The organism is Kribbella sp. NPDC026596, from assembly GCF_040638415.1.
GTDB lineage: Bacteria > Actinomycetota > Actinomycetes > Propionibacteriales > Kribbellaceae > Kribbella.
Map to the genome: position 1 here is coordinate 1 of NZ_JBEZYF010000016.1, position 55929 is coordinate 55929.

57 protein-coding genes (1 of these 57 only partly in view) are annotated in these 55929 nt (G+C 68.2%); 26 read left to right on the forward strand and 31 right to left on the reverse strand.

The features are described from left to right. Positions 1-103 precede the first annotated feature (103 nt). Positions 104-1375, reverse strand: a complete 1272-nt coding sequence (locus AB0E63_RS15505; RefSeq protein ID WP_360365822.1) for a sugar ABC transporter substrate-binding protein — start codon at positions 1373-1375, stop codon at positions 104-106. A gap of 196 nt (positions 1376-1571) precedes the next feature. Here AB0E63_RS15505 and AB0E63_RS15510 point away from each other — a divergent pair, with 196 nt between their 5' ends. Then, positions 1572-2336 (forward strand): FadR/GntR family transcriptional regulator, encoded by a 765-nt coding sequence (locus tag AB0E63_RS15510; protein ID WP_360365824.1) that lies wholly within the window; start codon positions 1572-1574, stop codon positions 2334-2336. Here the strand turns inward: AB0E63_RS15510 and AB0E63_RS15515 are convergent. From AB0E63_RS15515 to AB0E63_RS15540, 6 genes are read right to left on the reverse strand one after another with little or no spacing between them, the layout of a single operon-like run. After that, a complete protein-coding gene (locus tag AB0E63_RS15515; RefSeq protein WP_360365826.1) occupies positions 2239-4047 on the reverse strand; it encodes a xylan 1,4-beta-xylosidase in 1809 nt (602 codons plus the stop codon). The two genes, AB0E63_RS15510 and AB0E63_RS15515, sit on opposite strands and share 98 nt — an antisense overlap. A gap of 17 nt (positions 4048-4064) precedes the next feature. Continuing rightward, a complete protein-coding gene (locus AB0E63_RS15520) occupies positions 4065-5639 on the reverse strand; it encodes a glucoamylase family protein (protein WP_360365828.1) in 1575 nt (524 codons plus the stop codon). Positions 5640-5655: 16 nt separating this feature from the next. Next, positions 5656-6468: a carbohydrate ABC transporter permease gene (locus tag AB0E63_RS15525; protein WP_360365830.1), complete on the reverse strand. Its 813-nt coding sequence runs from the start codon at positions 6466-6468 to the stop codon at positions 5656-5658. Next, positions 6468-7409, reverse strand: coding sequence for a sugar ABC transporter permease (locus AB0E63_RS15530; RefSeq protein ID WP_360365832.1), 942 nt, complete (start codon positions 7407-7409; stop codon positions 6468-6470). The genes AB0E63_RS15525 and AB0E63_RS15530 overlap by 1 nt, the downstream gene beginning before the upstream one ends. A 5-nt stretch (positions 7410-7414) precedes the next feature. Further along, positions 7415-8710: a sugar ABC transporter substrate-binding protein gene (locus AB0E63_RS15535; RefSeq protein ID WP_360365834.1), complete on the reverse strand. Its 1296-nt coding sequence runs from the start codon at positions 8708-8710 to the stop codon at positions 7415-7417. Positions 8711-8731: 21 nt separating this feature from the next. After that, positions 8732-9754, reverse strand: a complete 1023-nt coding sequence (locus tag AB0E63_RS15540) for a LacI family DNA-binding transcriptional regulator (protein ID WP_360365836.1) — start codon at positions 9752-9754, stop codon at positions 8732-8734. Positions 9755-9882: 128 nt separating this feature from the next. On the opposite strand from AB0E63_RS15540, the gene AB0E63_RS15545 reads away from it, so the two are divergent. After that, the gene (locus tag AB0E63_RS15545) at positions 9883-10458 is read left to right on the forward strand and encodes a histidine phosphatase family protein (protein WP_360365838.1); all 576 of its coding nucleotides are present in this window, start codon (positions 9883-9885) and stop codon (positions 10456-10458) included. 197 nt (positions 10459-10655) lie between these two features. Here AB0E63_RS15545 and AB0E63_RS15550 read toward each other — a convergent pair whose 3' ends face one another. Both AB0E63_RS15550 and AB0E63_RS15555 read right to left on the reverse strand, forming a co-directional pair. Further along, positions 10656-11612, reverse strand: a complete 957-nt coding sequence (locus AB0E63_RS15550) for a type IV toxin-antitoxin system AbiEi family antitoxin domain-containing protein (protein ID WP_360365840.1) — start codon at positions 11610-11612, stop codon at positions 10656-10658. A 122-nt stretch (positions 11613-11734) separates the two neighbouring features. Then, positions 11735-12289: a TetR/AcrR family transcriptional regulator gene (locus tag AB0E63_RS15555; RefSeq protein WP_360365842.1), complete on the reverse strand. Its 555-nt coding sequence runs from the start codon at positions 12287-12289 to the stop codon at positions 11735-11737. A 90-nt stretch (positions 12290-12379) separates the two neighbouring features. Here AB0E63_RS15555 and AB0E63_RS15560 point away from each other — a divergent pair, with 90 nt between their 5' ends. Further along, on the forward strand, positions 12380-12787 hold the full coding sequence (locus tag AB0E63_RS15560) for a DUF4267 domain-containing protein (protein WP_360365844.1): 408 nt from the start codon (positions 12380-12382) through the stop codon (positions 12785-12787). On the opposite strand, the gene AB0E63_RS15565 is transcribed toward AB0E63_RS15560, so the two are convergent. Together AB0E63_RS15565 and AB0E63_RS15570 are read right to left on the reverse strand one after the other, a co-directional pair. Further along, positions 12763-13533, reverse strand: a complete 771-nt coding sequence (locus AB0E63_RS15565) for a GNAT family N-acetyltransferase (RefSeq protein WP_360365846.1) — start codon at positions 13531-13533, stop codon at positions 12763-12765. The genes AB0E63_RS15560 and AB0E63_RS15565 overlap by 25 nt on opposite strands. Before the next feature lie 15 nt (positions 13534-13548). Then, the gene (locus AB0E63_RS15570) at positions 13549-13953 is read right to left on the reverse strand and encodes an NUDIX domain-containing protein (RefSeq protein WP_360365848.1); all 405 of its coding nucleotides are present in this window, start codon (positions 13951-13953) and stop codon (positions 13549-13551) included. A 103-nt stretch (positions 13954-14056) separates the two neighbouring features. Between AB0E63_RS15570 and AB0E63_RS15575 the strand changes: the two genes are divergently transcribed. The 9 genes from AB0E63_RS15575 to AB0E63_RS15615 all read left to right on the forward strand — a co-directional run bounded on the left by AB0E63_RS15575 (position 14057) and on the right by AB0E63_RS15615 (position 21870). Then, on the forward strand, positions 14057-14941 hold the full coding sequence (locus tag AB0E63_RS15575) for a PHP domain-containing protein (RefSeq protein ID WP_360365850.1): 885 nt from the start codon (positions 14057-14059) through the stop codon (positions 14939-14941). Then, positions 14938-15555: a MarC family protein gene (locus AB0E63_RS15580; protein ID WP_360365852.1), complete on the forward strand. Its 618-nt coding sequence runs from the start codon at positions 14938-14940 to the stop codon at positions 15553-15555. Before AB0E63_RS15575 ends, AB0E63_RS15580 begins: the two co-directional genes overlap by 4 nt. 10 nt (positions 15556-15565) lie before the next feature. Then, positions 15566-16447, forward strand: coding sequence for a PD-(D/E)XK nuclease family protein (locus AB0E63_RS15585; protein ID WP_360366090.1), 882 nt, complete (start codon positions 15566-15568; stop codon positions 16445-16447). A 77-nt stretch (positions 16448-16524) separates the two neighbouring features. Continuing rightward, complete coding sequence (locus tag AB0E63_RS15590; protein ID WP_360365853.1) at positions 16525-17364, forward strand: alpha/beta fold hydrolase; 840 nt, start codon at positions 16525-16527, stop codon at positions 17362-17364. Between the two features lie 237 nt (positions 17365-17601). Beyond that, on the forward strand, positions 17602-18399 hold the full coding sequence (locus AB0E63_RS15595; protein ID WP_360365855.1) for an ABC-2 family transporter protein: 798 nt from the start codon (positions 17602-17604) through the stop codon (positions 18397-18399). Next, on the forward strand, positions 18392-19207 hold the full coding sequence (locus tag AB0E63_RS15600) for an ABC transporter permease (RefSeq protein ID WP_360365857.1): 816 nt from the start codon (positions 18392-18394) through the stop codon (positions 19205-19207). Before AB0E63_RS15595 ends, AB0E63_RS15600 begins: the two co-directional genes overlap by 8 nt. 2 nt (positions 19208-19209) lie before the next feature. After that, positions 19210-20160, forward strand: a complete 951-nt coding sequence (locus AB0E63_RS15605) for an ATP-binding cassette domain-containing protein (RefSeq protein ID WP_360365859.1) — start codon at positions 19210-19212, stop codon at positions 20158-20160. Between the two features lie 163 nt (positions 20161-20323). After that, positions 20324-20827 (forward strand): RNA polymerase sigma factor, encoded by a 504-nt coding sequence (locus tag AB0E63_RS15610; RefSeq protein ID WP_360365861.1) that lies wholly within the window; start codon positions 20324-20326, stop codon positions 20825-20827. Further along, positions 20824-21870: a hypothetical protein gene (locus AB0E63_RS15615; protein WP_360365863.1), complete on the forward strand. Its 1047-nt coding sequence runs from the start codon at positions 20824-20826 to the stop codon at positions 21868-21870. The genes AB0E63_RS15610 and AB0E63_RS15615 overlap by 4 nt, the downstream gene beginning before the upstream one ends. A gap of 3 nt (positions 21871-21873) precedes the next feature. Here the strand turns inward: AB0E63_RS15615 and AB0E63_RS15620 are convergent, their stop codons facing one another. Next, on the reverse strand, positions 21874-22749 hold the full coding sequence (locus AB0E63_RS15620; protein ID WP_360365864.1) for an alpha/beta hydrolase: 876 nt from the start codon (positions 22747-22749) through the stop codon (positions 21874-21876). Between the two features lie 19 nt (positions 22750-22768). Further along, positions 22769-24289 (reverse strand): MFS transporter, encoded by a 1521-nt coding sequence (locus AB0E63_RS15625; RefSeq protein ID WP_360365866.1) that lies wholly within the window; start codon positions 24287-24289, stop codon positions 22769-22771. 97 nt (positions 24290-24386) lie between these two features. Here AB0E63_RS15625 and AB0E63_RS15630 point away from each other — a divergent pair, with 97 nt between their 5' ends. Then, positions 24387-25136, forward strand: coding sequence for a ParA family protein (locus tag AB0E63_RS15630; RefSeq protein WP_360365868.1), 750 nt, complete (start codon positions 24387-24389; stop codon positions 25134-25136). Position 25137: 1 nt separating this feature from the next. On the opposite strand, the gene AB0E63_RS15635 is transcribed toward AB0E63_RS15630, so the two are convergent. Beyond that, positions 25138-26046, reverse strand: a complete 909-nt coding sequence (locus AB0E63_RS15635) for a DUF4349 domain-containing protein (protein ID WP_360365870.1) — start codon at positions 26044-26046, stop codon at positions 25138-25140. Between the two features lie 87 nt (positions 26047-26133). Then, positions 26134-27741 carry a DEAD/DEAH box helicase gene (locus AB0E63_RS15640; protein WP_360365872.1) on the reverse strand — a complete coding sequence of 536 codons (1608 nt, stop codon included), beginning with the start codon at positions 27739-27741 and terminating at the stop codon, positions 26134-26136. A gap of 320 nt (positions 27742-28061) precedes the next feature. On the opposite strand from AB0E63_RS15640, the gene AB0E63_RS15645 reads away from it, so the two are divergent. Next, entirely contained in the window at positions 28062-28742 is a 681-nt protein-coding gene (locus AB0E63_RS15645) for a ferritin-like fold-containing protein (protein WP_360365874.1), read from the forward strand. 72 nt (positions 28743-28814) lie between these two features. Here AB0E63_RS15645 and AB0E63_RS15650 read toward each other — a convergent pair whose 3' ends face one another. The 5 genes from AB0E63_RS15650 to ligD form a co-directional block, all read right to left on the reverse strand. Beyond that, positions 28815-29093 (reverse strand): GlsB/YeaQ/YmgE family stress response membrane protein, encoded by a 279-nt coding sequence (locus AB0E63_RS15650; protein ID WP_360365876.1) that lies wholly within the window; start codon positions 29091-29093, stop codon positions 28815-28817. A 145-nt stretch (positions 29094-29238) separates the two neighbouring features. Further along, the gene (locus AB0E63_RS15655; RefSeq protein ID WP_360365878.1) at positions 29239-29466 is read right to left on the reverse strand and encodes a DUF3107 domain-containing protein; all 228 of its coding nucleotides are present in this window, start codon (positions 29464-29466) and stop codon (positions 29239-29241) included. A gap of 135 nt (positions 29467-29601) precedes the next feature. Beyond that, on the reverse strand, positions 29602-30231 hold the full coding sequence (locus AB0E63_RS15660) for a TetR/AcrR family transcriptional regulator (protein ID WP_360365880.1): 630 nt from the start codon (positions 30229-30231) through the stop codon (positions 29602-29604). 126 nt (positions 30232-30357) lie between these two features. Next, positions 30358-30564 (reverse strand): hypothetical protein, encoded by a 207-nt coding sequence (locus AB0E63_RS15665; RefSeq protein ID WP_360365882.1) that lies wholly within the window; start codon positions 30562-30564, stop codon positions 30358-30360. Positions 30565-30603: 39 nt separating this feature from the next. Further along, complete coding sequence (gene ligD / locus AB0E63_RS15670) at positions 30604-31530, reverse strand: non-homologous end-joining DNA ligase (protein WP_360365884.1); 927 nt, start codon at positions 31528-31530, stop codon at positions 30604-30606. Positions 31531-31572: 42 nt separating this feature from the next. Here ligD and AB0E63_RS15675 point away from each other — a divergent pair, with 42 nt between their 5' ends. The 3 genes from AB0E63_RS15675 (at position 31573) to moeZ (ending at position 36733) form a co-directional block, all read left to right on the forward strand. Continuing rightward, positions 31573-32487: an alpha/beta hydrolase gene (locus AB0E63_RS15675; RefSeq protein ID WP_360365886.1), complete on the forward strand. Its 915-nt coding sequence runs from the start codon at positions 31573-31575 to the stop codon at positions 32485-32487. Positions 32488-32569: 82 nt separating this feature from the next. Next, a complete protein-coding gene (locus AB0E63_RS15680) occupies positions 32570-35371 on the forward strand; it encodes a Calx-beta domain-containing protein (protein WP_360365888.1) in 2802 nt (933 codons plus the stop codon). A gap of 171 nt (positions 35372-35542) precedes the next feature. Continuing rightward, positions 35543-36733, forward strand: coding sequence for an adenylyltransferase/sulfurtransferase MoeZ (gene moeZ / locus AB0E63_RS15685; RefSeq protein WP_360365890.1), 1191 nt, complete (start codon positions 35543-35545; stop codon positions 36731-36733). Between the two features lie 75 nt (positions 36734-36808). Here the strand turns inward: moeZ and AB0E63_RS15690 are convergent, their stop codons facing one another. Together AB0E63_RS15690 and AB0E63_RS15695 are read right to left on the reverse strand one after the other, a co-directional pair. Next, on the reverse strand, positions 36809-37594 hold the full coding sequence (locus tag AB0E63_RS15690; RefSeq protein WP_360365891.1) for a maleylpyruvate isomerase family mycothiol-dependent enzyme: 786 nt from the start codon (positions 37592-37594) through the stop codon (positions 36809-36811). Next, positions 37591-38232 (reverse strand): TetR/AcrR family transcriptional regulator, encoded by a 642-nt coding sequence (locus tag AB0E63_RS15695; protein WP_360365893.1) that lies wholly within the window; start codon positions 38230-38232, stop codon positions 37591-37593. Before AB0E63_RS15695 ends, AB0E63_RS15690 begins: the two co-directional genes overlap by 4 nt. Positions 38233-38320: 88 nt before the next feature. Between AB0E63_RS15695 and AB0E63_RS15700 the strand changes: the two genes are divergently transcribed. The 6 genes from AB0E63_RS15700 to AB0E63_RS15725 all read left to right on the forward strand — a co-directional run bounded on the left by AB0E63_RS15700 (position 38321) and on the right by AB0E63_RS15725 (position 47003). Then, complete coding sequence (locus AB0E63_RS15700) at positions 38321-38587, forward strand: DUF2277 domain-containing protein (RefSeq protein ID WP_360365895.1); 267 nt, start codon at positions 38321-38323, stop codon at positions 38585-38587. Between the two features lie 9 nt (positions 38588-38596). Next, complete coding sequence (locus AB0E63_RS15705) at positions 38597-38953, forward strand: hypothetical protein (protein WP_360365897.1); 357 nt, start codon at positions 38597-38599, stop codon at positions 38951-38953. 48 nt (positions 38954-39001) lie between these two features. Continuing rightward, positions 39002-39841: a TIGR03560 family F420-dependent LLM class oxidoreductase gene (locus tag AB0E63_RS15710; RefSeq protein WP_360365899.1), complete on the forward strand. Its 840-nt coding sequence runs from the start codon at positions 39002-39004 to the stop codon at positions 39839-39841. Between the two features lie 30 nt (positions 39842-39871). Then, positions 39872-40168, forward strand: a complete 297-nt coding sequence (locus AB0E63_RS15715) for an MGMT family protein (protein ID WP_360365901.1) — start codon at positions 39872-39874, stop codon at positions 40166-40168. A gap of 135 nt (positions 40169-40303) precedes the next feature. Further along, positions 40304-43519, forward strand: a complete 3216-nt coding sequence (locus AB0E63_RS15720; protein WP_360365903.1) for an ATP-dependent DNA helicase — start codon at positions 40304-40306, stop codon at positions 43517-43519. A 250-nt stretch (positions 43520-43769) separates the two neighbouring features. Then, the gene (locus tag AB0E63_RS15725) at positions 43770-47003 is read left to right on the forward strand and encodes an ATP-dependent DNA helicase (RefSeq protein ID WP_360365905.1); all 3234 of its coding nucleotides are present in this window, start codon (positions 43770-43772) and stop codon (positions 47001-47003) included. On the opposite strand, the gene AB0E63_RS15730 is transcribed toward AB0E63_RS15725, so the two are convergent. From AB0E63_RS15730 to AB0E63_RS15745, 4 genes are all read right to left on the reverse strand, one after another. After that, entirely contained in the window at positions 46984-47139 is a 156-nt protein-coding gene (locus tag AB0E63_RS15730; protein WP_360365907.1) for a hypothetical protein, read from the reverse strand. The two genes, AB0E63_RS15725 and AB0E63_RS15730, sit on opposite strands and share 20 nt — an antisense overlap. Before the next feature lie 3 nt (positions 47140-47142). Next, positions 47143-47526, reverse strand: coding sequence for a Uma2 family endonuclease (locus tag AB0E63_RS15735; protein WP_360365909.1), 384 nt, complete (start codon positions 47524-47526; stop codon positions 47143-47145). A gap of 99 nt (positions 47527-47625) precedes the next feature. Continuing rightward, a complete protein-coding gene (locus AB0E63_RS15740) occupies positions 47626-48129 on the reverse strand; it encodes a Uma2 family endonuclease (protein ID WP_360365911.1) in 504 nt (167 codons plus the stop codon). After that, positions 48126-48392, reverse strand: a complete 267-nt coding sequence (locus AB0E63_RS15745) for a hypothetical protein (protein ID WP_360365913.1) — start codon at positions 48390-48392, stop codon at positions 48126-48128. Before AB0E63_RS15745 ends, AB0E63_RS15740 begins: the two co-directional genes overlap by 4 nt. A gap of 26 nt (positions 48393-48418) precedes the next feature. Here AB0E63_RS15745 and AB0E63_RS15750 point away from each other — a divergent pair, with 26 nt between their 5' ends. Continuing rightward, entirely contained in the window at positions 48419-49009 is a 591-nt protein-coding gene (locus AB0E63_RS15750) for a TetR family transcriptional regulator (protein WP_360365915.1), read from the forward strand. Here the strand turns inward: AB0E63_RS15750 and AB0E63_RS15755 are convergent. Both AB0E63_RS15755 and AB0E63_RS15760 read right to left on the reverse strand, forming a co-directional pair. Next, a complete protein-coding gene (locus AB0E63_RS15755; protein WP_360365917.1) occupies positions 48990-50720 on the reverse strand; it encodes an IucA/IucC family siderophore biosynthesis protein in 1731 nt (576 codons plus the stop codon). The two genes, AB0E63_RS15750 and AB0E63_RS15755, sit on opposite strands and share 20 nt — an antisense overlap. Continuing rightward, positions 50721-51308, reverse strand: coding sequence for a GNAT family N-acetyltransferase (locus AB0E63_RS15760; RefSeq protein ID WP_360365919.1), 588 nt, complete (start codon positions 51306-51308; stop codon positions 50721-50723). It abuts the gene before it with no gap. 165 nt (positions 51309-51473) lie between these two features. On the opposite strand from AB0E63_RS15760, the gene AB0E63_RS15765 reads away from it, so the two are divergent. Then, on the forward strand, positions 51474-52157 hold the full coding sequence (locus tag AB0E63_RS15765; protein ID WP_360365921.1) for a GPP34 family phosphoprotein: 684 nt from the start codon (positions 51474-51476) through the stop codon (positions 52155-52157). On the opposite strand, the gene AB0E63_RS15770 is transcribed toward AB0E63_RS15765, so the two are convergent. From AB0E63_RS15770 to AB0E63_RS15780, 3 genes are read right to left on the reverse strand one after another with little or no spacing between them, the layout of a single operon-like run. Next, the gene (locus AB0E63_RS15770) at positions 52143-53717 is read right to left on the reverse strand and encodes a long-chain fatty acid--CoA ligase (protein WP_360365922.1); all 1575 of its coding nucleotides are present in this window, start codon (positions 53715-53717) and stop codon (positions 52143-52145) included. The genes AB0E63_RS15765 and AB0E63_RS15770 overlap by 15 nt on opposite strands. Before the next feature lie 10 nt (positions 53718-53727). Continuing rightward, the gene (locus AB0E63_RS15775) at positions 53728-54852 is read right to left on the reverse strand and encodes a DUF5938 domain-containing protein (RefSeq protein ID WP_360365924.1); all 1125 of its coding nucleotides are present in this window, start codon (positions 54850-54852) and stop codon (positions 53728-53730) included. Between the two features lie 6 nt (positions 54853-54858). Then, a complete protein-coding gene (locus AB0E63_RS15780) occupies positions 54859-55665 on the reverse strand; it encodes an SDR family oxidoreductase (protein ID WP_360365926.1) in 807 nt (268 codons plus the stop codon). A gap of 178 nt (positions 55666-55843) precedes the next feature. Here AB0E63_RS15780 and AB0E63_RS15785 point away from each other — a divergent pair, with 178 nt between their 5' ends. Continuing rightward, on the forward strand, positions 55844-55929 hold the start of the coding sequence (locus tag AB0E63_RS15785) for a TetR/AcrR family transcriptional regulator (protein WP_360365928.1). Its footprint extends 556 nt past the window's final position; 86 of the gene's 642 nt are visible here — the first part of the coding sequence; it begins with the start codon at positions 55844-55846; its stop codon lies off the right edge, out of view.

A 55929-nucleotide genomic window follows, 5' to 3' on the forward strand; every position in this document is an offset into this window, starting at 1 on the left:
CTGAGGAGCGCAGGGAGCGAAGCGACCGGAGCGACGAGGGAAGGCCGGGAGTCAAAGCCCCATGACCCCGCCGGCGCCGAAGGCCCGGCCATGTGCAGAGCCATCAGGACCCAGCGCCTGCCTGGTCCTGGATGGTCTTCAGGGCCTGGTCGGGCGGGATCTCACCGTTCAGGGCCTGGGTCCCGAAGCGGCTGAGCAGGTCGGCGACCTGGACCCAGTTCTTCGAGGTGACCAGCGCGACCGAGTTCTCCGATGCGTAGTCGATGACCTCCTTGGCCTCCGGGATCTTCGCGGCGGTGAACCAGGCCGGGTGCGCGGCGGTCCGGGCGGGGTACGCGCGGCCGGCCGCGGCCAGCGTGGTCAGCGGCTTCTCACTCGTCATCGACTGGATCGCCTGGAACGCGGCGTCCGGCGTCTTGCAGGAGCGGGAGATGCCGAAGCCCGAACCGGCGGTGTAGGTCTTCGAGCCGTCCGGACCGGCGGGGATCGGCACGATCCCGAGGTCGAACTTGACCTTGCCCATGGTGTCGATCAGCGACCACGGACCGTTGAGCTGCATCGCCGACTTGCCCGAGACGAACTGGGTGGTCTCGAAGTCGGTGTTGCCGGCCGGCACCTGCGGCGCGATCTTGTCGGTGCGGACGAAGTCCGTGTAGCCCTGGAAACCCTCCTCGAACTTCGGATCGGTGAGGTTGAGCTTGCCGTCGGCCAGCGGCTCCGCCCCGGTCTGGGTCCGCACCCAGGACGTCACACCGAGGTCACCAGGAGCAGTCACCAGACCGGTCTTACCGGCCGCGGTGAGTTTCTTCGCGGCCGCCTTGAACTCGTCCATCGTCCAGCCCGGCTTCGGATCGGGGATGCCGGCGGCCTTGAACATGTCCTTGTTGTAGAAGATCACCATCGGGCCGGAGTCGTACGGGATCGCGATCTGCTTCCCGTCCACCTTCAGGCCGTCCATGATCGGCTTGTCGAAGTCCTCGGCCTTCAGGCCGTACTTCTTCATCAGGTCGTCCAGCGGCAGCATCGCGCTCGCGTACGACGCGGTCCGCAGGCTCTGCATGCCGATGATGCAGGGCGCCTTCCCGCTGGCCAGCAGGGTGCCGATCTTGGACCAGTAGCTGTTCCAGTCCGTGCCCTGGAGCTTGACCGTGATGCCGGAATGGTCGGTATGGGCCTGGTCCGCGACCTTCTGCCACGCGGCCTGGTCCTCGGTACCACCGATCCAGAACTGCCAGGTCAGATCGGCCTTGTCGGCCGAACCGGAGCTACTGCTGCTGCCGTCGTTACCGCCCCCACAGGCGGCCACGGCCGTGAGTGCCAGCACCGACAGGGCGGCGGTGGCCCAGCGGCGAGCCCGCGCTGGTGTTCCTTTCATTGCTGACCTCCAGGGACAGATCTGGTTCCAAAGTGGTGCTAGTCATCCGATCTATATGCTGAAGCCTTGACATCAGTCAACAGTTCGTGTCCTTAATTCAGGGTCGAAAGTCACGCCTGAGCGTGAAAAAACGCCCAGACATCCGATGTATGAAGAGCGGACATCGGATGTTTCGTAGCTTTGCGAGGAGGGGTGTGTGCGGGTTACCGACGAAGCGATCGACCGGATCAAGCAGATGATCGTGACCGGCGAACTGCGGCCCGGCGACCGGTTGCCGCGCGAGTCCGACCTGGCCGCGCGCCTCGGCCTGTCCAGGAGCTCGTTGCGCGAGGCGGTCAAGGCGCTCGCGCTGATCCGGGTGCTGGAGGTCCGGCAGGGCGACGGGACGTTCGTGACCAGCCTGGACCCGTCGCTGCTGATGGAGACGATGGGGTTCGTCCTGGACCTGCACCAGGACGCGTCAGTGCTGGAGTTCTTCGAGGTACGCCGGATCCTCGAGCCGGCCGCGGCCGCCCGGGCCGCGCTGCGGATGGCCGACGAGGACATCGCCGCGCTGCGCAAGCTGCTCGACGACCTCGGCCCGGAGCCGGCGGTGGAGGATCTACTGACCAGCGACGTGGAGTTCCATCGGCTGGTCGCGGTCGGCAGCGGCAATCGGGCGCTCGCCTCGATCATCGACAGCCTGCGCCAGCCGACCTACCGGGCCCGGATCTGGCGCGGTCTGACCCAGACCGACGCCGTCACCCGGACGCTGGCCGAGCATCGGGCCATCCTCGACGCGATCGAGGGGCGCGAGCCCGAGGTGGCCAGGTCCTGGGCGACGGTGCACATCGCCGGCGTGGAGCGCTGGATCCAGGAAGCGGTCAATCTTGACGACGAGGAGCCAGCTCCAACAGAACGGCGGAAGGCATCGGGAGGGTCAGTTCGACCGCTCCGTCGCGTAACTCCAGTGGAGTACTGACCAGCTTGCTCCGTTCGGCCAGCTCGGCCAGTTGCTCGGCGGTCGGCCAGTCGCCGACGCCGAGTTCGCCGGCGGCCGCGGCCAGGTCACCGGTGCCGATACCGAGCGTGGTGGCGGTGGCCTGCCAGGACGGATCCACACCGGGCAGCTCCACGTGGACCGTCCTGGACAGTTCGGGAGCCCCCGCGGCCTTGGTCTGGTCGAGGGTGAGATTCCACAGCAGTACGGCGATCCGGTCGCGGTCCCGTGATGCCCAGGCCTCGACCAGACTCCCGCCGCCGTCACCGCTCAGCGTCACCGGCAGCTCGACCGGCCCGAGCCGGCTCAGCAGGCTCATCGCGTGGAAGCGCGGTTTCGCCAGCCCACCGACGGTTTGCAGCCCGAAGCCACCGTGCAGGAACTTCGGTGGGCGACCCAGCTCCTCGAAATGGTCCGAGGCGACCCAGTACGCGAGCGCGTCGACCCGTCCGGCCGCCGACCGCATCCCGCGCAGCAGGAACACCCCGGAGAACACCGAGTCGTTGATCGGGTTGAAGTGCGTCGGCGTCACCCCCCACTCGGTCCACAGGATCCGCGCGTCACCGAACCCATGCCGATCCAGCGAAGCCTGTACGTCGAGAGGCGGTGAGCCGTAGGTGTGCGTCGACACGAAGTCCACCGGTGAACCCTGAGCCGCGGCGTGGGCGAGCAGATCGTCGACCCACCCGGCCGCGGCCGACGACGGACCGCCGACCGCCAGCCGTTCGTCCACGGACTTCACGGCCGCCGCGGTCGCGTCGTACAGGCGCATCCACTCGGCCTTGGTGCCGGACCAGAAGACCTCCAGGTTGGCCTCGTTCCAGACCTCGAAGTCCCAGGTCAGCACCTCGTCGAGGCCGTACCGCTCGACCAGATGCCGGAGGAGCGCCTGCACCAGGTCGTGCCAGGCCTCGTACGACTTCGGTGGTGAGATGATCGCGCCGTACTCGAAGACCGTCTTGGACGGATCGCTCGCCAGTTCGCGCGGCATGAAACCGAGCTCGACGACCGGCCGGAGTCCGATCGTGAGCAGCTTGTCGTAAACCGCGTCCACGACCGAGAAGTCGTACCCTGACGGGCCGAACACGTGCGTATCGTCGTGGAAGATCGCATGCGCCCGGACCGTCCGGACCCCGATCTCGTCGTGCATCCGCCGCAGCGCCTGCTCGAGCTCGACACCGATCTCGTGCTCGCCGGTGCGGTCCGTGCAGAGCAGCTGGCTGAGCCGCTCGCTGCCGACCATCGGCACCCACGGCCTGGCCAGTTCGGTGCCCTCGGCAACCGCATCGACCGTCACGCCGACCACGGGAACCGTGCCGTCGGCAACCAACGGTACGGCGCCGACGACCGCGCCCGGCCGGCCGCTGACCGTCACCTCGGGAACGCACGCGACCGCGTAGCGGTACGGCGTCCCCGGGGTGATCGTGGTGTCGACGTACGGCGGCGCCGGGACCGAGAGGATGTCGCCACTGTGGTGATCGACCGGTTCGAGCGGGCCGCGTTCGCCGGTGCCTCGCAGGATCAGGTACCCGGCGGCGCCGTCCACCGGTGACCAGTCGATCGTCACCTGGCCGACGCCGCCGACCGCGGTGACCTCCTTGGGTGGATCGAGGTCGGGGAAGGTGAAGTCACGTTCCTCGTCACTGCGAACCGCGATCCGGGCGTCCCAGTCGGTCTTCGCGTCGTGCTGCATCAAGAGGTCTCCTGTGGTTATTCGAGGCCGGATTCGAACTGCTCCATCGCGATCAGCGGCCGGATCCGTTGCTCGACCGTCCGGCCGGCGAAGTTGCGCCGGATCAGGTCGTTGCCGAAGACGTTGCCGATGGCACCCAGCACCATCGCCTGGTCGAGGGCGAGGTAGCGCTTGGCGATCAGGCCCGACTTCACCGCGACCGAGTCGTAGAAGCCGCCACCGCCGTACGCGTGCAGGTTCGTCTCGATCCGGCTCAGGTTCTCGATCGCCTGCCGTGGGGCGTACGACATCGCGAGGAACGCCGCGTGCGGGGTGACCACGCCATCGCCGTACGTCGGGTTCGGGTTGGTGCCCTCGCGGCAACCTTCGAACCCGGCGTCGAAGTTCGTCGCCTCCAGGTCGGACGGGTAGCCGCCCGGGTCCATCCCGATCGCCTCGACGCCGTAGACGGAGTACCCGCCCTTCGGGTTCGAGGCGGGAGAGAAGCCCCAGTAGCCGTACTTCGCGTCGTCGAGACCGTGCTCGATCTGCGCGCGGACGGTCAGCGGGTGGTTGAGACCCCAGCTGCGCGGCGCCCAGGTCGACTCGGGGACGAACAGGTCGGGCATCAGCGACTCGAACATGTCACCGCCCCAGGACGGTACGAGCCGCATCCCACGGTAGGAGTACGTGCCCTCGAAGACGTCCAGGCCGAGGTAGGTCCGATGCACGCCCTTGGGCTTCTGCTCCACCCACGACCAGTCGCACGAGTCCGGGAAGGTCCGGTAGGTGGCGAAGTACTGCGTGTGCGGGACCTGTCCGAGTGCGAAGCCGACGTACCCGGCGATCCGGGCCTCGGTGTTGCAGGTGTCGTAGTGGAACTTGCGGTAGTACACGTCCGGACCGGTGCCGGCATGGTTGCCCTTGTCGGTTTCCTCGTCCGGCGGTGGGGTCTCGAAGAAGCCGCCGCGCATCAGTCCGCCTGGCCGAGCCGCGGGGTTGTAGTAGTAGGCGAAGTTCATCTTGTTCAGCAGGGACTCCGCTAGCGCCCGAGCCTGCGGCTCCGCGTTGCGGACCACCATCAGGGCGCACGCGAGCCAGCCGTTGTCGACGCTCGACACGAACGGCGTGATCGGCCTCGTCCCGTCCGGGTCGGTGTAGCGCACCTCGCCGGTGGCCTCGTCGTACCAGTTGAAGAACATGCCGCTCGGCTCGTGGTGGTCGGCGTTCTTCAGGGTGGTGAGCGTCTGGGTGATCCTGCGCAGCGACTCCTGCGGCGAGATGATGCCGAGGTGGCGGGCGACGACCGTACTCCACAGGTAGCCGCCGATGTTGGTGGGCGAGGTGTAGTTGCTGCGGACCGGGTTCGTGACGGACTCGCCGATGTTGTCGGCCGGCAGGCCGGTGTGCTCGTCGGTCATCGCGACCATGCTGCGCCAGGTGTCTCTGGCCCACCGCCCGACCAGGGCTTTGTCCTCACGGCTTGGCTTCCATCCTCCCTTCAGCAGCTCCGCGGGTGAGGGCGTTCCACCGAAGGCGGGGGTGGCGGTTCCGATCAGGGTGGCTGCGCCGGTGGCGGCGAGCAGGGTGCGGCGACTGATGTTGGCGGTCATCTTGTCTCCAGACGGTCTATTTGAGGCCAGTAATGGCTATGCCCCGGGTGACGTGGCGCTGGAAGGCCAGGAACATCACCAGCACCGGTACGACGACCACGACCGCGCCGGCCATCAGCAGGCCGAAGTTCTGCGCGTTCTGTCCGGTCGAGTACAGCGCCAGGGCGACGGGGAGGGTGTACTTGTCCTCGGTCTGGGCGATCACCAGCGGCCAGAGGAAGTTGTTCCAGGATCCGAGGAAGGTCAGGATGCCGAGCGTGGCGAGCGCGGGGCGGGTCAGCGGCAGCATGATCCGGGCGAAGATGCCCAGTTCACCGCTGCCGTCCACCCGGCCGGCGTCCATCAGATCGTCCGGCAGCCCGAGGAAGAACTGCCGCATCAGGAACACGCCGAACGGCGAGACCAGGAACGGCAGGATCAGGCCGGGGTAGCTGTTGGCCAGCCCGGCGTTGGTGACGAGCACGAACAGCGGGACGAACGTGACCATGCCCGGGATCATCAGGGTGGCCATCACCAGCACGAAGAGCGCGTTGCGGCCCTTGAACCGCAGCTTGGCCAGTGCGTAACCGATCATCGAGCAGAAGGTCAGGTTCCCGGCCGTCACGACCAGCGCGACGATCGTCGAGTTGAGGAAGTAGCGCGGGAAGTTCGCCTTGCTGAACAACGAGGAGTAGTTCTCGGTGGTCGCATCCTGCGGCCACCAGGTCGGCGGGACGCGGAGCAGTTCGCCCTGCGTCTTGAAGCTGCCCAGCACCATCCAGAGGAACGGCGCCGCGACGGCGACGAGTCCGAGCACCCCGATCAGGTAGATCCACCAGGTGCGGCGCATCACTTCTCCCTCAGCAGCCGGAACTGGATGAACGTGATCACCGCGATGACGACGAACAGGATGTACGCCATCGACGTGGCCAGGCCGTAGTTGCCGAAGCCGAACTGCTGGTAGGTGAACATCGACACCGAGATCGTGCTGTTCAGCGGACCGCCCTGGGTCATCACGAACGGCTCCTCGAAGAACTGCAGGTAGCCGATGCCGGTGGTCACACTGGTGAACAGGATCGTCGGCCGGAGCAACGGCAGGATCAGGAACCTGAATCGTTGCCAGGGGCCCGCACCGTCGATCTGGCCGGCCTCCTCGACCGACTGCGGGATGCCCTGCAGCCCGGCCAGGAAGATGATCATTGCGGAGCCGAAGTTCCGCCAGACCGCCATCGCGATCAGCGACGGCATCGCCCAGGTCTTCGACGCCAGCCAGTTCGGCCCATCGATGCCGACCCAGCCGAGCACGGTGTTCAGCAGCCCGGAGTCCGGTGCCAGCACGAACCGCCAGATCACCGCGATCGCGACGATCGACGTCACCACGGGGAGGTAGTAGCCGACCTTGAACAGCGCCTGGAACCGCTTGACTCCTCGATCGAGCAACACCGCGGCGGCCAGCGCGACCACCAATGTCAACGGCACCCCGACAACCACGAAGTAAGCCGTGTTGAACGCGGCCTTCTGGAACGTCTCGTCCGACAACGCCTTCACATAGTTGTCGAACCCGACCCCGTTGACCGCGAACGGCGTCCGCAGATCCCGCTGCCGCATGTCGGTGAAGCTCATCCCCAACGACCCGAGCACCGGCCCGGCCGTGAACGCGAGGAAGAGCACCACAAAGGGAAGAACGAGGATCCAAGCGGCGGCGGTCTCTCTGGTGATCCTCCGTCGCGGGCGCCCAGGCGGCGGCGTACGCCGTACCGCCTGGGACCGCGTGTCCGTGAGGGTAGACATCAGGCTCAGCTACCGCCCGTGCCGATCGACGTCGCCTTGGTCTGGATGGCCTTGGCCGTGTCGGCGGGGGACTGGCCGGCCTTCGCCATCTTCTCGATCTCGGCGTCGAACGCGGTCGCGACCTGCTCCCAGTTCACGATCGCCGGCGGCGCCTTGGCGTCCTCGAGTTGCTTGCCGAACACCGGCAGCAGCGGGTCGGACGCGATGCTCTGGTCCTGCCACGCGCTCTTCACCGCGGGGAGGTCGGACGACAGCTTGAACCACGAGGCCTGCGTCTTCGCGTCCGACAGCCACTTGACCAGCTTCCAGGCGCTGTCCTTGTTCTTCGACGACTTGAACACGACGAAGTCCGAACCGCCGACGAACGACGTCGACGTCTTGTTCTTCGGCAGCAGGAACACTCCGATGTTCGGCTTGATCGCTTCACCGCCCGCCTTCGCCACCGACCCGGCCATCCACGGCCCGGAGATGAACATCGGCACCTGACCGTTGACGAACTGCGCCTCGGTCTGGTTCGGCGGCAGGTCGGTACCGGCCAGCTTCTCGGTGAAGAAGCTCTGGTAGTACTTCAGCCCTTCCTGCATCTCCGGCGTGTCGAAGGTGAACTCCTTCTGGTCGTCGCCGGTGATGTTCGCGCCGGCCGACCAGGCGAACGGCATCACGGTCTGCCAGGACCCCGCGCCACCCGGCTGCAGGTTGATCCCGTACTTCGCGCCGGCCTTCTCCTTCATCGCCTTGGCCATCGCCTTCAGGCCGTCCCAGTCGGTCGGCGGCGTGCTGAAGCCGGCCTTCGCGGCCAGGTCCTTGCGGTAGAACACCAACCGCGTCTCGACGTACCAGGGAACGCCGTACTGGGTGCCGCCGACCTTCGTGGTGTCGAGCGCGCCCGGGTAGAAGCCGGAGTTGTCGAAGCCCTGCGGCGTCGGGTCGAGCGCGCCGAGGTCGGCGAACTCGCCCATCCAGGTGGTCCCGACCATCGCGAGGTCCGGCGTCGACTGCGCGGTGATCGCGGTGGTGAACTTGTTGTGCGCGGCGTCCCACGGGATCGGCGTGACGGTCACGTTCACGCCCGGGTTGGCCTGCTTGAACTGCTCCAGCAGCTTGGGCAGGTTCTCGCCCTCGGTGCCCATCGCCCACACGGTCAGGTTGCCGGTGGCGGGTCCTTCGCTGACGGTCGTTGTCGCCTGTGCCCCTCCGCTGGGAGAATCCTCGGACCGGCCGCACCCCGCGAGTGCGAGGGCCGTGGCCGTCAGCGCAGCGCTGCCGATCACCAGCCGGCGGCGGATGCTGTGGGTGAACATTCGTTGTCTCCTCACTCAGAACTACTTCTGCATCCCCCGGTTCGTGCCGCAGCTGTCCCGCAGCACGAGTTGTGTCGCCAGTACGTCGTTCCGCGCCCGGGTGCGTTCCCCGGTCACGCGTTCGTGCAGTCGTTGCGCGGCCAGCCGGCCGAGCTCGATCATCGGCTGCCGCACGGTCGTCAGCCCCGGCGACACGTACCGTGCCGCCATCACGTCGTCCCACCCCGTCACCACGATGTCGCCCGGTACGTCGAGCCCGCCGGCCGTGAAGCTGGTCAGCACCGCGAGCCCGAGCTCGTCGTTGGCGCAGACCAGTCCGGCCGGCCGTTTGTTTGCCTTGAGCATCTTTTCGGCGACCGCGCGACCGGCCTCCTCGGTCAGTGGCACGCGCTCCGGTTTCGGCACCGCGAGACCGCGCGACTCGTGAGCTTTCGCGAACCCGGCGTACCGCTCGGAAACGTCGTACGAGCTGGCCGGATCACCGACGAACAGGAGGTTGGTGCGACCGTGGTCGAGCAGCCGTGTCGTGAGTGACTCCGCGCTGGTCGCGCTCTCGCTGCGGACCGAGTCGCAGCCGGTGAGCGGCGGGTGCGCGATCAGCACCAGCTGGACGCCGGCCTTGCGCAGGCCCTGGATCGTCGGCAGGTCCAAAGCGTTGCCGTGGACAACGATCCCGTCGACCCGCCCGGCCAGGTCGCGGACGCTGCGGCGGGGATCGGGGTTGCCGTGGGTGACGGTGATGACGACGCTCTGGCCGTGCTCGCCGGCCCAGCGCTCGTACCCCATCAGCAGGTCGCCGTAGAACGGGCCGGCCAGGTCGGGCAGCACGAGCCCATGCGCCTCGTGCCGTTGTACCGCCAGGCTGCGGGCGGCGCGCAGCGGTACGTAGTTGAGCTCCTGCGCCGCCTGGTCGACCCGCGCTCGTGCCTTCTCCGACACCGGTCCAGTCCCTTGCAGGACACGCGAAACCGTCGCGATCGACAGCTTCGCCCGGGCCGCGACGTCGTAGATCGTCGCCGGCCGGCCGGTCGTTCCGGATGCCACGTGCTCGCTCCTGGGGGTCGAAGTGGAAGCGCTTACAGTTTTAGACCCTGCCCTGTCCCGGGTGGATCGGTCAAGGCCTCGTGGCCGATCTGCGACCATACGGGCCTGTCATTTGCGACCATGGAAGCGTGACCACACACGAGCGCGAGGACCAGCTCTTCCTGATCCGGCACGGTGAGACCGAGTGGAGCAAGTCGGGCCGGCACACGTCCGTCACCGACCTTCCGCTGACGCCGGACGGGGAGCGCGTCGCGGCGGGTTTGAAGCAGCGGCTGGCAGGGGAGAAGTTCGACCTGGTACTGACGTCACCCCGGCAGCGGGCCCGGCGTACAGCGGAACTCGCGGGGTTCCCGGATGCCGAGGTCGACAACGACCTTGTCGAGTGGGACTACGGCGACTACGAAGGCATCACCACCGCGGAGATCCGCAAGACCGTGGCCGGTTGGACGGTCTGGGCCGACCCGGTACCCAACGGCGAAACGCCCGCCCAGGTCGCCGCCCGCCTGGACCGCGTCAACACCCGCATCGCCGCCGTCCCCGGCGACGTCCTCGTCTTCGGTCACTCCCACGCCCTCCGAGCCCTCACCGCCCGCTGGCTCGAACTCGACGTCACCGAAGGCCGCCACTTCGTCCTCAACACCGCCACCGTCTCAGTCCTAGGCTGGGAACGAGGCTCCCCCGCCATCCACCACTGGAACGCCTGATGGGGTGAAGCCCACACGTGCTCCCGCGGCCACTCCTTCGTCGCGTCCGCTCCGCGCGCTCCCACCCGCCCCCCGGATCGGGGAGGCAAGCTGCCCGGGTCGACATGGCGCCGGGTCGTTCGAGTGGCCGGGGACATTCACTCCTGACGCTTTCCGGAACGTCACGGCCAGTGGGTGGCAGTAGAGTTCCGGGAACTTCAGCGCACCGGGCAGGTGGGGCCGCAGGGCTTGCCAAAGAGGGTGGGTTGGGTTCGGCGGAGTACGTCGAGGACCTGTACGGCGGCCGCGCACGGGCGGTTCGTGATGTCGAACCAGCCGTAGCGCAGCGTGGATTCGGCACGCAGCGTTGCGCGGTTGTCGCGGTCCAGGTCGCGCCAGCGTTGGTGAGGTGCGAGGTGGAGACGCCCGTCGAGCTCGACCACGAGTTCGAATCCGTTGTAGAAGACGTCGGTGATCTCGCGATCCACCGCCCGCTGCCGCTGCCCGGCCGGCAAGGCGTGCCGCCGTTCGACGTCGCGCAGATAGCGCAGTTCGAGCAGTGAGTGTGAGCCCGCGGCGACGTCGGCGATGATCGGCCGGAGCGCCCCGCGATGCCGTAACCGCGGCCGGTCGATCAGGGACCGCTCGATGTCGGCCGGACTGATGCGTCCGCTCTGACACGCCTCGGCGATCGCCGCCGCGGCCTGATCCAGCGACTGGCTGGTGCCGACGATGTCCAGTACGGCGTGTGCCGGCGTACGCCGCGGTGGGATGACCGCGGCGAGGCGATCAGACCAGTGCTCGTCACGATGAACGACGAGATTCGGCTGCGCCCGTACCCTCCGGTGTTCCGGAATGACCACATGGACCGGACGGTTCTCGTCGGACTTGATCAGGCCGAGCTGTTCGGCCGCGGTGTGGTGGCTCCAGGCGGCTTCGGGCCCGGCGTAGAGCAGTCCCGCCAGCCGCCGTTCGGCGTACCCGACCGGCCCGGTGTGAGTGGCGTAGACGCCAGGATGAACCCGCTGCCACCGTCTGCTTCGCAGCCATCGCCGGATCTGAGCCTCGGACCATCCCGCGGCGGTCAGCTGAGCACGTCCGACGATCCGGCCCTGAGCGTGGATCAGCCCCTCGATCCCCTCGGCCGCGAGCTGACCCCTCCACCACCAGTCCATCCCCTCCAGCCTGACCGATTTCCCGCCATTCCCGCTGAGGCCCTGTGGACAACCGTCACCTGCTCGGTTGTCGGAACATTTCGGTCGGTATCCGGCGTCTTGTTTCCGGAAAGGAGGCTTGGTCAGCGGGTGATGAGGTCGATCAGGGTGTTGATGCGGGCCTGGCGTTGGGGTGGGCGTAGGCGGGCGCCGTGGTTGAGGGTGGCTTGGCCGTGGAGGGCGCTCCAGAAGACTTCGGTGAGGGTTTCGGGGTCGGTGGCGGCGAAGGGTTCTACGCCGGCTCGGATTTCGTTGAAGGCGTCCTTGAGGGCGGCGGGGCTGTCGGCGGCACCGAAGACCAGGTCTGTGCGGCGGACGAAGATCGCGTCGTAGACGGCGGGGTGCTCTTCGGCGTACGTGAGGTAGGCCTGGGCCAGTCCGCGGAGACCGTCTCGGGTGCGGCCCTCGTGGAGCGCCGCGGTCAGCTCGACGACGCCCTCGAGGGCAACGGCGCCGGCGATCGCGTGCATGTTCTTGAAGTGGCCGTAGAGGACGGGCTGGCTGTAGTCGACGGCTTCGGCCAGGCGGCGGGTGGTGACGGCGTCCCAGCCTTCGGTCTCGGCGAGGTCCCGGGCGGTGCGGACGATCAGGTCGCGACGCTCCTCGCGGGCGCGCTCCCGGCGTGACGGTGTCGGCATAGACCGGATATTAGCACCGCTAGACAATCTAGCAACGGCAATGTTAGCGTCGCTAGGAAACTTAGCGCTGCTAGATCACAGGAGACCCCGATGCGCCGCTTCACCACCGTCCTGACCGTCCTGCTCGGCATCTTCCCGCTCACGTTCGGCGCGCGGTTCCTGCTCGACGGGCACGGCGCCGCCGCCGGCTTCGGCATCGACCCCTGGCCGACCGGCACGGCGGCCGGCTATTTCGCGGTGAAGGGCATCCGCGACATCGCCATCGGGCTCAATCTGCTGGCCCTGTTCGCACTCGGCCAGCGCCGCGCGACCGGCGTACTGCTGGCGATCACCGCGATGATCCCGATCGCCGACATGATCATCGTGCTCACCCACGGCGGCACCGTCGCCACCGCCCTCGGCGTCCACGGCCTGACCGCGGTGATCGTCCTCTTCGACGCCTGCCTGCTCCTTCGCGAACGTCAGGTGACCGCTCAGGCGGTGGGCGTCCACTCGTAGAGGTCGATCGTGCAGTACTCACGGAACCCGAGCCCGGCGTACACCGACCGCCCGGCCGGCGACGATCCCAGTACGCCGTACTCCGCAACCCCCTCGGCTTCGCGGAGAGCGGCGTACGTGATCGCCGCACCGATCCCGCGCCGCCGGGCCTCGGGGACCGTCATCACGAAGTACACCCCGGCCACGCCGGCGCCGAGGAAGATCGTGGTCGTCGCCACCGGCGTACCGTCGAGCAGGCCCAGGTAGTGCCGCCACGGATCGCCGTACCCGAGCTTCCGGTAGACCGACGCGACCCACCGCGCTTCCTTCTCGCCCTCGCCGAACCCCTGCCCGAGCGTTCCCTCCCACGCAGCTAGCGCGTCATCGTCGGTCACCCGGGCAATCTGCAGCCCGGGTACGGCGCGTGGCGCGATCAGCTCGGGGATCCGCACAGCCATCCCGGGCTCGGGTCCACCAGATGTGAAACCGGCCGCGGTCAACTGGTCCGCCAACCCGTCCACCCGCATCGACGGACCGACGTGCCAGCTCCCCGGCACGTTGTGTTTCTTCAACGCCGCAAGGGATTCCGCCACCACGTTGTTGCCGGACGCACCAACCACGGCATTGTGATAGTCGATCGGCGACCCACCGATCGTCCACCGCGCGTGGGCATCCTCGCGCTGCTCGCCACCACCCGCGGCGCCCATCGCCATCAGCAGTTCCGCCGCGTTGTCCTCGATCGCCTGTGCGATCTCAATGTCGTCCATGGCCAGTCTTTCCGATCAGCCGGGAAGCGCGTTCCACTGTTCGAGCGTCGAGACCAGCAGTGTCGTGGTGGCCAGGGTCAGGAACTCGGAACGGGTGACGAAGCGGGCGTCCGACGCGTCGTCGCCCGCGGTGAGGGTGCCGCCGACGGCGGTCGCCTCGTAGTCGCGGATCACGTAGAGCTTGCCCTGCGGGCCTTCGCGTTCGACCTCGCCGACCAGGGCGCCGACCTCGACGGTGAGCCCGGTTTCCTCCGCGACCTCGCGCGCCACGGCCGCCGGATCGTCCTCACCCGGCTCGACCCGCCCGCCCGGGATCGACCACAGTCCCCGTCCAGGCTCGTTGGCCCGGCGGACCACGAGCAGCCGGTGCTCCTCGTCGTACACCAGGGCACCCACACAGTCGATACGCCGCGCATCCATGCACCCGAACAATAGGTGTTCTGGGGATAACTGCCAGGGGTCGAGGGTGAACGCGGATAGCATCTGCGGTGACAGAAGGCCTTCGAAGGGATCCGGACCGCTCGTGCGCATCGATCTGCACACTCACTCGAACCGCTCGGACGGCACCGACCCGGTGGACGTCCTGATCGCGCACGCCGCGCAGGCGGGTCTCGATGTGATCGCGCTCACGGATCACGACACCGCGGACGGGTGGGCCGAGGGCCGGATCGCAGCGGAGGAGACCGGGATCGGGTTCGTCCCCGGGATCGAGATCTCCTGCAAGCTCAACGGCATCAGCGTGCACCTGCTCGGCTACCTGCTGGACCCCTCCTACCCGGAGCTGGCCGAGGAGCTGCGCATCGTCCGCGACGGGCGGACCGACCGGATCCCGTCGATCGTCGCCCGGCTCAACAGCGTCGGCGTCGCCCTGACCGTCGACGAGGTGCTGGCCCAGGCCACCGGTACGCCGTCGGTCGGCCGGCCCCACGTGGCCGACGCGCTGGTCGCCAACGGTACGGTCGCCAACCGCGGCGAGGCGTTCGACCGGTTCCTGGCCGACGGCCGCGCCGGGCACGTGCCGCACTACGCGATCGAGCCGGGCCGTGCGATCGACCTGGTCCGCGAGGCCGGCGGCGTCCCGGTGATCGCCCACCCCTGGGGACGCTCCAGCTACAAGGTGATGACCAAGGACACCATCGGCCGCCTGGTCGCCGACCACGGCCTGGCCGGTATCGAGGTCGACCACCAGGACCACTCGGCCGAGTCCCGGGTGGCGTTGCGCGCGATCGCCGACGAGCTCGGCATCATCGCCACCGGCTCGAGCGATCACCACGGCGCCGGAAAGATCGACCACGACCTCGGCGTGAACTCCACCGACCCCGATCAGTTCGAGCGGCTCCTCGAGGTCGCGAAGGCGAATGCGGCCGCCGCCACCGATGTTCAGGTCCCCGAGGCCTACCTCCCGTGAACAATGTCATCAACATCGGCCTGCTCACGGAGGTCATCGTCACGCTGTTCGTGATCATGGACCCGCCGGGCACCGTGCCGGTGTTCATCTCGCTGACCGCGGGACAGTCCCGCGCGGTCCGGAAGAAGGCCGCCTGGCAGGCGGTGCTGGTCGCGTTCGGCGTGATCGTCGTGTTCGCGGCGTTCGGGCAGCAGATCCTGCACCACCTCGGCATCACGCTGCCGGCGCTGCAGTGCGCGGGCGGCCTGCTGCTCCTGCTGATCGCGCTGCAGCTGCTGACCGACACTGCGGAGGACCCGGTCCAGACCAAGAACGTGAACATCGCTTTCGTCCCGCTCGGTACGCCGTTGCTCGCCGGACCGGGCGCGATCGTGGCGACAATGGTGTTCGTGCAGCGTGCGAACGGGTCGGTGCCGGACGTGGTCGCGATCTCGGTCGGAATCATCGCGATCCACCTGATCATGTGGCTGACCCTGCGGTTCTCCGGCGTGATCATGCGGATCCTCGGGGAGAACGGCGTACTGCTGGTCACGCGGATCGCCGGTCTGCTGCTGAGCGCGATCGCCGTGCAGCTGGTCGCGGACGCGGTCTCGGACTTCATCAAGGCGGGCTGACGTGAGCGACATGCTGCCCGGGATGCCGACGCGGTTGTTCGTCGCGACGCCGACCAAGCTGCTCAACTTCGCTGACTGCAAGCGCAAGTACCGCTACACCTACCTGGAGACGCCGCGGCCGCCGAAGGGTCCGCCGTGGGCGCACAACACGGTCGGCGCCGTCGTGCACGAGGTGCTCGCCGACTTCTTCGGTCGCTGGCCGGCCTCCCGCCGCACGCCGGACGAGGTGGTGGCCAAGATGCGGTCGAGCTGGCGCAGTGAAGGCTTCCGCGACGAGCAGCAGTCGCTGGACTGGCGCGACCGGTCGACCGACATGGTGCTGGGCTACCTGCGCGATTCCGACCCGTACTACGAACCCCGCGGAGTCGAGCGTACGGTCGCCTTCACCACCGAGCGGGCTTCGCTGCGTGGGCGGGTCGACCGGATCGACGAACGACCGGCCCGCGACGGGAGCGGCGGGACCGAGCTGGTGATCGTCGACTACAAGACCGGCCGGCGCCCGTTGACCTCCACCGACGCGCGGTCGTCGCTCGCGATGGCGCTGTACGTGCTGGGTGCCCGGCGCGTCCTGCACAAGCCGTCCACCCGGGTCGAGCTGCACCACCTGCCGACCAACACCGTCGCCGCGGCCGACCACGACGACGCGTCCCTGGCCCGGCACCAGCGCCGCGCCGAGGCGATGGCCGACGATGCGGCCGCGGCCGAGAAGCGGTGGTACGAAGGTCTGACCCCCGCCGAGGCCGACGAAGCCTTCCCGCCGGAGCCGTCCGCACTGTGCGGTTGGTGCGACTTCGCCCGCATCTGCCCCCAAGGCCGCCGCGAGTCCCCACCCCGAGACCCCTGGGCCGCCCTCGACGACGACGCCCCCGTACCGATGGAAGACGCCGGCTGAGCGCTCGTACCAGCGCCGTGTGCGTGCGATGTCAGCGGCGAACCGGAGAGTGTAGGCAACCAGAGAGGGGTTGCCTGATGAGTGCGAAGACTGTGAACAAATTGACGGTGCCGGGGGCCACGCTGCACTACGAGGTGACCGGATCGGGTCCGATGCTGCTGCTGATCCCGGGCGGCGGAACGGATGCGGCGGTGTTCGACGGGATCGTCGGGCAGCTCGCCGCCGAGTACACAGTCGTGGCGTACGACCCGCGCGGCAACTCCAGGAGCCGGTACGACGGTGAGCCGTCGGATGAGTGTGTCGACCAGTCGGCCGAGGACGCGCTGGCGTTGATCGACAAGGTGGCCGGTGACCAGCCGGCGTACGTGCTCGGCAGCAGTTCCGGAGCGATCACCGGGCTCGAGCTGATCTCCCGGCACCCGGATCGGGTCCGGATGCTGGTCGCGCACGAGCCGCCGTGCACCGAGATCCTGCCGGACGCCACCGACGCGCGGGCGTTCTTCGAGGATGTGTACGACACCTACAAGTCCGAGGGGCTCGCCGCGGCCGAGGTGCTGTTCCTGGTGGGTACCGGGATGGACGACGACGCGATGCCGCCGATGGAGGACCTGCTGCCGGAGTACCGCGAGCTTGCCGAGCGGATGCAGACCAACGCGGCGAACTTCTACGAGCACAAGCTCCTTCCGTTCACCCGGTACGAGCCTGATCTGCAGGCGCTGAAGACCGTGGCGGACCGGATCGTCCCCGCAGCCGGGCTCGAGTCGATCGACCACCTTCCCGGGCGGCCGATCCAGCTCATCGCCGAGCACCTCGGTTGGCCGGTCGTCACTTTCCCCGGCGGTCACGGCGGGTACGCCAGTCACCCAGTGCCTTTCGCCACGCATCTGGCTGCCCTGCTGAAGGCCGACACGCTCTGATGTCCACGGTTCACCGGTCCGGGCGCGGGTCTGAGGGGTCCCGCGCCCGGGCCGGTTATATGGGTTGACGCCTGGTCGCAGAGCGGCGTACCGTCCGATCCCTGCCTTGACAAACCGGCGTGGATCACCCATGCCTTCACAGTGGTGTCCGAACCCCCCCGGGTCCTCTAGATTCGGGGTAGTTCTGCGTGCCGCTGGGGATCCGGACACCACTCTCGAGTAGGAGAGGAGGTTGCCGTGGGCGTCTACTGGGCGATCGCCGTACGGTCGTTCCGGCGCTTCTCGACGTACCGGATCGCCACCGCGTCCGGCGCGTTCACCAACACCGTGTTCGGGTTCATCCTGTGCGCTATCTACCTGACCTTGTGGCGCGAACGGCCCGGGCTCGGCGGGTACGACGAAGCCGACGCGCTGACGTTCGTCTGGTTGCAGCAGGGGTTGCTGCTGCCGGTCGGGATCTTCGGCGCGACCACCACCACCGAGCTGGGCGCGCGGGTCCGCAGCGGTGAGATCGCGGTGGATCTGTACCGGCCGACGCATCTGCTGCTGTGGTGGCTGTCGGTCGATCTGGGCCGGGCGATGTTCCAGCTCCTGGTCCGCGGCAGTGCGCCGCTGCTCGTCGGTGCGCTGGTGTTCGACCTGAAGTTCCCTTCCGGTGCGACCGCCTGGCTCGCGGTCGCGGCCGGCCTGCTACTGGCGATCCTCGTGAGCTTCGGGATCCGCTATCTGGTCGCGCTGTCCGGCTTCTGGATCACCGACTCGCGCGGGATGGAGCAGCTCGCGTTCCTGCTGTCGGCGTTCTTCTCCGGCCTGATCCTGCCGCTGGTCGTGTTCCCGGGCTGGATCGGTGAGTTCGCCCGCGCGACGCCGTGGGCGGCGACCATGCAGGTGCCGATCGACATCTGGCTCGGCCGGAACCCGGGAGGGACCGGTGCGGCGCTGATGTTCCAGCTGGGCTGGATCCTGGTGCTGTTCCTGGCCGGGCAGCTCGTCACGTCGCTGGCGACCCGGAAGGTGGTGATCCAGGGTGGTTGAGCGACTCGTCCGGGCGCCCGGGCAGTACTGGATGCTGACCGTGATGTGGATCCGGTCCGCGCTGGCCTACCCGGCGTCGTTCGTCCTGATGCTGTGCAGCTCGATGCTGATCACGGTGATGGACTTCGTGGCCGTCGTCATCATGTTCAGTCACATCTCGTCGTTCGGCGGGTTCACCCTGGGGGAGATGGCGTTGCTCTACGCAACGGCCTCGATGACGCTCGGGATCGCCGACCTGTTCACCGGATCGATCGAGCGGGTCGGCGAGCGGATCCGCACCGGCGCGTTCGACGCGTACATGATCCGGCCGGTGCCGACGTTCCTGCAGGCCGCCGCGGACGGGTTCGCGCTGCGCCGGCTGGGCCGTCCGTTGCAGGCCGGTGTCGTCCTGGTGTTCGCCTGCCGGCACATCGACGTCGACTGGACTGTTGCCAAGGGCATCACGTTGGTGGTGTCGATGGTCGCCGGGTCGGTGATCTTCGGGGCGATCTTCGTCCTCGGTGCCTCGTTCCAGTTCATCGCGGTCGACTCGGCCGAGCTGGCCAACTCCTTCACGTACGGCGGTCAGACGATGACCCAGTACCCGTTGACGATCTTCGGCAAGGAGATCGTCCGGGCGGTCACGTTCGTCGTACCACTTGCCTTCGTCAACTACTACCCGGTGCTGTTCGTGCTGGGTAAGCCGGCCCCGCTGGGCCTGCCGTCCTGGATCGGCCTGCTGTCCCCGCTGGTCGCCGTCGCGATGGTCGCGCTGGCGTCGCTGGCGTGGCGGGGTGGTCTCCGTCGATACCGCAGTACAGGGAGCTGAACATGCCAGTGATCGAGTTGTCGGACGTGTCCCGGGCGTTCACCGTGACGTCGCGGACCGGGCTTCGCCGTACCAAGCGGGAGGTCCGTGCGGTCGACGGTCTGTCGTTCAGTGTCGAGCCGGGGGAGGTGATGGGCTACATCGGCCCGAACGGCGCCGGCAAGTCGACGACGATCAAGATGCTGACCGGCATCCTGGTCCCGTCGGGCGGGTCGATCCGGGTGGCCGGGGTGGATCCGTCGCGGCATCGATTGAAGCTCGCCAAGCGCATCGGCGTCGTCTTCGGCCAGCGCACCACGCTGTGGTGGGACCTGCCGTTGAAGGACTCGTTCGCCGTACTGCAGAAGATGTACGACGTCCCGATCGCACGGCACCGGGAGAACCTCGCGACCTTCGTCGAACTGCTGGACCTAGGCGATCTGCTGGACGTGCCCGTCCGTCAACTCTCCCTGGGTCAGCGCATGCGTGGCGACATCGCGGCCGCCTTGCTGCACGATCCGGAGATCGTCTACCTCGACGAGCCCACGATCGGACTCGACGTGATCAGCAAGGCCCGGCTCCGCGAATTCCTGGCCGAGGTCAACGCGGAACGCCGTACGACGGTCATCCTCACCACCCATGACCTCGACGACATCGAGGCCCTGTGTACTCGTGTCATGGTCATCGACCACGGTCACCAGATCTTCGACGGCACCCTGGACGGCCTGAAAGCCAGCCAGAACGCACCCCGCACCCTGGTCGTCGACCTGGCCACCTCACTCCCACCCATCACCGTCGAAGGCGCCACCGTCATCAAAGTCGACGGCCCCCGCCAGCACCTCACCTTCCCACCCACCACCAGCGCAGCCCCCCTCCTCTCCCAAATAGCCGCCAACTACCCCCTGATCGACCTCTCCGTAGCCGAACCCACCATCGAATCAGTAATAACCCAGCTCTACGCCCCCACCCACTAGCCCGGCGCACATCCGAACCTTGCTGGTCTCGGACTTGGATGTGTGGATAACTCGGGGGGTTACGGAATGGGGTGGGTGGTGACTTGGGGGTGGTGGGGTCGTTGGAATTCGGGTAGGGACCCAACCGGAAGTGGGATTCGGGGGTAGACAGGGTATGCCGACGATGACGGGTGAGCCTGTGGTGGTGGGTCCGCCGGCCGACGGCGCCGGGTTCGTCGAGTGGGTGCGACCGCACCTGGCGGCGATGGCTCGGCTGGCGGCGCGGCTCGCCGTGGGCGCGGACCGGGACGACATCGTGCAGGAGGCGCTCGCGCGGGCGTGGTCGAAGCGGGGGCAGTACGACGCCACCCGCGGGACCGCGTCGGCCTGGTTGCTCGCGATCACCGCGGACCAGGCCCGGAAGGCGGCCCGGCGGCTGCGGCCGGCCGGTGAGCTGGACGACCACCACGGCCCGGTGTCACGGCCGGACCTGGACGCCCGGATGGACGTCGAGGACGCGCTCACCTCCTTGTCGGCACGACAGCGTCTCGCCGTGGACTGCTACTACTTCGCCGACCTGTCGATCGCCGACACGGCCGCGGTGATGGGCTGCTCCGAAGGCACCGTCAAGTCCACCCTGTCCGACGCGCGGGCCCGCCTGCGCACCCTGCTGGAGGTCAGCGAATGAACCCGACCGACGAGGTCGACGACCTGCTGACGCGGTCCGGCGCGCGCTGGCGCGCGGACCAGCCGTCACCCCCCGAGCCCGACCTGGAGCAGCTCCTCGGCGGCCGCCGTCCGCGCCGCTGGGTCCCGGCCCTGGCGGCCGCGTCCGTCGCGGTGATCGCCGCCGCCGCGCTCACCGTCCTGCCCGACGGTGACGGCAAACCCACCGGCGGCAGCTCCCAATCATTTGCTCAAGGCAACCAAGCGCCGTACGACGAGCTCCTGGTTCGGGACGGCGACCAGGTCCGGGTGAGTGGTCAGGTGATCGCCGCGCCCGGCCAGGATCCGCTGTTCTGCGCACCGGTGCCGAGGCTCACCGACCCCGGCTGGGCGAAGGGCGCCGAGTCCGCTCCGACCTGCCCGGCGCAGTATGCCGTGACGTTGAAGAACCTCGACCTGGCCAAGCTCGTCCAGGTCACGAAGACCAAGGGCGTCACGTCCGGGTACGCCGTGCTGACCGGGATCTGGAGCGGCCGGACGATCGACGTCCGGGAGCAGACTAGGCCGGAGGTGCGTTCGACGACCTTGGAGCAGACCATCCCGCCGGACCTGGTGCCGTGCCCGGCGCCCGCCGGCGGGTGGAAGCCGGGGCAGATCAATGTCGACAAGGCCGCGGTCGTCAAGTTCCTCGAAGGACGCCAGGACCAGGCCACGGACCCGCGCGTGCTGTACCCGAACGGTCACGCGCCCGGCGCGCCCGAGGTGTACACGATCGGCCTCGCCCACGGCGATGTCGCCGCTTTCCGGACCGCGTTCGAGAAGGTGTACGAGGGCAATCTGTGTGTCCACCAGGTCAAGTTCAGCGAGACCGAGCTCACGCAGCTCGGGACGGCAGTCAGCGACCTGATCCCGAAGGGACTCGGGGTGTACGCGGCCGGCGGCGCATCCGAGGAGGACAAGGTCAACGTCTCGGCTCTGGTGTACGACGAGGCGCTGAGGACAGCACTGACGCCGATCGGCCTGGACGACCTCAACCTCGAAGTCGCCGTCAAACCGGTTCGCTGAGGCTCAGTCCGTAGCGAACCCGTCCCGATCGTGGAAGAAGTCGACCAGGAGGCGGGCGGTGGCCGCGGGCTGCTCGATGGCCGGTGAGTGGCCGGCGTCGGGGACGACCTGCGGCTCCACGCCCAGTGTCTCCGCCATCGCGCGCTGCACCGTGATCGGCCAGCCGTCGTCGGCGGCGCCGTACAGGACCTGGGTGCGGACGCCGGTCTTGGCGAGCCGGTCGGTCTTGTCCTCGGCGTCGATCAGGCGCCGGGTGATCTCCGCGAGGCTGACCGGGCCGTTGCTGGTGAAGCGCGTCCGGAGGAACGCCGCGATGTCTTCCGGCGGAGCGACGTACCCGGGGTTCTTGGTGTCGTGCTGCAGCTTGAGGTCGTAGACCTGCTCGATCGGCAGGTTGTCCAGCCCGAACGCGAGCATCTGCAGGCCCTGCAGCGTCTCCTGGTCGGTGAAGGCGGACGGACCCGAGCAGAGCAGCGTGATCGTCGAGAACACCGACGGATCGGTCAGCACCGCCTCCCGGGCGACCAGTCCGCCGAACGAGTGCCCGACCAGTTGGCTGTAGCCGCCGAGTGCCTTGCTCATCGCCACCACATCAGCGCCGAGCTCGGTCAGTGTGTACGCCGAGGGCTCGGCCGGCCCGGCGGTTTCGTACTGACCGCGCTGGTCCACCGCCACTGTGCGCCAGCCGTAGCGACACAGGTGGTCCACCAGCGGAGTGAAGTCCTCTTTGCTGCCGGTCCACCCCGGTACGAGCAGGACCGTGCCGAGCGGCGTACCGATCTGCGGCACGGCCATCAGCGTGGCGAACGAGCCACGGTCGGTCTCGAGGGTCGCGGCATGAACCCCATCGGGCAGCGTCAGCGTGCGCGGCGTACTCACAAGTAAAGAGGGTAACCGCTCAGCCCGCCCGGACCAGCTTGGCGGTGGCGACGGCAAGGATCGCGATCATGACCGCGCTGACGACCGCCGCCAGCTGTATGCCGTTGGTGTAGGCGGCACGTGCGGTCTCCAGCAGTTGCTGCGCGACGGGACCGGGCAGGTGCTCCGCAGCGGACACCGCGCTGCCCAGAGTGTCACGGACGGAGTCGGGTGCGCCCGCTGGGACTGTCACACCGGCCCGGTAGACCGCCGTGACGAGACTGCCTGCGATGGCGATCCCGAGTGCTATTCCGAGCTCGGTGCCCGTCTCACCCATGCCGGATGCCACTCCGGCGCGCTCAGGCGGTGCACTGCTGACGACGAGGTCGTAGGTGAGCGCCAGTACGACCTGAACGCCCATACTGGTGATGGCCAGGCCGACGACGACAGGCCACCGTCCGGACAGCGCCATCAGAGCCAGACCTGGTACGGCGGCCGCGAAGCCAACGGTCATCGCAGTACCGGGTTGGAGCACGCGGACCACCCACGGCGCACCGAGTGTGCCCATGATTCCCATGACCATCGTCGGAAGCATCCACAGCCCGGCTTCGAGCGGTGTCATGCCGAGCACCAGCTGGAAGTACTGCACGGTCAGGAACTGCATCGCCGCCAGCACGTACAACCCGAACGTCTGAGCGCCGAGCGAGGCGCTGAACGCGGCCCGGCGGAACAGCCGCAGATCCATCAACGGGTCCCGCAGCCGAAGCTGACGACGAGCGAACACCACACCCAGCGCGACCCCGACGGCCGCGATCGCGAGCGTGCTCACCTGGAGTCCGCTCTTGGCGGTCTCCTTGACGGAATAGACCACCGACACGATCGCGGCGACGGACAGGACGACGCTGAGCAGGTCGATCCGGCCGGCGTGCGGATTCCGGAACTCCGGCAGCAGCAGCGGACCGGCGACGAGCAACACGATCAGTGGCGGTACGCCGATCAGGAACACCGAGCCCCACCAGAAATGCTCGAGCAGGACGCCACCGATGAGCGGGCCCGCCATGCCGCCGACCATGAAGTTGGTCATCCAGATCGCGATCGCCAGCCGGCGCTGACCGGGATCGCGGAACATGTTGCTGAGCAGCGACAGCGTGGACGGCATCAGCGTGGCACCCGCGAGACCGAGCAGGGCGCGGGCGGCGATCAGCTGCCCGGCGCTCGTAGCGAACGCGGCCAGCACCGACGCGGCCAAGAAGCCGGCGGCGCCGATCAACAGCAACCGGCGACGGCCGATCCGGTCCCCGATCGTGCCCATCGTGACGAGCAGTCCGGCCACGACGAAGCCGTACACGTCGATGATCCAGAGCAGCTGCGAGGAGCTGGGGTTCAGATCGGCGCTGAGCACCGGCGCCGCCACATGCAGGGCGGTACCATCGAGCCCGATCAGGATCGTTGGCAAGGCCAGCACGCCGAGGCCTAGCCACTCACGACGCCCGGCCCTGGCAGCCGGCTGGTCGTCGCAGTCGGGGGCGGGCGGGTCCGGGCAGATCGTCGTTCCGGTCATGTCCAGCATGCTGGGAGTTCAAGAGTGCTTTAAGTCAACCCGTCAGCCTCAGCCGGTCGCCGGGGCCGGATGTTCCGCCGTGCGGCACAATGGCGGCGTGCCTCGCACTCTCGCGGTCGCGAACCAGAAAGGCGGCGTGGCCAAGACGACCACCGTCGCGACACTCGGCGCTGCCCTGACCGAGCTCGGGCAACGGGTTCTGGTGGTCGATCTCGACCCGCAGGCGTGCCTGACGTTCTCGGTCGGCATCGACCCCGAGGACCTCGACAAGTCGATCCATCACGTGCTGCTCGACGGCGTGCCGGCCTGGGACGTGCTGATCGAGTTCGACGACGCACCAGACCTGGTGCCGGCGACGATCGAGCTGGCCACCGCGGAGGTGCAGCTGGCCCGGGAGAGCGGCCCGGAGCAGGTCTTGCGGACCGCGTTACGTCCGCTGCGCTCGTCGTACGACTGGATCATCGTGGACTGCCCGCCGACGCTGGGGCTGCTGACGGTGAACGGGCTGTCCGCGGCGTCCGACGTACTGATTCCCTTGCAGTGCGAGACGTTGGCACATCGTGGCGTAGGGCAACTACTTGACACCATTCACGACGTGCAGGTGCTGACCAACCCGAGTCTGCGGGTGCTCGGCGTGCTGCCGACGCTGTACGACGGACGCACGAACCATGCGCGCGCGGTGCTGGAGACGATCGCGGACACGTACTCGCTCGATGTTCTGCAGCCGCCGATCCCGAAGTCGATCCGGTTCGCGGAGGCGCCGGCGGTCGGCGAGACCATTCTCAGCACGGCGCCGGCCTCGCCCGGTGCGAAGGCCTACCGGGCGTTGGCCGGCGCGCTGCTCTGACCTACTGAGCGCCGTCCGGAGCCGGCGGGATGGCGGCCGGCTGACGGCGGAGGCGATGCCGGAAGCGCCACAGCGGTACGCCGATCAGCGCGAGCAGCACCAGGAACGGGAGGAGCGCTCCGAACGCGGTCGCCAACGCGGAGAACGTGGCGGTGAACGCGTTCCAGCCGCCCTTCAGCCCGGCGAGGAACCCGCGGTCCGGGTCCTCGGCCGCCGCCGGCGGCTGGCCCTTCTGGGTCACCGTCAGCGTGAGGGTGGCGAGATCGGTCTGCAGTGCGAGGTTCTTCTGCTTGGCCAGCAGGGATTCGAGGTCCGCCTCACGCCGGGTGAGCTCGCTCTCGACCGAGACGATCTCCCCGACGGTGTTGGCCTTCGCCATCAGCGCGCGCATCCGGTCCAGGCTGGCGCGCTGGGACTCGATCCGGCTCGCCACGTCGACCACCTGCTCGGTGACGTCGCTGGACTCCTGGTGGATCTGCAGCCGCTTGCCGAGGTCGGACAGCCGCTGGATCGCCGTGTCGTAGGACTTGGTCGGCACCTTGAGAACGAGATTCGCCTGGGTGATCGTGCCGTCGGCGTTGCTGCCGGTGTCCTCGGACGCGACCTGACCGTCCAGGCCGGCGACCGCGGTGATCGCCTTCTGCCGGGTGGTGGCGACGTCCTCGGACTCGATCGTGAGCGAACCGGTCTTGATGATCGCGCGCGTGATAGACGGCTGCGCTTGTGGCTGCCCGGGGGCTTGCGGTGCCGCGTTGCCGGCCTTGCCGTCGGACGCCGTACCGGAGGCGGCGTCCTGCTTCTGCACCGGCGCCGCCTCGCTCGTGCCGGCGCTGTCGTTGCCACTGGCCCCACACCCCGCCAGCAGCGCCAGCCCCAGCGCCGCCATCACCACACCGTTGATCGGCCTCATCACCCATGCCCCTCTCTTGTGGTTTCCGTCCTAGGACGGTCCCCGAGGGGCAGGGTGTTGCAGGCTCAGATCACCGTTTGGAAACACTCACTCCGGAGCGGTGAACAGCGGCATCGTCGGCGTGGTCCCCGGCTCCGCCGTCGCGGCGTTGTCGGTGGCCGGCGACTCGGCCGCCTTCCGGGTACGTGTCCGCGCCCGCTTGACCGGTGCCTCGGTCGGCTCCACAACCGGCGCGTCCTCAGCCTTGGCCTCCGTCTTGACTTCAGCCTTGGCCTCCGCCTTTGCCTCGGTCGGCTCCGCGACCTTGCGGGTGCGCTTGCGCGGCTTCCGCTCGGGGGCCGGCGCCTCGGCGGCCTCGGTGGAGGACTCCTCGGTCGGCGGCACCTGGGTCTTGGTGGTGACGTCGGACTCGGACTTCTCGTCGACCGTCTGGCCGGACCGGGTGCGCTTGCGGGTCCGGTTCCGCTTCCGGGCCGGTCGGTCGCCGTCCTCGGTGCGTCCCTCGCCCCGGCGACGGTCGCGGGCCGGCTTGTCCTCGCCGGAGTCAGCGCCGGACTCGCGCGGCTCGCGGACCGGCTTGATCCGGCCCTTCGCGTCGGTCGGGATGCCGAGGTCGTGGTACAGCTCCGGCGAGGTGGAGTAGATCTCCTGCGGCTCGTCGTACGGCAGGTCGAGCGCCTTGTTGATCGTCTTCCACCGGGTCACGTCCGGCCAGTCGACGAACGTCACCGCGATCCCGCTCGCACCGGCCCGGCCGGTCCGGCCGATCCGGTGGATGTAGGCCTTCTCGTCCTCGGGGCAGGTGTTGTTGATGACGTGCGTGACGCCCTCGACGTCGATCCCGCGGGCCGCGACGTCGGTGCAGATCAGGACGTCGATCTTGTCGCCGCGGAACCGGGTCAGCGCGCGCTCGCGGGCCTGCTGGTTCAGGTCGCCGTGGATCGCGGCGGCCTTGAACCCGCGGTCCTGTAGGTCGTCGGTGAGCCGGGAGGCCTCGCGCTTGGTCCGGCAGAAGATCATCACCCGGCCGCGGTCGTCGGCCTGGAGGATCCGCGCGACCACCTCGGGCTTGTCCAGATCGTGCGCCCGGTAGACGAACTGTGCCGTGGTCGGCACCATCTGGGTGTCCTCGTGCGACTCCGCCCGGATGTTCAGCGGATGCCGCATGTGGGTGCGGGCCAGCGCGATCACGGCCGACGGCATCGTTGCCGAGAACAACATCGTCTGGCGGAGCTCGGGCGTCTTGCGCAGAATGCGTTCCACGTCGGGCAGGAACCCGAGGTCGAGCATCTCGTCGGCCTCGTCGAGCACCAGCACCTTGATGTGGCCGAGGTCGAGGACGCCCCGGTTCGCCAGGTCCAGCAGGCGTCCTGGCGTACCGACGACGACGTCGACGCCCTTCTTCAGTGCGTCCAGCTGCGGCTCGTACGCGACGCCGCCGTAGATGGTGAGGACGCGCACGGTGCGGACGGTGGACGCGGTCTCCAGGTCCTTGGCGACCTGGATGGTGAGCTCGCGGGTCGGGGTGACGACCAGCGCCTGCGGCTTGCCGGGGGCGGCAAGCTCTTCGTAATCGGCCTCGCCGGGGGAGATGGTGCGCTGCAGCAACGGGATGCCGAAGCCGAGCGTCTTGCCGGTGCCGGTGCGGGCCTGACCGATCAGGTCGGTGCCCATCAACGCGACGGGGAGCGTCATCTCCTGGATCGGGAACGGCTCGATGATGTTGACGCGCTCGAGCGCGTCGCAGATCTCGGGTAGGACCCCGAGCTCTCGGAAGGTGGTCAGGCTGATCGCCTCTCACATGCTTGGTGCGGACAGGTGTGCTCAGTGGCCGGGCGCCTGGGGCTTTTCAGCCCCGATCGTGAGGCGCGGGGACACTGTGCAAGCACCTCGCACCAGCTTGCCCATCTGGGCGCGTCACCGGCGAATCGCTCACCAGTGTAACCGCAACAGTCGTCAAGCCCGCTTCGTGTGGTTTGCGCCACTCGCACTCCGGGCCGGATAGGGTGCCGGGCATGGAGCAGACGGCCTTTGATGATCCCGCCTACCGGGCCGCGGCGGTGGATCTGCTGGGAGTGCTCGCGTACGGCGAGCTGACAGCGTTCGAGCGGATGGCCGAGGATGCCAAACTGGCGCCGACGCTGAACGACAAGGCGGAGCTCGCCGCGCTGGCGACGACCGAGTTCGGCCACTTCCAGCAACTGCGGGACCGCCTGGTCGCGCTCGGGGTGGACCCGATGGCGGCGATGACGCCGTTCGTCACCCCGCTGGAGGCGTTCCACGACCACACCGCGCCGTCGGACTGGCTCGAGGGCCTCGTCAAGGCGTACGTCGGGGACGGTCTGGCGAACGACTTCTACCGTGAGATCGCGTCGTTCGTGGACGCGGATACCCGGGCCCTGGTGCTCGAGGTGTTCGCGGACTCCGGGCAGGCGTCGTTCGTGGTCGACCGGGTCCGGTCGGCGATCGAAGAGGACCCGAAGCTGGGTGGGCGGCTGGCGCTGTGGGGACGCCGCCTGGTGGGCGAGGCGCTCAGCCAGGCGCAGCGGATCGCGGCGGACCGGGACTCACTCGCCGCGCTGCTGGCCGGCAGTGTCGACCGGCCCGGGCTGGACCTGGCCGCGATCGGCCGCATGTTCACCCGTTTGACCGAGGCCCACACCGCCCGCATGACCGCCCTCGGCCTCCAGGCCTGACCGCCGTCTGACCGCTGAAAGCAGAGCGGCCGCCTGCCCCGGGTCGGGGTGGCGGCCGCTGAGGTGAGGTAGTCAGGCTGAGGTTTTTGATCTGCTCTGGTAGCCGGCGATGACGGCGACGACGATCACGGCGCAGATGATCTGGATCAGGTACTGCGTCCAGTCCAGGCCGGGGGTGTCCTTGACTCCGAAGGCTTTCGCGATCAGACCACCGATGAATGCGCCGATGCCGCCTCCGAGGATGGTCCAGCCGAGGCTGATGTTCTGCTTGCCGGGGAGCACCAGCCGGGCCAGCGGCCCGAAGATGATGCCCGCGATGAGGCTGACGATGAGCATCCAGACCCAGTACACGGTTCCTCCTTTGAGGGATGGCCGATCTGCGCTCCGGTCGGTTGCCCCGTAGCAACCAGACCACCGCAACGCAGGTCTTATGGCCATCGTGCCCCTTCGGTGGCACTCCGCAACCAAGACACGCGCGACCGTGTCCGGACCGGGATCAGATCGCGCCGAATCCGACCTTGCGGATCGACACCTCACCGATCTCGACGTACGCGAGCCGGTCGGCCGGGATGATCACCCGGCGGCCCTTGTCGTCGGTCAGCTGCAACAGACCGGACTTGCCGCTGAGCGCGTCGGCGACGGCCTGCTGCACCTCGTCCGGGCTCTGCTCGCTCTCCAGCACCAATTCACGATTGGCGTGCTGCACGCCGATCTTGACCTCCACGAAACCCTCCGGGCACGTTCCGACCGGCGGCTCTCGCCGGTGACGCTTCGAGCCTATCCGTTGCCGGCCGTCAGCCCTCACCCGTCCGCCGAGAGCAGAACCCCCGTACGACGGACGCGCAGCCGCCGTACGGGCTCAGCCGTCGGTGCGGGGGAAGCCGCGGATGCCGCGCCAGGCCAGTGAGGCGACCAGGTCGGCGGCCTGCTGCTGGGCCAGCGTCGGGTCGTCGGAGGCCAGCCAGTAGCGGGCGCTGACCTGGGCCATCCCGACCAGGCTGACGGCCAGCACCATCGACTGCTCGCGGCTCAGGCCGGCGTCGGCGCTGATCACCTCCGAGACCGCCTCGGCGCACGCGTGGGTGACCCGGTCGACCCGTTCCCGGACGGCCGGCTCGTTGGTCAGATCCGACTCGAACACCAGCCGGAAGGCGCCCTGAGCGTTCGCCACGTAGTCGTAGAACGCGTGCATGGTCGCCGCGACCCGGAGCTTGTTGTCCTCGGTCGACTTCAGCGCGTCCCGGACCGAGGCGATGATCGCGTCGCAGGAGGTGTCCAGCAGCGCCAGGTACAGCTCGAGCTTGCCGGGGAAGTGCTGGTACAGGACCGGCTTCGAGACGCCGGCGCGGTCGGCGATATCGTCCATCGCGGCGGCGTGATAACCGTTGGCGACAAAAACCTCCTGGGCCGCCTCGAGCAGTTGCGCGCGGCGGGCCAGCCGCGGCAGGCGGCTGCCGCGCTTGGGCGCGGTCTCGGGTGTCGTCGACACGTCGGCTCCTTCGGTGGTTCGGCACCGGCGGCTCGGGCTCGACCGCCGGGTCGTTCCACGAATCCTACCCAGCAGTCCTCCCGGCCAGTAGCTTCCCCGCCGAACGGCGTTCCAACGTGAGAGCGTTTACCGGTAGTCGTCCTCGCCGGAGTCGCCGATCTCGCGGCGCTGCTCCTCCACATCGGCTGGGTCGGCCTCCAGCAGTACGCCGGAGTCCTCGGGCCGGTCGTCCACCACGGTCGAGCTCTGGCGCTGGTCCAGGACGTCGGCCTCAGGGGCGTCGTCCGGAACGCTGCCGGCGGCAGGGCCCTCGTAGTCGGTCTCACTGGTCATGCGACTCGCTCTCCTTTCGGACTGCGATCTGAATGACACCTACGACGGTAGCGGCTGCGGGTCGTCGTACAGCCCCTCCAGCACATCGCCGTACTCCTCGATCCGGGCCAGAACGTCGTGCGGGAGGAACCTGAGGTCCTCGGGCGTGGTGGCCGACGCCACCTCGTCCCAGTCGATCGGGGTGGACACCCGCGGCTCGTCCGATCCACGGAGCGAGTACGGCGCCAGTGTGGTCTTCGCGCTGGCGTTCTGACTCCAGTCGATGAAGACCTTGTTGGGCCGGAGTGCCTTGGTCATGTTCGCCGTGACGTTCTCCGGCAGGGCCTCGGCGAGCTGCTCCGCCAGTTGTTTCGCGAAGGCGCTCGTACGGCGGGACGACGCGGGCTCGATCGGCACGTACAGGTGCATGCCCTTGTTCCCGGACGTTTTCGGCCAGCCCTCCAGTCCGTAGTGGCCGAGCAGTTCCCGCAGGGCCAGTGCGACGTCACAGCACTCCACGATGGTCGCGCCCGGCCCGGGGTCGAGGTCGAACACGATCAGGTCGGCCTGTGGGTCCTTGCCGTTGTCCGACAGCCCGATCCGCCACTGCGGCACGTGCAACTCGAGTGCGGCCAGGTTGGCCAGCCACACCACGGTCTGGATGTCGTCGGCGACCACGAAGTCGGCCTCGTCCCGGCCGGTGGAGCTGCCGGGCGTGGGGAGTGTCACGATCCGCACCCAGGCCGGCGTACCGCGCGGTGCGTTCTTCTCGAAGAAGTACGCCGCCTCCGTGCCGTCCGGCCAGCGCTTACGGGTCAGCGGGCGGTCGGACAGGTGGGGAAGCAGCAGCTCCGCGACCTGGTGGTAGTAGTCGATCACTTCGGCTTTCGTGAAGCCGGTCTGTGGGTACAGCACCTTGCCGAGGTTGGTGAGCTTCATCGTCTGCCCGTCGACCTCGGTCGTCAGCTGCTGCGGCGCGCCTGCCATGTGTTCCAGTGTCCAGCTTCAGAGCGACCTAACATGGGTTTCGTGGAGAGTTACGCGGCAGTAACCGGGGATGGGGTGCCGTTGGGGGCACAGGAATGGCCGGCACGGCGAGTGCCGGTCGGTGGCGTGGATCTGCTGGTCAGAGATGCGCCTGGGGCGGCGACCGACCTGCCGCCGGCGTTGTTCGTGCACGGCCTCGGCGGGTCCTCACTGAACTGGACCGCCCTCGGGCTCCTGCTCAACGACACAGTCCGGGGCATGGCGCCCGACCTGCCCGGGTTCGGCCGTACGCCGCTGTCCGGGCCGGCGGGTATCAGTGAGCAGGCCGCCGTACTGATCCAGTTGCTGGAGCAAGAGGTCAAGCGGCCGGTGCACCTGTTCGGCAACTCGATGGGTGGGGCGTCCGCGGTCGCACTGGCCGCCCAGCGTCCGGATCTGGTGACGTCGCTGACACTGATCTCTCCCGCCCTGCCGCATCCGCGGGTGTCCGCCAGTGCGTTGTGGTTCGCCGCCCTCGCGACGCCCCGGTTGGGTTCCGTTGTGCTGGAGCGGAGCCGGCGTTTGCCGTTCGACCGGCGGTTCCAGGCGTCGCTGGCAATGGTGTTCGGCGACCCGCGGTCGCTCCCGCCTGAGGTGCGAGCGGCGTACGAGGCCGAGCTGCGGCGGCGGGACACCGATCCGTGGGTCGGACAGGCGACCCTGGACGGAGCGCGGAGCGTCCTGCGGTCGTCGCTCGCGCCGCCGCGGCGATCGTTGTGGGCGGACGCGGCGAAGGTGGAGTGTCCGGTGCTGCTGATCTACGGCGGCAAGGACCGGCTGGTCGACGCCCGGATCCGGACGAAGGCGCAGCGCACCTTCCCGAACGCGCGGTTGCTCTACCTGCCGCAGTCCGGCCATGTCGCACAGATGGAACACCCCGAACAGGTCGAACGCGCGTTCCGTCAGCTGATCTCCTGAGCTTGATCGAGTCGAATCCGACGCCGAACTGAGACACGACTGAGCGACCGATCGGATCAACTTTCCTCTCGCCCGAGAAGTCATGACGAACGACCTGTTCGTCACGAACGAGAGGACCACTGTGCGAGTGATCGACAGAGCCGTACGCAGCCTGTCGCTGGGGATGGTCGCACTGCTGGGTGTGGGTACGTTGACTGCAACCGCCGCTCCGCCCGCCCCGCCGCCATCTGTTGCTACAGGCAACAATTGGAGTATTGAACCGGTAGCCGGTGGCTACCGATTGACCCTGCACCTCGATACGCCGGCGCCGATGCGCGCGTCGCTGCCGCTGCTCGCGGCCGACGGCGTACCGCTGGGCGTCGCCAAGCAGTCGCCGGACCGGCGGACGCTCACCCTGACCAGTACCAACCGGGCCGTCCTGACGGCTCGCGACGTACGGCTGATCTGGTCCGGCGACCTCGGCAAGGACGCCGGGCGGAACCGGGGCCAGGCGACCGGGCCGACCGACGCCGACTGGCTGGCGGCGCGGCGCGGGCAGGTGCTGCCTTCGGATCCCGGTGCGCTGGGCAAATACAAGGTCGAGACGTCGGAGTACAACCTCGGTGACGAGGCCGTCTACCTGCCGGGTCTCGGGCAACGGTCGGAGCTCCGCGGCAAGGTGTACACGCCGAAGGGCGCGATCGGCCGGCGGCCGCTGGTGATCTTCCTGCACGGCCGGCACGAGTTCTGCTACGGCCAGGACCCGGGCGAGGTCGACAAGCCCTGGCCGTGCCCGCAGGGGATGAAGCCGGTGCCGAGCTTCCGTGGGTACGACGATCCCGCGACCGCGCTGGCGAGCAACGGGTACCAGGTCGTGTCGATCAGTGCCAACGCGGTCAACGCGTACGACGGCGGTGTCTACGACTCGGGTGCACAGGCGCGGGCCGAGCTGATCCTCGACCATCTGGCGCTGTGGAAGAGATGGTCGACGATCGGCGGCGGGCCGTTCGGGCGTGCGTTTGTCGGCAAGATCGACCTGCGGAACATCGGTCTGATGGGGCACTCGCGTGGTGGCGAGGGTGTCGCGCGGGCGGCGGTGCTGAACGCGGACCGCGGCGGCCAATACGGTATCCGCGCCGTTCTGCCACTGGCACCGACCGACTTCGCGCGGGCCACCGTTCCCGGTGTTGCGATGAGCGTGCTACTGCCGTACTGCGACGGTGACGTCTCGGACCTGCAGGGCCAGAAGTTCTACGACGACACCCGATACTCCGTCACCGGAGACGCCGCGCCGCGGTCGACGATCACCGTGCTCGGTACCAACCACAACTTCTTCAACACCGAGTGGACGCCCGGGCAGTCCGAGGCACCGTCCAACGACGACTGGTTCGGTGACGAGAAGGAGTCGCCGTGCGGTGCGAAGTACGCGGGCCGGTTGACGGCGAAGGAGCAGCAGGCCGTCGGTACGGCGTACATCGCCGCGTTCTTCCGGTTGCAGTTGGGGCATGAGACGAAGTTCCTGCCGCTGCTGGACGGGTCCGACTCACGGGCGGCATCTGCCGGGCGGGCCGTCGTACGGGTGGTGTCGCAGGCGCCGGTGCGGTCGCGGCGGGATGTGAATCACCTGGACCAGCCGCTGCCGGCCGGATCGGTCACCGGGAAGGTGACCGCCGGGGTGTGTGCGGGTGTGAGTCAGCCATCTGGTCGCGCGGCCGTTGTACAGACCTGCATGACGTCTGACGACTGGGCTAACGCGCCGCACTGGGGTACAGCGTGGTACGCCGCGAAGACGCCGACCACTGCGGTCACCAAGCTGACCTGGAGCGGGACCAACGGGGTCGTGCGGGTCAACGTGCCGGCCCGGCAACGCGACGTACGGCGGTTTGCCGCACTGTCGTTCCGTGCGGCTCCGGACCCGGTTGGATCGCCGAAGACCGATCTGAGCGTTCGCGTGGTCGATGGACACGGACGGGCGGCCGTCGTACCGGTGTCCGCGGTCAGCGACGCGCTGGTGCGGATGCCGGGGAACAGCGAGAGCGGGTTGCCGAAGAACCTGCTGCGGACCGTTCGGATCCCGTTGACGTCGCTCAAGGGCGTGGACCTGCGTGACGTGCGTGCGGTCGAGTTGCGGACCGACAAGGTGGCGCGTGGGTCGGCGTACGTGAGTGATCTGGCGTTCTCGTCGCCTGGGCTCGGCTTCTCGGCGCCGGCGGCGTTGCTGCCGAAGCTGTCCGCGTCGAACGTGACGGTTCGCGAAGGGGACTCGGGGACTCGTTCGATGGACTTCTGGGTGACCATGTCGCGGCCGAGCATCCGTCCGGTCAGCGTGTACGTCGAGTCGAACGGTGAGCTCGGTGAATCCGTCGGCGAGGTGGCGCGGAAGCTGGTCTTCAAGCCGGGGCAGGTGCGGCAGAAGGTGAGTGTGCCGGTCACCGGGAACACTCGGGACAGCTATGACCTGCCGTTCAACCTGGTCCTGTCGGCGCCTCGTGAAGGGCTGCTGGATGCGTCGTTCGGGCACGGGCTCGTGGTCGATGACGATCCGGCGCCGACGCTCACGGTCGGGAACCTCAAGACGGTGGAGAAGGCCGGGCTGGTGAACATCCCGGTCACGCTGTCTGCGCCGAGCGACAAGTACGTCACGTTCTCCGGGGTCTTGAAGGACGGCACCGCGGTGATCCGGAAGGACTACACCGGACCGGACGACGACGGCTCGGGGCCGGTGGATCGGGCTGTCAACGGGTTCGTCGAGCCGGGCAAGACCAGTGGGGAACTCACGGTCAAGATCCTCGATGACAAGGTCAAGGAGCCGGCGGAGACGTTCTCGGCGGTGATCCAGGCGGTCGACGGGGCGGAAGTGAAGCTCCCGGTCACCGCGACGGTCACCATCACCGCCAACGACTGAAAGCCGGGCGCCCTGGGGCGCCCGGCACGCAGGTCCGCCAGTCCACCGTGAGACGGGGGGACCGGGATGTGGACCGATGGGTGGGGTGTTGGACGAGTGCGGGAACATGGAGGAGGGACGGATGGTTGAAAACCGGAGATCCCGTCCGACGTCTTCCTGAGGAGCCGACACGTGTCACTGCCACCGCTGGTCGAACCGGCCGACGAGCTGACCATCGACGAGGTGCGCCGGTACTCGCGGCACCTGATCATCCCCGAGGTGGGGATGGCCGGACAGAAGCGGCTGAAGAACTCCAAGGTGCTGGTGATCGGCGCCGGCGGCCTGGGCAGCCCCGCGCTGCTCTACCTGGCCGCGGCCGGTGTCGGCACGCTCGGCATCGTCGAGTTCGACACCGTCGACGAGTCCAACCTGCAGCGCCAGATCATCCACGGCCAGTCCGACGTGGGCAAGTCGAAGGCGCAGTCGGCCAAGGAGTCGATTCTCGAGACCAACCCGAACACGAACGTCGTCCTGCACGAGACCCGGCTGGACAACGACAACGTCTTCGAGATCTTCGAGCAGTACGACCTGATCGTCGACGGCACCGACAACTTCGCCACCCGGTACCTGGTGAACGACGCCGCGGTCCTGCTCGGCAAGCCCTATGTCTGGGGCTCGATCTTCCGCTTCGACGGTCAGATCAGCGTGTTCTGGGCCGAGCACGGCCCGTGCTACCGCTGCCTGTACCCGGAGCCGCCGCCACCCGGCATGGTTCCGTCCTGCGCGGAAGGCGGCGTACTGGGTGTGCTCTGCGCGTCCGTCGGCGCGGCGCAGGTGACCGAGGCGATCAAGCTGCTCACCGGGATCGGCGACCCGTCGCTCGGCCGGCTGAACATCTACGAGGCGCTCGACCTGAACTGGCGTTCGCTGAAGGTCCGCAAGGACCCGAACTGCGCCATCTGCGGCGAGAACCCGACCGTCACCGAGCTGATCGACTACGAGAGCTTCTGCGGCGCGCTGACCGAGGAGGCGGCCGACGCGGCCGTCGGCTCGACCATCTCGGTGAAGCAGCTGAGCGAGTGGATCAAGCTGAAGGACAACGGCGAGAAGGACTTCGTACTGATCGACGTCCGCGAGCCGAACGAGTACGAGATCAACCGGATCCCGGGCTCGGTGCTGATCCCCAAGGCCGACTTCCAGACCGGTGTGGCGCTGGAGAAGCTGCCGCAGGACAAGCAGCTGGTGTTCCACTGCAAGTCCGGCGTGCGCTCCGCGGAGGTCCTCGCGATCGCGAAGGGCGCCGGCTTCTCCGACGCGGTCCACGTCGGTGGCGGCGTCGTCGCCTGGGTCGACCAGATCGACCCGAGCCAGCCGTCGTACTGACAAGCACCGCGCCTTCGGCGCTGTACTGAGCAAAGGAGTGGGGCTGGGGTCTTGGACCTCAGCCCCACTCCTTTGTCAGAAGTCCATCCGGCAGCTGCCGACCGCTTCGACGGCAGCAGGATCGCCAGCGATCACCGGGTGGTTGTCGCGCCCGGACAGCGTCCTCATGTACCCGACGGCGTCGACAGAGGCACGACCGACCGGCTCATCCCTCCCGAGCCGGTAGGTCCCACCTCCTTGCCCGGTGAGTTCCAGTACGACGGCCGGACGGTCACCCCAGAACGGACCCGCGGCCTCCAGGTCGTAGATGACCTGTGCGATCAGCTCCCCGGCGTACGGTCCGGCGTCGAACGACCGGCCGAGCGCCTGGCACACGTCGTCGCGATGCATCCACAGATCCCGCGCGAGCAGGATGTCCCACACATAGCCCAGCGACATCCGCGGTACGTCGTCGACCTGCATCGTCATCCGCCGGAGCAACTCGGGTTTGCGTGAGATGCTGCGGGTCGCCTTGGCCCACAGTTGGTCGAACTGCGCGCGTAGTTCGGCGGGCGGCGTACCGCGGTGTTCGTCGGCCTGCACCATCATGTGCGCGTCGAACCGAGGGGTGCCGGGGTAGACCCGCTTGCCCTTGCGGAACCGGCGTGGGAACGACCACGGCCGGATGACGTCCTCGGCCTGCCCGATCAGGTGCCCGGCGATGTCGGCGACGTCCCACGCGTCGCAAACCGTACGGCGCTGCCACTCGGTCCCCTCGATCGACGCCAGCAGATCGTGCCACGCTTGGAGCTCCGAGTCCCGGTGGATCCGGCATCGTGGCCGGTCGGCGCGTCCGATCTGCTCCGCGAGTACAGCTGTCATTTCTTCCCCCTGGTTGGTGCATAGCGCTGGTAGAACATCTCGAGTACGGCGGGCAGCAGCCGGATGAACCGTCCGTGCTCGAAGGACGCGTCCGGCTCGTTCGCGATCTGCTGCGAGAGCAATCCGGCGGTGATGGACGTGAAGAGTGCGATGCCGTCGTCGCTCGTCGCGTCTGGGTGCAGGCGGCCGGCGTCAACCGCCGCCTGCAGGTGGTCGCGGAGATCCTGGAGCGAATCCTGGGCCGGTGCGAAGGCCTCCGGGCTCGGCTCGAAGCCGGGGATCGTCCGCCAGAACAGCAGTTGCGAGTAGACCTGGTTCTCCAGGCACCACCGGCAGAACGCGCTGATCGCGATCAGGTCGTTCGCGAACGGGTCGGCGTTGGTCGCCCTCGCCAACGCTGCGCGGTGCGCGTCCCGCAGCCGTCGGGCGCCGCGCTGGAAGAGGGCGTCGTAGATGGCCATCTTGGACGGGAAGTACTGGTACAGCGACGGCGGCTGCATACCTAGGTGCCGGGCCACGGCGGACAGGCTGAGCGCCGCGACGCCCTCGGTCTCCATCAGGTCGATGGCGACATCGAGGATCTCCTCGATGGTCTCCTGACGGCGGCGAGTTCGGCGGTCCAGCCCAGCAGTGCTCATGCTCTGAGGAAAACCTAAGACCATTAGGGAAGTCAATACCCCGTAGGTTTCTCGTTGGTTTGTCCCTCCGGCCGACTACTGTCTTGGCATGTGCAGAAACATCACGGTTCTCCGGGGACTCGAGCCGGCCGCGACCTCTGAGGAGGTCTATGCGGCCGCGTTGCAGTACGTGCGCAAGGTGAGCGGCGTCGGTTCACTGAGTGCGACCACCCGCGGCCCGATCGAGCGGGCCGCGACCGAGGTCGCGCGGATCACCGAGCAGTTGCTGGCGGAGATGCCCGAGCGCCGGGTCCCGCCGCAGACGGTGCCACCGTTGCGGCGTCCCGAGGTGCGCGCCCGGCTCGGCCTGGACTAAGAGCCCTCCGTGGGGGAGGAGGCTCGCCCGGCCCGCCGCCGGCAGGGGGTGGTGTTCGCGCTGATCATCGTCGGCCTGCTGCTCGCGCTGACGAACACGAACGCCCAGAGCGAGCTGAGCCGCCGCCGTCACGCGTCCTGTGACGGCACGCTTCCACTGCCCACGAGTGCGTACCTCCTCGGTTTCGCCGGGGTGGTCGTCGGCGCTATCGCGCTGTTCCTCATGCGGCGCTGGTTCCACCACAACCGTCAGCCGATCGCCCTGGTCCTCTTCACCACGGCAACCGCCGCGGTCGTCTTCGAGATCGTCGCCGTCATCACCGCCTTCCAGGAAGGCCGCCCGATCAACGCCCTCTGCTTCGGCTAGTTCACGGGGGTAAGGTCACCGGGGGAAACGGTTACCTAGGAGGCCGGAATGCGGTTTGCGATCAAGACCAGGCCCGAGCACACCACCTGGCAGCAACTGCGGGACGTGTGGGTCGCGGCGGATCAGTTCGAGATCTTCGAGTCCGCCTGGCACTGGGACCACTTCTACCCGCTCAGTGGTGACATGGCCGGCCCGAACCTCGAGGCCTGGACCACCCTGGGTGCGCTGGCGCAGGCGACCGAGCGGATCCGGCTCGGTTGCCAGGTGACGGGCATGATCTACCGGCATCCCGCCGTACTGGCGAACATGGCCGCGACCACCGACGTGATCTCGAACGGCCGGCTGGAGCTCGGCATCGGCGCCGGCTGGAACGAGATGGAGACCACCGCCTACGGCATCGACCTCTATCCGCTGAAGGAACGCTTCGACCGGTTCGACGAGGGCACCCAGGCGATGATCGCGCTGCTCACCGAGAAGGTCGCGAACTTCGACGGGAAGTACATCAAACTCACCGACGCGTACTGCGAGCCGAAGGGCGTGCAGACCCCGCACCCGCCGATCACCATCGGCGGCAAGGGTCCGAAGCGCACCCTTCGCGCGGTGGCGAAGTGGGCCCAGCAGTGGAACGTGATCGTCCAGAGCCCGGAGGAGTGGAAGGCGCTCAAGGACGTGCTGGTCCAGCGCTGCGAAGAGGTCGGTCGCGACGTCAACGAGATCACCTGCTCGGTCAACGTCCGCATCGACCCCGACGAGCCGCTGGACACGGCGGTCGCTACGGCGGCGGCGTACGGCGAAGCAGGTGTCGACCTGGTCGTCCTGAACCTCCCGCTCGACGCGTCACCGTCCGTCCTCGAGCCGCTCGCCAAGGCCGTCGCCCCGCTCGCCTGATCTGTCCACGGTCGCCGCTAGGTTTGGGGCGTGGACAGAGAGGAGTACGTCGAGGCGGTGTTGCGGGCGGTCGAGTCGATCCCGCCGGGCAGCGTCGCGACGTACGGCGACATCGCCGAGTACGTCGGTCAGGGCGGCCCGCGTCAGATCGGTGCGATCATGCGCGAGTACGGCGCGTCCGTGCCGTGGTGGCGGGTGATCCGGGCGTCCGGCGTACCTGCCGACGAGGTCGGCGACGAGCAACTCCACAACCTCCGCTCGGACGGCGTCCGCGTCACCAACGGCCGCGTCAATCTGCGCGAAGTTCGCTGGGATCCGGAGGACTAGTTCGCCGTCGATCGGCCGTTCAGCTGGGCGGAGAGTTAGCGCGCGATTACCAATGTCCTGTCCGCTTTCCGGCTATTGAAGTACTTGCCGGAGTGGGCGATCGGGATTGTCGGTGGGGTCTGCTGGGATGGTGCGATGGTCGGCAGACAGGGGTCCCGGTACCGGTTGGTTCGGGCAGAGGGTCGGAGCGCGTCGGCACCGGTTCTGGATGCGGATCAGCAAGCGGTGGTGGACCATCCCGGCGGACCGTTGCTGGTGCTGGCCGGACCCGGGACCGGGAAGACGACGACGTTGGTGGAGGCGGTCGTCGACCGGGTGCGGAATCGCGGGCTGAGTCCCGATGAGGTGCTCGTGCTGACCTTCGGCCGCAAGGCGGCGACCGAGTTGCGCGACCGCATCACCGGCCGGCTCGGGCGGACGACTCGCGTGATGCCCTCGATGACGTTCCATTCCTTTTGTTATGCGCTGCTCCGACGGTTCACGCCGGCCGACGCCTTCGACGTACCGCTGCGGCTGCCGTCCGGTCCGGAGCAGTCGCTGCGGCTGAGTGAGGCGCTGTCGGGCAGTCGTGAGGTCGGTGCGGTGCATTGGCCGGGCAGTCTGCACCCGGCGTTGAAGACGCGCGGCTTCACCGACGAGGTGTCGGCGGTGATCGGCAAGGCACGGCAGCTCGGCCTCGACCCGGAGGACCTGTCCGCGATCGGGCGCTCGGCGGACCGGGCCGAGTGGGTCGCGGTCGGCGACTTCTTCGAGGAGTATCTGCAGATCCTCGACCACGAGCAGGTGCTGGACTACTCCGAGCTCATCCACCGCGCGGTGATCCTGGCCCAGCAGCCGCAGGTGCGGGCCAAGCTGCGGACCGAGTTCAAGGCCGTCTTCGTCGACGAGTACCAGGACACTGATCCCGGTCAGACCAAGCTGCTCCAGGCGATCGCCGGCGATGGCCGCGACCTCGTCGTCGTGGGCGATCCGGACCAGTCGATCTACACGTTCCGCGGCGCCGACGTCCGTGGTCTGCTGCGCTTCACCGACGAGTTCCCTACGGCGAACGGCGCGCAGGCGGCCCAGATCGCGCTGGGCACGACCCGCCGCTTCGGTACGACGCTGCAGCGGGTGTCCCGCAATGTCGTCAGCCGGCTCGGTGTGCCGGGCACGCTGGACCGGGACACATTCGAACGCTTCCGCAACCCAGACGCCAGCGGCTGTGTCTACGGCCACGGCAAGGTCGAAGCGAATCTGTACTCGACCAGTGGCGCGGAGCTCGAGCACATCGCGGATCTGCTGCGTCGTGCCCATGTGCAGGACGGCGTCGGCTGGAGCGAGATGGCGGTGCTGGTCCGCTCCGGCAGCCGGTCGATCCCGCCGTTGCGTCGTGCATTGGCGGCCGCGGGGATTCCGGTCGACGTGGCCGGCGACGAGTTGCCGTTGTCACGTGAGCCCGCCGTACGCCCGATGTTGCTGGCGTTGCGAGCCGTCGCGGATCCGGTGACGTTGACGGTCGACGTCGTACGGGCGCTGGCGTTGTCACCGCTGGGTGCGATGGATGCGGGACAGCTGCGGCGGCTGGCGCGGGTGTTGCGGCGGCGCGATCGGGAGGCGGCGGGCGGGCAGCGATTGCCGCGGTCGTCGGACGAGTTGTTGCGCGACGCGTTGATGAATCCGCTGCTGCTCGACGAAGAGGCGTCGCCGGCCGAGGCGCGGTTCGCGGCGCTCGGCGAGAGGTTGCTCAAGGCAAGGAACATCGTGACCGCGGGGGCGGCGCCGGACGAGGTGATGTGGTCGCTGTGGTCGGATTCGCCGTGGTTGCGGCGGCTGCGCGGTCAGGCGCATTCCGGTGGCGAGCCTGCGCGTGCGGCGAACCGGGATCTGGATTCGCTGTGCGCGTTGTTCGACGCGGCGAGCCGGGCCGAGGAGCAGGTCGGGTTCAAGGGTGTGTCGGCGTTCCTGTCGGAGCTCGAGTCTCTCGACATTGCGGCGGATCACAGGTTCGACGGGACGTATCGCGAGGCCGGCGTACAGCTGATGACGGCGCACCGGTCGAAGGGGCTGCAGTGGCGGCTCGTGGTCGTGGCGAGCGTGCAGGAAGGGCAGTGGCCGGATCTCCGGCGACGCGGATCCCTGCTGGAGCCAGACCGTCTCGGACCTGATGGGCTCATCGATCCCTTGTCGGCCGGGGCCTTGCTGGCCGAGGAGAGACGGTTGTTCTACGTCGCGATCACCAGAGCCCGGGAGCGGCTGATCGTGACGGCGGTCCAGGCCCCCGAGGCGGACGGCGACCAGCCCTCCAGATTTCTTGCCGAGCTCGACATTCCTTTGAAACTGGTCGCGGGACGGCCGCGGCGGCCGTTGTCGTTGCCCGGCCTGGTCGCCGATCTGCGCTGCGTACTCGCGGATCCGTCCTCGTCGCCGGCGTTGAAGCGGGTCGCGGCCGACCGGCTGGCCCAGTTGGCCGATGCTGTGGACGATCGGGATCACGCGTTCGTGCCGACGGCGAACCCGGAGCGGTGGTGGGGTGTGCGGGAGCGGACCCGGTCGGAGCGGCCGATCGCGGATCCCGAGCTGCCGGTGCCGTTGTCGGGGAGTGCGCTGACGACGATCGTGGATTGCCCGCTGCGCTGGTTCCTGACCCGGCGGGCCGGCGGGGAGACGCCTAGTACGTCGGCAATCGGGTTCGGCATGGTGTTGCACACGTTGGCTGATGCGGTCGCGACCGGGACGTTGCCGCCGTCTATTGATGAACTGAACGGTTGGCTCGACAAGGTGTGGACGCAACTGGAGTTCGAGTCCGCGTGGATCTCGGACCGGGAGCGGGTCGAGGCGGAGCAGGCGTTGCGCCGGTTCGTCGCGTGGCACCAGGGTCGGCCGGATCGGACGTTGGTGGGGACCGAGGTCGACTTCGACATACTGCTTCCGGACGCCGACAAGCCCGCCGTCCGGGTCAAGGGCCGGATGGACCGCGTCGAGCAGGACGCCGAGGGGACGATCCGGGTGGTCGACCTGAAGACGGGTCGTTCGATGCCGACCAAGCCGGCGGTGGCGCGGCACGTGCAGCTGGCGATCTACCAGCGCGCGATCGCGTCCCGGCAGATGAAGAACCTCGGCAAGGACTCGGTCGCCGGCGGCGCCGAGCTCGTCCAGCTCCGCCACGACGAAGCCGGCTTCCCCAAGGTCCAGCACCAGGGCCCACTCGAAGCCGGTGACGACGGCAGGACCTGGCTGGACGAGGCCGTCGACGAGGCCGAATCCATGGTCCGCTCCGAAGAGTTCACCGCCCAACGCAACGACGGCTGCACCCGCTGCGAAGCCCGAGCCCTCTGTCCCATCCAACCCGAAGGCCGAGAAATCGTCTGATGCCAACCTCCTCGTCCCCGGCGCACCCCCAGCCGACCCAGGCGGAACAGTTGCCGACCCGGCGAGCATCGGCGGAGCAGTTGTCGGGGCCGGAGACAACTTCTGGGGGCCGGGGACCTGAAATAACCTGTCTCAGGTCCCGGGCTCGCGGGTCAGGTCCCCACGCTTGGCCCCTCGGAGCCCCGCGTCCCCACGCTTCGCCCTCCCGAGCCCCACATCCCCACGGTTCGCGCTTCGGAGAGGAGTCTCGGTGACGCGTGCCCACCTGCAGACCACGGCTGAACTGTGTGATCTGCTGGGCATCCCCTTCTCCGATCAGCAGTTGGCGGCTATTACGGCTCCGTTGGCGCCTGGGGTGATTGTGGCGGGGGCCGGGTCGGGGAAGACGACGGCGATGGCGGCCCGGGTGGTGTGGTTGATCTGCACCGGTCAGGTGAAGCCGGAGGAAGTGCTCGGGCTGACCTTCACGAAGAAGGCGGCGAACGAGCTGGACGTGCGGATCCGCGAGGACCTGACCAAGGCCGGCGTACTCGGGTCGACCCTGCCGAAGGACCAGCACCCGATCCTCGCGGCGCACCTGCGCAGCAACGTCCCGAACTGGGAGCCGGAGGAGCCAGGCGAGCCGGTCGTCTCGACGTACCACGCGTTCGCCGGCACGCTGATCGCCGAGCACGGCCTCCGCCTCGGTCTCGAACCCGACGCCCGCGTCCTCGCCGACGCGACGCGCTTCCAGCTCGCGGGTCGCGTCGTACGGCGATCCGCCGGGCCGATCCGGTTCGCGTCGCATCACGTGCCGACGCTTGTCAACAGCCTGCTCTCGCTCGACGGTGAACTGGCGGATCACCTGCTCCGGGCGGACGACGTACGCGAGCACGACGAGGCGGTGCGGCAGGAGGTCGCGGCGGCAGCCAAGCAGACGGTCGAGGTGCGCAAGCTCGGCGAGACCGCGCTGAAGCGTGGCGAGATTCTGCAACTCGTCGAGGAGTACCAGGCGTACAAGGCGGAACGCGGCGTCGTCGACTTCGCCGACCAGATGGCGCTCGGTGCGCGGCTGGCCGAGGAATGCCCGGAGGTCGCGGCCGTCGAGCGGTCGCGTTACAAGGTTGTGCTGCTCGATGAGTACCAGGACACCTCGGTCTCGCAGCGCCGGATGCTGACCGCTCTCTTCGCCGGGGGCGACGGCCGTGGTCATCCGGTCACCGCGGTCGGTGATCCGTGTCAGGCGATCTACGGCTGGCGCGGTGCCTCGGTCGCGAACCTGGACGAGTTCCCCTCACATTTCCCCAACGCTGACGGTTCGCCGGCCCGCCGCTATGTGCTGAGCGTCAACCGCCGCTGCGGCAGCCGGATCCTCGCCGCCGCCAACCAGCACGCGGCCGAGCTGTACGAGCAGCACCCCGGCGTGATCCCGCTCGAGGCACCCGACAACGCACCCGAGGGCGCGATCACCGTCGGACTCTTCGAGACCCGATCGCAGGAGATCGAGTGGGTCGCCGACGCGATCGTCGCCGCGCACCGGACTCCGAACCGCCGCTGGAAAGACATCGGCATCCTGATGCGGACGAACGTCGACCTCAGTGCGGTCCACGAAGCCCTGATCGCGCGCAAGGTTCCGGTCGAGGTGGTCGGTCTTGGCGGACTGCTCGCCCTTCCCGAGGTCGTCGACGTCGTCGCCACGCTGCAAGCCGTCAACGACCTCACCGCGAACGCCGCGATGCTGCGGATCCTCACCGGCCCACGCTTCCGGATCGGTCATCGCGACCTCGCACTGCTGGCCAACCGGTCGCGCCTCCTCGCCGATGCGGGCGAGCGTCGGGCTGCTGACGACCTGGTCGCGGCACTCGACGCCGCGGTCGCCGGGATGGATTCGACCGAGGTCATCTCGCTGGCCGAGGCGGTCGACGATCCGGGGCCGGATGCTTGGGGCTACTCGCCGGAGGCCCTGGTCCGCTTCAAGGAACTCTCGATCGAGTTGCGCGAGCTCCGCGTGCACTCGGGGGAGCCGCTGCTCGACCTCGTCCGCCGCGTGATCAGTACGATCGGCCTGGACGTCGAGCTCACCGCCACGCCCGACCACGTCGACTCCGGCCGCCGCGATCACCTCGCCGCGTTTTTGGATGCCGTCGGCAACTTTGTGTCCACCGAGTCGGACGGTTCGCTGGACGGGCTGCTGGCGTATCTGGCCGCCGAGGAGGAGTACGCCGCCGGTCTCGACCTCGCCGTACCGAGTGAAGCGGACTCGGTGAAGCTGCTCACCACACACCGGTCGAAGGGCCTGGAGTGGCCGGTCGTGTTCGTGCCGACCCTGGTGCAGAAGGTGTTCCCGTCGGATCGCGGCCGGGACAAGTGGACCACGAACGCGAAGGTGCTGCCGTGGCCGTTACGCGGTGACGCGGACACGTTGCCGGATATCCACGACCTGTCCAACGCCGGGCTGAAGTCGTTCGCGGACGAGTGCAAGGACGTGAACGCGCTCGAGGAACGGCGGCTCGGGTACGTCGCCTTCACGCGGGCGAAGGAGATCCTCGTGGCGACCGGGCACTGGTGGGGTCCGACGCAGAAGCGTCCGCGCGGCCCGTCGGCGTACCTGTCGATGCTGAAGAAGCACGCCGGCGAGCGTGTCGTCGAATGGGCCGAGCAGCCCGAGTTGTCGGCGGAGAACCCTGAGCTCGCCGAACAGACGCAGGCGCCGTGGCCGACGGCGTACGACGTGGAGTCGTACCAGCGACGGTTGGACGCGGCGGCGCTCGTGCAGCAGTCGCGGACCGAGGGGCCGTCGATCGAGGCGGAGGAGTCGCTGCTGCTGGACGAGCAGGCGACGGTCGCGCGGTGGGACTCCGAGATCGAGCGATTGTTGTCCGAGGCAAGGGAAAGCCGGAGCCGCAGGGCGTACGACGTCGAGCTGCCGGCGGCCCTGTCCGCGACCCAGGTGATGCGGCTGGCGAAGGACCCGGACGGTCTGGCGTCCGAGCTGGCTCGCCCGATGCCCCGCAAACCCAACCGGGCGGCGCGTTTCGGCACCCGGTTCCACGCGTGGGTCGAGAGCTACTTCGGCCAGCTTCTCCTGCTCGACCCCGACGATCTCCCTGGCGCCGCGGACGAGGACATCGTCGACGACACCGATCTCACCGAACTGATGGACGCCTTCCGCATCGGCCCGTACGGCGAAACCACGCCGTACGAGATCGAGGCCCCCTTCGCCCTGGCCCTCGGCGGCCGGGTCATCCGCGGCCGCATCGACGCCGTCTACCAGGTCGTCCGCCCCGACGGCTCCCGCGGCTACGACGTGATCGACTGGAAAACCACCCGCACCGAATCCGCCGACCCCCTCCAACTAGCCATCTACCGCGTCGCCTGGTCCGAACTCATGAACATCCCCCTCACCCAAGTCACCGCAGCCTTCTACTACGTCCGAACCGCCGACATAATCCGCCCCCAAGACCTCCCCGAGAAGCCCGAGCTGATCACCCTCCTGAACGGATGAGGTCTGCCGGCACAACCTTCACCGGAAACGGAAGCTCTGCCTCGAACACCTCATCCCCGCTCACCAGCGCCCGCTCGACGTAGCTGCCATTCTCCAACTCGAGCACAGTCAGCCTCGCCTGCTGTGGATCGAACATCCACTACGACCGAACGCCGGCATCCTCGTGGAGCTTGCGCTTGAGCACCTCGTCGACCGTGCGGGTCGCCGGTGCAAGGATCTCAACGGCGAGCAGCAATTCCTCGACCCATCGGGTTCCGTTGTCCTGGCAGGGGACCGCCAGTAGATCGGGTAACAGAGCCAGCCGGCTGTCGGGCCGGAACTCCAGCGGTCCGAAGAAGACCTCAAGATGGTCAGGACAAGCGGGGACCATGTGCCGGGACAGCGCCTGGAGTGCTCGCTGGTGAATGGCCGATGACGTTGGCGTCACCAACAGCACTCCGTCGACGAGCTCGTACCGCATGCCGTCGTCAGGTGTCAGCTCGAGGTCCGCGGTCCTGAATTCACCTGGGTTGATCGGTCGCATGCGTCACACCGTGGACCGACCAGCCCCGATACAGCAGGCCAGATGACCATCGGCCCCGGGTTGCCCCGGGATCTGCCCCGGTGTGCCCCGGGTGGTGTGTTAGCGGGTCAGGGCCGCTGGGGTGAGGGTGACTGGGAACGGGGTGGTGGTGTGGAAGGTTTCTTCGGGCTGGACTACGGCTTGGCAGGTGTAGCCGGTGGGGGTTAGGGCTAGGACTGTTAGTTCTTGGTGGGTGGGGTCCAGGAACCAGTAGGACGGGACGTGGTGGGTTTCGTAGAGGGTGCGTTTGAGGACTATGTCGGTGGTTCGGGTGGAGGGGGAGAGGACCTCGACGGCTAGGAGGGGTGGGGATCTGAGGAGATGGGGGCCGGCCTCGGTGCGGCGGCAGACCAGGAGGTCGGGGCGGAGGGAGATGTCGAGGGTGGGGCGGAAGTCGACGGAGCCTACGGAGACCAGGAGGTCGGGCGGGCAGGCGTTCTTCAATTGGATCATCAGGGCGATGACGGCGGCGTGGTGGGATGGGGGTTGGGCGCCGGTGATCAGGAGGCGGCCGTCGACCACCTCGTACCGTCTGCCGTCTTTGGGTGCTTCAACGCCGATCACCCCAACAGCTTGACCGATTCCGTCGAAGTGCCGCGGGAGTTATCCACAGTCATGGTCGGCATCGGCAACTGGGTCGTGGAGAGGCCGACGAAGGATGGTTCGGTGGTGAGGATCTCCAGGGCGTCCCAGATCTCCAGGCCGTCCTCGGGGGCGACCGGAGCCGAGAGTACGGCGCCGCGGAAGATGACCTCTTGTCCGGCGGTCAGCGTCGGGACCACCGGCGTACCGCCGGCCAGTGCGGACAACGCGCTGAGCCGCGCCATTGAAGTCTCGATTGCCTGGTTCCAGCGTGGATCCGCAGCCGCCGACAGCCAAGACCCCTCCAGCCCGGCTGCCGCCTGACCCTCGCCGAGTCCGGCCGGCGCGCGTGCTGTTCGCCGAGCAGGGGTACGTCGCCACCACGATCGCGGCGATCTCCGCGGCGGCCGAGATCCCGGCGCAGACGATCTACTCCGCGTTCGGCAACAAGCCGGCCATCCTCCGCGAGATCGCCCGGATCTGGATCGCCGAGGCGGACACCCGGCGGCTCGCGCAGGAGTCGCTCACCCTCACCGACCCCGCCGACCGGCTCCGCGCGGCGGCGCACTGGCAGACCCGCCAGTTCGAGACCGGGATCGACGTGATCCAGATCTACCAGGAGGCGGCGCGCGCCGACGCCCGGATGGCCGACGAGATGCACCGCATCTGGGCGGCCCGCGAGGGCGAGCTGAAGGTCTTCCTGAAGTCCTTCAGCTTTGCCATGCCGGCGCGAGCGCTCGACATCTTCCTGGCCTGCACCGCGACCGAGGTCTACCACCTACTGGTCATCGACCGGCACTGGCCGATCAAGGACTACGAAACCTGGCTCGGCGACACCCTGGTCAGCCAGTTGCTTCCGTGACGAGCGGATTCTCCAGCGTCCCGACGAACTGCAGCGAGCCGGCGATGTCCGTGAGGTCGACCATCTGCTGGTTGTTCTTCAACTGCAGGCGGTTGAGGCAGGACAGTGCGAAGGAAGGCGCAAAGATGTCGTACTTCGCGAACGCCTCGGCGAGTTCGGGAGTCGCGGCCTGGTAGTCACGGACTGCCGTGGCCACCACGGTCCAGAACTCCGACGGCGTCAGCAGACCCTCGCGATCCAGCAGCGGGGACAGGAACCGGAAGATGCAGTCGAAGATATCGGTGAACACCGACAGCAGCTTCTCGTCGTCCGGCACCTCTGCGCGGACCCGCTCGGCCTCGGCCGGCAGGGGAGTCGACGGGTCCATCACCGCGATCTCCTCGGCGATGTCCTTCATGATGACCCGGGCCGGCACCGCGTCCCGCAGTACCAGGATCAGGTTCTCGCCATGCGGCATGAAGACCAGTTCGTACGCGTAGAAGCTGTGCACCAGCGGGATCAGGTACGCGTCGATGTAGGCCCGCAGCCACGCGGCCGGCTCCAGGCCGGAGGCGCGAATCAAGGCCGCCGCGAGTGACGCACCGTGCCGGTCGACATGCAGCAGGCTCGCCATCGTGGCCAGCCGCTCACCGGGCTCGAGGCCGGGCAGCGGGCTCTCCCGCCACAACGCCGACAGCATCTTCCGGTACGGCGAAGTCTTCGCGGTCGCGTTCTCGTAGTACCGGTTGTGATACCCCGCCGCCGCGATTTCCCGCAGCACGGAGAAGCCGTAGCGCTTCAGGACCAGGTCGTTGGAGACCAGTCCGTGGACCCAGTCGTTGATCGCCGGCGTCGCGGCCATGTACGTCGGCGACAGCCCACGCATGAACCCCATGTTCAGCACAGACAACGCCGTCTTCACATAGTGCTTCGAAGGGTGCGACCGGTTGAAGAACGTCCGGATCGACTGCTGCGGCTGATACTCGTCCGCACCCGACCCGAGATGAATGATGTGCCGCTGAGCGATGTCCGCCGCGAACGTGATCGACGTCTTGTTCTCCCACTGCCAAGGATGCACAGGCAGGTAGACGTAGTCCCCAGGGTCGGCGCCCACGGCAACGATCCGGGCCGCGAACTCCTCCAGCACCGCGGAACCGAGCTCGGCCTGCAGCAGTTCGTCATACGAGAGCGTCGTACTGTGCGCGACCGTGGCGCGATCCTTGCGTACGGCGATCCACGTCAACTGAACCGCCGCGCCGGTTTCCGGTGCGAACGCGCGATAGTCAGCGACCCCGAACCCGAGCCGCCCGTTGTTCGCGACGAAGCACGGGTGCCCCTCGGTCATCGCGGCCTCGATCGTCTGGAAGTCCGCGGTGACCAGATCGGCCGCGGTCAGAGCCGGCTTCGAGAGCTTGTACGCCGCACTCGCGAGCGTGCTGCTGATCTCCTCGAGGTACACCGGCAGCATGTCCGCGCCGATCCCGAGCTGCTCGTGGAACTCGGTGATGAACTCCAGCGCATCAAGAGCGCCACCGTTGTCCAGCGAGTCGGCGTCGATATCCCAGTGATTCAAGGGATACCGCCGAGCCGTGAACCGGTAGCGTCCCACTGAATACTCGTTGCCATCAGCAATCGGCGAGAGGATCCGCTCGTGCGCGAACTCGGAGAGAGCCTTGCGCACCAGGGCGCGGTTGACGACGGCCCAGACGTCGGGGTTCAGGTGGTCGATCATTCAGCCTGCCTCATTCATCCGGGTCGCGTCGGCGTACTGGTCGCGGGTGCAGAAACTCAGCCAGGCCTGCTTGTCCGGCAGGTCCACGATGCTGTGCTTGCGGAACCCCATCCGTTCATTCAGGGCCTGGACTTTCACATTCCTGACATCCGGCTCGACCACGATCCGATCCACCAGCGGATCGCTGAACAGGCTGTCCAGGATCGTCTCGAACACGGCTCCCGTGAAGCCGGTGATCGGTGCGTCCGGCGGCCCGGCGAGCACGTGCATGCCGATGTCGCCCGGCGCCACGTCGTACACCTTGCCGACCGCGTCGTACGAAGGTTCGTAGCGCTCCATCAGGAACGCCGGGCGGCCGTCGTGCTCTCCGAGGAAGGCGCGGTGGTGGCCGGATCGCTCGATCCGGAGGTACTCCGCATGCACGTCCTCCACGGACGCGGTCAGTAGCCCCCAGTACCAGGCGTACGGCTGAGTGGCCCAGCCGTGCAGCGTGGCGACGTCCTTGGTCAGGTCGAACGGCCGGAGGCTGAGGGTGCCGACGCCGGCGAAGAAGCGCCGGAAGGACGGCTCGGGCAGTGCTCTGGTCATGGCGGTCTGCTTTCGAGGTGGGCGAACCTTCGCTTAGCTAAGGCTTACCTTACTAGATAGCTGACCCCGCATCGAAACCAGGCCCACTTCCTGACCAGGGGTGGATGCGCTGGATAGTCCGCGCGGCGGATGTCCGGGGGCGGTGGGCGTGCCTAGGTTGGAGGCATGTTGATTGCCGAGGATCTCTTGCTGCTGCTGTACGACGACGAGAGCGGGAAGCCGATCGCGGGATCACCAGGGCTGGACTACGCGCTGGCCGGTGCCGTGCTGATCGAGCTGACCGTGCTCGGGAAGATCGACGTCACCAGTGCCGGTGACGGGGTCAAGGCCGGTCGGTTGAAGGTGCTGGACGCCGCACCGACCGGCGACGCGATCCTGGACGAGCGGTTGGCCTTCGTCGCGGGCAAGCCCGGCAAGCGGCCCAAGGATCAGATCGGCCGGCTGTCGAAGAAGCTGCGGGACCAGTTGCTCGCCCGGCTCGCCGAGCGCGGTGTCCTGCAGGCGGACGAGGGCAAGGTGCTCGGTCTGTTCCCGGTGACGCGTTGGCCGGCCAAGGACGCGCGGCATGAGGCCGAGGTGCGTTCCAAGCTCGAGAGCGTGCTGAAGGTGGGCACCTCGCCGGACGAGCGCATCGGCGCGCTGATCGCGTTGCTCAGCGCGCTGAACGTCGTACCGAAGGTCGTCACCGATGCGGTGGACAAGAAGGCGCTCAAGCGGCGGGCGAAGGAGATCGCCGAGTCGGACTGGGCTGCGGACGCGGTGAGGAAGGCTGTCTCCGAGATGCAGGCCGCGGTGACGGCGGCGATCGTCGTCGCCAGTTCGACCGCCGCTGCGTCAGGGAGCAGCTAGAGCGTCCAGCCGAGCTTTGATGTCCGGCTTGAGGACCTTGCCGACCTTGGAGCGCGGCAGGTCGGACCAGACCAGCACGTCCTTGGGCGCCTTGACGCTGCCGATGCGTTCCTTGGCGAAGGCGATCAGCTCGGCGGCCTCGACGGACGCGTCCGGCTGCAGCTGGACGACCGCCACGACCCGCTCGCCCCATTTCTCGTCCGGCCGGCCAACTACCGCGCAGTCCTGGACTGCAGGATGCGCCATCAACGCCTGCTCGACCTCGGTGGAGTACACGTTGAAGCCGCCGGTGATGATCATGTCCTTGGCCCGGTCGACGATGTACAGGTAGTTCTCGCCGTCCAGGTAACCGATGTCGCCGGTGTGGTGCCATCCGTACGCCGATGCGGCCGCGGTGGCCTCGGGATTGCGGTAGTACCCCTGCATCACCAGCGAACCGCGGACCACGATTTCGCCCCGCTCCCCCCGTGGGAGCAGGGATCCGTCCGCGGCCATGATCGCGGTCGTGACCAGCGGAGACGGACGCCCGGCCGAGGCCAGGCGCCCGCGGGCAATGTTGCCAGCGGCATCGAAATGCTCCGCGGGCGGCAGGATCGAGATCATCATCGGCGCCTCGGTCTGCCCGAACAGCTGGGCCATCACCGGGCCGATCCGCTGCAGCGCCTCCTCGAGTCGCGACACCGACATCGGCGCCGCGCCGTACCAGAAGCAGCGCAGCGACGAGAGATCCGTCGTGTCCAGCTCCGGGGCCGCGAGCACCATGTAGATCAGCGTCGGCGGCAGGAACGTGTGCGTCACGCCGTACTGCGGAATCAGTCGCAGGAACGCGTGCACGTCGGGAGTCCGCATGATGACGATCTCGCCACCGGACGAGAGGACGGGAAAGCACAGTACGCCGGCCGCGTGGGTGAGCGGAGCGAGCGCGAGGTAGACCGGCCGCTCGCCGAACGGATAGCCCATCAGGGTCAGCGCCGTCATCGTCTCGAGGTTCGTGTTGCTGAGCATCACACCCTTCGGGCGCCCGGTGGTCCCACCGGTCCCGACGATCATCGCGAGGTCGTCGGGATCGGTCAGATCGGGTGCCGGCTGGGACACGCCCCCGCAGAACGCGTCCCAGCCGACAGTCTGGCCCCGGCCATTGAGGTGGGGGGACTGGCCCGGGCCGGGATCCTCGTCGAGGCACACGAAGGTGTGGACCTTCGGCAGCTCGTCGCGGATCCGTTCAACCAGCGGCGCGAACGCCGCCTGGTAGATCAGTACTTCACAGTCGAACTGGTCGAGCAGTTCGCGGTTCTCCGCGGCCTCGTTGCGCGGGTTGATCGGACACCAGACCGCACCGGCCCGGCTGATCCCGAACACGCAGCTGAACGCGATCGGGTCGTTCGCCGACAGGATCGCGACCTTGCCACCCGGTCGTACACCGCTCGCCGCGAGGCCGGCCGCGATCCGGTGGGACAGCTGCTGCACCTGGGCGTACGAGAGCGTCTCGCCGTCGGTGGTCAGGCAGGCTGCGTCCGGACCGAGCGAGGCGCCCTTGTCGAGGTAGTCGACCAGTCGCACTGTGACTCCTTCAGTGCAGCGTGGTCAGTTGTGGTTCGGATACCAACCCGAAGCTGCGCAGTACGCCGAGCAGCTCACGGTGACCGAATGCCTGGCAGCCACTGGCGAACCCGACGCGCTTCGGCGGTGTCTGCAGCAGTGAGTACGCCGCGTACGCCTGGAGCAGACCGGTCTGCTGGTAGTTGCTGTTGCCATGGATGACGCAGTGCGCCCGGCCGAGCGGTCCGGAGGCGTGGACGGAGTCCAGCGTCTTGTTCACGCGTGGGTTCTCGCGCGGCGGCATCTGGTTCATCACCTGACGCGCGGTCTCGGTCAGCGCCGCGTTGCGATCGTCCGGAGCCATGTCCTTGGTGGCTTCGAGAGCTGCGGCGACAATCTGCGGTACGCCGTTCATCAGCGCGGCATTGAAGACACCGCCCTGCGACTTGCAGTTGGCCACCCGTGGATCGCGCTTGAACCAGACCGGGTGCGACATGCCACCCCACGGCAGCGACAACGCCAGCTCGTGTTGCCCGGGCACCACCAGGGACACCAGGCCCTGCTCGGGGAACTCGACGTACGCGTTGTGTTCGAGGTAGTGCGCCTTGGACGTGGCTGCGTTCACCAAGATGGTTCTGGTCGATGCGATGGTCGGACTGCCGCCCCAGAACACCGCTATGTCCAATGTGTCCAGGCCGGGCTCTTCCAGACACAGCTGCGCGGCGATCTCGCTCGTCGTGTACATCTGAGCGATCCCGGGAGCGAGCAGCAGGCCTGCCTCGGCGAACTGCGGACCATAGGTCTCGTCGCAGGTCATGAGCCAGTCCTGCTCGCCAGTCGTGTCGGTGTAGTGCGCACCCGCCGCGAGAGCAGCCTCGACCGCCGCTGGGCCGAGCTCGCTGAACGGTCCGACCGTGTTGAGCACCACTGACGCGCCTTTGAACAGATCGGTCAGCGCGGCCACGTCATGGTCGACGGTGGCGATCTCGTAGTCGGCTGTCTCGATGCCCGGCACGTGGGAGTCCATCGACTCCTTCAGCTTGTGCTCATTGCGACCGGCCGCCACGAACGGCACGTGGTAGTGGCGGAGGTACTCACACACCAACCGGCCGGTGTAACCGGAGGCGCCGTACACGACAACGGGTTTTGTGCTCATCTGCGATCACATCCCCATTCCGCCGTCGACGGGCAGTCCGATGCCGGTGATGAACCGCGCCTCGTCCGAGGCGAGGAAGACGACCGCGTCGGCCATGTCGGTGACCTCACCGAGCCGGCCGGCCGGGGTCAGCCCGATCACCGCGGCGACCGCGGCCTCGGGGGACTCGAACAGCCCGAGCTGCGCGACGTCGTTGGCCAGCCCCGCGCCCATCGGCGTCGGCACCAGACCGGGATAGATGCAGTTGACGCGTACGCCGTACCCGAGCTTGCCGGACTCCATCGCGGCGACCCGCGTCAGCCGGTCGACCGCGGACTTGGTCGCGGAGTAGACGGCGATGCCCGGGAACGCGATGGTCGCGGCGACCGAGGCCACGTTGATGATCGCGCCGCCCTGGCCGGCCAGCCCGTCCGGGCGCATCGTCCGCAGGCCCCACTTGATCCCGAGCGTGGTGCCGAGCACGTTGACCTCGAGCATCTTGCGGATCTCGTCGGCGGTCACCTCGGTGAGCAGGTTGGTGATCTCGATGCCGGCGTTGTTCACCAGGATGTCCAGGCCGCCGAGGATGTCGTTGGCCGCGATGACCGCGTTCTCCCAGCTGCTCTCGTCGGTGATGTCGTGGGCGACGAATCCGTTGCCGTCGCCGAACTCGCTGTCCAGCGCGTCGGCGACGGCCTCGCCGCGGTCCTTCTGCAGGTCGCTGACGACCACTTTGGCGCCGGCCGCCGCGAGCGCCTTCGCCATCCCCTCGCCGAGCCCCTGGGCTCCACCGGTGACGAGGGCCTTGCGGCCAGAGAGATCGAGTCCGCCCATCAGAAGCTCCTTGTGGTTGAAGGACACCGGGGTCGTTTCACACTCTGGCCAGTTGTTTGACACTCGTCAAGACTTTGTTTGACACTTGTCAAGAAATCTCCCCGCCACGGGACGCGCCTGGCCCGTGGCGGGGGTACGCTGACGCGAACGAACCCGGCCGTGCGACAGGGAGTGGGTGGTGACCGTGACCTCGGCGAACGCCGCGCAAGAGGACCGGCCCGCCCGGATCTCCGGGATCGACAAGATCGAGCGCCGCCGGGTCGC

Bases quoted from the DNA above. Each gene is read 5' to 3' on its own strand.
- AB0E63_RS15560 (WP_360365844.1), top strand. From the start codon at position 12,380: ATGCGCCGCTTCACCACCGTCCTGACCGTCCTGCTCGGCATCTTCCCG.
- AB0E63_RS15555 (WP_360365842.1), bottom strand. From the start codon at position 12,289: ATGCCGACACCGTCACGCCGGGAGCGCGCCCGCGAGGAGCGTCGCGAC.
- AB0E63_RS15745 (WP_360365913.1), bottom strand. From the start codon at position 48,392: ATGGCGCGGCTCAGCGCGTTGTCCGCACTGGCCGGCGGTACGCCGGTG.
- AB0E63_RS15720 (WP_360365903.1), top strand. From the start codon at position 40,304: ATGGTCGGCAGACAGGGGTCCCGGTACCGGTTGGTTCGGGCAGAGGGT.
- ligD (WP_360365884.1), bottom strand. From the start codon at position 31,530: ATGGCAGGCGCGCCGCAGCAGCTGACGACCGAGGTCGACGGGCAGACG.
- AB0E63_RS15505 (WP_360365822.1), bottom strand. From the start codon at position 1,375: ATGAAAGGAACACCAGCGCGGGCTCGCCGCTGGGCCACCGCCGCCCTG.
- AB0E63_RS15645 (WP_360365874.1), top strand. From the start codon at position 28,062: ATGGAGCAGACGGCCTTTGATGATCCCGCCTACCGGGCCGCGGCGGTG.
- AB0E63_RS15690 (WP_360365891.1), bottom strand. From the start codon at position 37,594: ATGACAGCTGTACTCGCGGAGCAGATCGGACGCGCCGACCGGCCACGA.
- AB0E63_RS15610 (WP_360365861.1), top strand. From the start codon at position 20,324: ATGACGGGTGAGCCTGTGGTGGTGGGTCCGCCGGCCGACGGCGCCGGG.
- AB0E63_RS15635 (WP_360365870.1), bottom strand. From the start codon at position 26,046: ATGAGGCCGATCAACGGTGTGGTGATGGCGGCGCTGGGGCTGGCGCTG.
- AB0E63_RS15710 (WP_360365899.1), top strand. From the start codon at position 39,002: ATGCGGTTTGCGATCAAGACCAGGCCCGAGCACACCACCTGGCAGCAA.
- AB0E63_RS15730 (WP_360365907.1), bottom strand. From the start codon at position 47,139: ATGTTCGATCCACAGCAGGCGAGGCTGACTGTGCTCGAGTTGGAGAAT.
- AB0E63_RS15565 (WP_360365846.1), bottom strand. From the start codon at position 13,533: ATGGACGACATTGAGATCGCACAGGCGATCGAGGACAACGCGGCGGAA.
- AB0E63_RS15525 (WP_360365830.1), bottom strand. From the start codon at position 6,468: ATGCGCCGCACCTGGTGGATCTACCTGATCGGGGTGCTCGGACTCGTC.
- AB0E63_RS15780 (WP_360365926.1), bottom strand. From the start codon at position 55,665: ATGGGCGGACTCGATCTCTCTGGCCGCAAGGCCCTCGTCACCGGTGGA.
- AB0E63_RS15680 (WP_360365888.1), top strand. From the start codon at position 32,570: ATGACGAACGACCTGTTCGTCACGAACGAGAGGACCACTGTGCGAGTG.
- AB0E63_RS15755 (WP_360365917.1), bottom strand. From the start codon at position 50,720: ATGATCGACCACCTGAACCCCGACGTCTGGGCCGTCGTCAACCGCGCC.
- AB0E63_RS15760 (WP_360365919.1), bottom strand. From the start codon at position 51,308: ATGACCAGAGCACTGCCCGAGCCGTCCTTCCGGCGCTTCTTCGCCGGC.
- AB0E63_RS15520 (WP_360365828.1), bottom strand. From the start codon at position 5,639: ATGACCGCCAACATCAGTCGCCGCACCCTGCTCGCCGCCACCGGCGCA.
- AB0E63_RS15550 (WP_360365840.1), bottom strand. From the start codon at position 11,612: ATGGACTGGTGGTGGAGGGGTCAGCTCGCGGCCGAGGGGATCGAGGGG.
- AB0E63_RS15775 (WP_360365924.1), bottom strand. From the start codon at position 54,852: ATGAGCACAAAACCCGTTGTCGTGTACGGCGCCTCCGGTTACACCGGC.
- AB0E63_RS15530 (WP_360365832.1), bottom strand. From the start codon at position 7,409: ATGTCTACCCTCACGGACACGCGGTCCCAGGCGGTACGGCGTACGCCG.
- AB0E63_RS15515 (WP_360365826.1), bottom strand. From the start codon at position 4,047: ATGCAGCACGACGCGAAGACCGACTGGGACGCCCGGATCGCGGTTCGC.
- AB0E63_RS15640 (WP_360365872.1), bottom strand. From the start codon at position 27,741: ATGACGCTCCCCGTCGCGTTGATGGGCACCGACCTGATCGGTCAGGCC.
- AB0E63_RS15585 (WP_360366090.1), top strand. From the start codon at position 15,566: ATGCTGCCCGGGATGCCGACGCGGTTGTTCGTCGCGACGCCGACCAAG.
- AB0E63_RS15625 (WP_360365866.1), bottom strand. From the start codon at position 24,289: ATGACCGGAACGACGATCTGCCCGGACCCGCCCGCCCCCGACTGCGAC.
- AB0E63_RS15765 (WP_360365921.1), top strand. From the start codon at position 51,474: ATGTTGATTGCCGAGGATCTCTTGCTGCTGCTGTACGACGACGAGAGC.
- AB0E63_RS15615 (WP_360365863.1), top strand. From the start codon at position 20,824: ATGAACCCGACCGACGAGGTCGACGACCTGCTGACGCGGTCCGGCGCG.
- AB0E63_RS15535 (WP_360365834.1), bottom strand. From the start codon at position 8,710: ATGTTCACCCACAGCATCCGCCGCCGGCTGGTGATCGGCAGCGCTGCG.
- AB0E63_RS15695 (WP_360365893.1), bottom strand. From the start codon at position 38,232: ATGAGCACTGCTGGGCTGGACCGCCGAACTCGCCGCCGTCAGGAGACC.
- AB0E63_RS15700 (WP_360365895.1), top strand. From the start codon at position 38,321: ATGTGCAGAAACATCACGGTTCTCCGGGGACTCGAGCCGGCCGCGACC.
- AB0E63_RS15590 (WP_360365853.1), top strand. From the start codon at position 16,525: ATGAGTGCGAAGACTGTGAACAAATTGACGGTGCCGGGGGCCACGCTG.
- AB0E63_RS15605 (WP_360365859.1), top strand. From the start codon at position 19,210: ATGCCAGTGATCGAGTTGTCGGACGTGTCCCGGGCGTTCACCGTGACG.
- AB0E63_RS15735 (WP_360365909.1), bottom strand. From the start codon at position 47,526: ATGCGACCGATCAACCCAGGTGAATTCAGGACCGCGGACCTCGAGCTG.
- AB0E63_RS15570 (WP_360365848.1), bottom strand. From the start codon at position 13,953: ATGGATGCGCGGCGTATCGACTGTGTGGGTGCCCTGGTGTACGACGAG.
- AB0E63_RS15665 (WP_360365882.1), bottom strand. From the start codon at position 30,564: ATGACCAGTGAGACCGACTACGAGGGCCCTGCCGCCGGCAGCGTTCCG.